This window comes from Nitrospirota bacterium (assembly GCA_030684575.1).
Taxonomy (GTDB): domain Bacteria; phylum Nitrospirota; class Nitrospiria; order Nitrospirales; family Nitrospiraceae; genus Palsa-1315.
Window position 1 is genome coordinate 1 of the sequence record JAUXVD010000009.1, and the last position, 57671, is coordinate 57671.

Annotated in this window: 57 protein-coding genes and 1 tRNA gene (1 of these 58 running past the window's edge); 37 read left to right on the forward strand and 21 right to left on the reverse strand. The window is 54.6% G+C overall.

Going from position 1 to position 57671, the window contains the following annotated elements:
* Nucleotides 1-581: 581 nt before the first annotated feature.
* Nucleotides 582-656: transfer RNA gene (locus tag Q8N00_08085), tRNA-Gly, on the forward strand.
* Nucleotides 657-960: 304 nt separating this feature from the next.
* Here Q8N00_08085 and Q8N00_08090 read toward each other — a convergent pair.
* The 4 genes from Q8N00_08090 to Q8N00_08105 form a co-directional block, all read right to left on the reverse strand.
* Nucleotides 961-3153, reverse strand: coding sequence for a DUF3488 and transglutaminase-like domain-containing protein (locus Q8N00_08090; protein ID MDP2382750.1), 2193 nt, complete (start codon nt 3151-3153; stop codon nt 961-963).
* Nucleotides 3143-4288, reverse strand: coding sequence for a DUF58 domain-containing protein (locus Q8N00_08095; protein ID MDP2382751.1), 1146 nt, complete (start codon nt 4286-4288; stop codon nt 3143-3145). The genes Q8N00_08090 and Q8N00_08095 overlap by 11 nt, the downstream gene beginning before the upstream one ends.
* A gap of 155 nt (nt 4289-4443) precedes the next feature.
* A complete protein-coding gene (locus tag Q8N00_08100; GenBank protein ID MDP2382752.1) occupies nt 4444-5385 on the reverse strand; it encodes a MoxR family ATPase in 942 nt (313 codons plus the stop codon).
* A gap of 167 nt (nt 5386-5552) precedes the next feature.
* Complete coding sequence (locus Q8N00_08105) at nt 5553-6866, reverse strand: hypothetical protein (GenBank protein ID MDP2382753.1); 1314 nt, start codon at nt 6864-6866, stop codon at nt 5553-5555.
* A gap of 182 nt (nt 6867-7048) precedes the next feature.
* On the opposite strand from Q8N00_08105, the gene Q8N00_08110 reads away from it, so the two are divergent.
* From Q8N00_08110 to Q8N00_08125, 4 genes are all read left to right on the forward strand, one after another.
* Nucleotides 7049-8029, forward strand: coding sequence for a ChaN family lipoprotein (locus Q8N00_08110; protein ID MDP2382754.1), 981 nt, complete (start codon nt 7049-7051; stop codon nt 8027-8029).
* Nucleotides 8030-8101: 72 nt separating this feature from the next.
* Nucleotides 8102-8341: a CDGSH iron-sulfur domain-containing protein gene (locus tag Q8N00_08115; GenBank protein MDP2382755.1), complete on the forward strand. Its 240-nt coding sequence runs from the start codon at nt 8102-8104 to the stop codon at nt 8339-8341.
* 189 nt (nt 8342-8530) lie between these two features.
* Entirely contained in the window at nt 8531-9445 is a 915-nt protein-coding gene (locus Q8N00_08120; protein ID MDP2382756.1) for a hypothetical protein, read from the forward strand.
* 122 nt (nt 9446-9567) lie between these two features.
* Nucleotides 9568-9759: a hypothetical protein gene (locus Q8N00_08125; protein MDP2382757.1), complete on the forward strand. Its 192-nt coding sequence runs from the start codon at nt 9568-9570 to the stop codon at nt 9757-9759.
* 95 nt (nt 9760-9854) lie between these two features.
* Here Q8N00_08125 and Q8N00_08130 read toward each other — a convergent pair whose 3' ends face one another.
* Nucleotides 9855-10595, reverse strand: a complete 741-nt coding sequence (locus tag Q8N00_08130; GenBank protein ID MDP2382758.1) for an arylesterase — start codon at nt 10593-10595, stop codon at nt 9855-9857.
* A gap of 56 nt (nt 10596-10651) precedes the next feature.
* On the opposite strand from Q8N00_08130, the gene Q8N00_08135 reads away from it, so the two are divergent.
* Together Q8N00_08135 and Q8N00_08140 are read left to right on the forward strand one after the other, a co-directional pair.
* Nucleotides 10652-11356: an ABC transporter ATP-binding protein gene (locus Q8N00_08135; GenBank protein MDP2382759.1), complete on the forward strand. Its 705-nt coding sequence runs from the start codon at nt 10652-10654 to the stop codon at nt 11354-11356.
* On the forward strand, nt 11353-14019 hold the full coding sequence (locus Q8N00_08140) for an FtsX-like permease family protein (GenBank protein MDP2382760.1): 2667 nt from the start codon (nt 11353-11355) through the stop codon (nt 14017-14019). Before Q8N00_08135 ends, Q8N00_08140 begins: the two co-directional genes overlap by 4 nt.
* Before the next feature lie 92 nt (nt 14020-14111).
* Here the strand turns inward: Q8N00_08140 and Q8N00_08145 are convergent, their stop codons facing one another.
* The 10 genes from Q8N00_08145 to Q8N00_08190 all read right to left on the reverse strand — a co-directional run bounded on the left by Q8N00_08145 (nt 14112) and on the right by Q8N00_08190 (nt 24950).
* The gene (locus tag Q8N00_08145) at nt 14112-14606 is read right to left on the reverse strand and encodes a PilZ domain-containing protein (protein MDP2382761.1); all 495 of its coding nucleotides are present in this window, start codon (nt 14604-14606) and stop codon (nt 14112-14114) included.
* A 203-nt stretch (nt 14607-14809) separates the two neighbouring features.
* Nucleotides 14810-17407, reverse strand: a complete 2598-nt coding sequence (locus Q8N00_08150) for a M1 family metallopeptidase (GenBank protein ID MDP2382762.1) — start codon at nt 17405-17407, stop codon at nt 14810-14812.
* A 146-nt stretch (nt 17408-17553) separates the two neighbouring features.
* Nucleotides 17554-18249 carry a ribose-5-phosphate isomerase RpiA gene (gene rpiA / locus Q8N00_08155; GenBank protein ID MDP2382763.1) on the reverse strand — a complete coding sequence of 232 codons (696 nt, stop codon included), beginning with the start codon at nt 18247-18249 and terminating at the stop codon, nt 17554-17556.
* Complete coding sequence (gene glk / locus Q8N00_08160) at nt 18249-19319, reverse strand: glucokinase (protein ID MDP2382764.1); 1071 nt, start codon at nt 19317-19319, stop codon at nt 18249-18251. Before glk ends, rpiA begins: the two co-directional genes overlap by 1 nt.
* 24 nt (nt 19320-19343) lie before the next feature.
* Nucleotides 19344-20102, reverse strand: coding sequence for a 6-phosphogluconolactonase (pgl, locus tag Q8N00_08165; GenBank protein ID MDP2382765.1), 759 nt, complete (start codon nt 20100-20102; stop codon nt 19344-19346).
* Between the two features lies 1 nt (nt 20103).
* Nucleotides 20104-21798, reverse strand: coding sequence for a glucose-6-phosphate isomerase (locus Q8N00_08170; protein ID MDP2382766.1), 1695 nt, complete (start codon nt 21796-21798; stop codon nt 20104-20106).
* Nucleotides 21799-21857: 59 nt separating this feature from the next.
* Complete coding sequence (locus Q8N00_08175) at nt 21858-22373, reverse strand: hypothetical protein (protein ID MDP2382767.1); 516 nt, start codon at nt 22371-22373, stop codon at nt 21858-21860.
* Between the two features lie 153 nt (nt 22374-22526).
* Complete coding sequence (locus Q8N00_08180; protein ID MDP2382768.1) at nt 22527-23159, reverse strand: L,D-transpeptidase; 633 nt, start codon at nt 23157-23159, stop codon at nt 22527-22529.
* Nucleotides 23160-23168: 9 nt separating this feature from the next.
* Nucleotides 23169-24317 carry a L,D-transpeptidase gene (locus Q8N00_08185; protein MDP2382769.1) on the reverse strand — a complete coding sequence of 383 codons (1149 nt, stop codon included), beginning with the start codon at nt 24315-24317 and terminating at the stop codon, nt 23169-23171.
* Nucleotides 24318-24332: 15 nt separating this feature from the next.
* The gene (locus Q8N00_08190; protein ID MDP2382770.1) at nt 24333-24950 is read right to left on the reverse strand and encodes a DUF4398 domain-containing protein; all 618 of its coding nucleotides are present in this window, start codon (nt 24948-24950) and stop codon (nt 24333-24335) included.
* Between the two features lie 427 nt (nt 24951-25377).
* On the opposite strand from Q8N00_08190, the gene rpmH reads away from it, so the two are divergent.
* The 20 genes from rpmH (at nt 25378) to Q8N00_08290 (ending at nt 43571) form a co-directional block, all read left to right on the forward strand.
* Nucleotides 25378-25515: a 50S ribosomal protein L34 gene (gene rpmH / locus Q8N00_08195; protein MDP2382771.1), complete on the forward strand. Its 138-nt coding sequence runs from the start codon at nt 25378-25380 to the stop codon at nt 25513-25515.
* Between the two features lie 169 nt (nt 25516-25684).
* Entirely contained in the window at nt 25685-26047 is a 363-nt protein-coding gene (gene rnpA, locus Q8N00_08200; GenBank protein ID MDP2382772.1) for a ribonuclease P protein component, read from the forward strand.
* Nucleotides 26037-26258: a membrane protein insertion efficiency factor YidD gene (yidD, locus tag Q8N00_08205; GenBank protein ID MDP2382773.1), complete on the forward strand. Its 222-nt coding sequence runs from the start codon at nt 26037-26039 to the stop codon at nt 26256-26258. Before rnpA ends, yidD begins: the two co-directional genes overlap by 11 nt.
* A gap of 37 nt (nt 26259-26295) precedes the next feature.
* Nucleotides 26296-27993 (forward strand): membrane protein insertase YidC, encoded by a 1698-nt coding sequence (gene yidC / locus Q8N00_08210; protein MDP2382774.1) that lies wholly within the window; start codon nt 26296-26298, stop codon nt 27991-27993.
* Between the two features lie 80 nt (nt 27994-28073).
* The gene (gene mnmE / locus Q8N00_08215) at nt 28074-29501 is read left to right on the forward strand and encodes a tRNA uridine-5-carboxymethylaminomethyl(34) synthesis GTPase MnmE (GenBank protein MDP2382775.1); all 1428 of its coding nucleotides are present in this window, start codon (nt 28074-28076) and stop codon (nt 29499-29501) included.
* Between the two features lie 13 nt (nt 29502-29514).
* Entirely contained in the window at nt 29515-31413 is a 1899-nt protein-coding gene (gene mnmG / locus Q8N00_08220; protein MDP2382776.1) for a tRNA uridine-5-carboxymethylaminomethyl(34) synthesis enzyme MnmG, read from the forward strand.
* 75 nt (nt 31414-31488) lie between these two features.
* Nucleotides 31489-32136, forward strand: a complete 648-nt coding sequence (rsmG, locus tag Q8N00_08225) for a 16S rRNA (guanine(527)-N(7))-methyltransferase RsmG (protein ID MDP2382777.1) — start codon at nt 31489-31491, stop codon at nt 32134-32136.
* Between the two features lie 81 nt (nt 32137-32217).
* On the forward strand, nt 32218-32994 hold the full coding sequence (locus Q8N00_08230; protein ID MDP2382778.1) for an AAA family ATPase: 777 nt from the start codon (nt 32218-32220) through the stop codon (nt 32992-32994).
* Nucleotides 32972-33820 carry a ParB/RepB/Spo0J family partition protein gene (locus tag Q8N00_08235; GenBank protein MDP2382779.1) on the forward strand — a complete coding sequence of 283 codons (849 nt, stop codon included), beginning with the start codon at nt 32972-32974 and terminating at the stop codon, nt 33818-33820. Before Q8N00_08230 ends, Q8N00_08235 begins: the two co-directional genes overlap by 23 nt.
* A 158-nt stretch (nt 33821-33978) precedes the next feature.
* The gene (locus Q8N00_08240; protein MDP2382780.1) at nt 33979-34473 is read left to right on the forward strand and encodes a polymer-forming cytoskeletal protein; all 495 of its coding nucleotides are present in this window, start codon (nt 33979-33981) and stop codon (nt 34471-34473) included.
* A gap of 83 nt (nt 34474-34556) precedes the next feature.
* Entirely contained in the window at nt 34557-34985 is a 429-nt protein-coding gene (locus Q8N00_08245) for a polymer-forming cytoskeletal protein (protein ID MDP2382781.1), read from the forward strand.
* A gap of 56 nt (nt 34986-35041) precedes the next feature.
* Nucleotides 35042-36124 carry a tRNA 2-thiouridine(34) synthase MnmA gene (mnmA, locus tag Q8N00_08250; protein MDP2382782.1) on the forward strand — a complete coding sequence of 361 codons (1083 nt, stop codon included), beginning with the start codon at nt 35042-35044 and terminating at the stop codon, nt 36122-36124.
* Nucleotides 36125-36251: 127 nt separating this feature from the next.
* The gene (atpH, locus tag Q8N00_08255) at nt 36252-36791 is read left to right on the forward strand and encodes an ATP synthase F1 subunit delta (protein ID MDP2382783.1); all 540 of its coding nucleotides are present in this window, start codon (nt 36252-36254) and stop codon (nt 36789-36791) included.
* A gap of 2 nt (nt 36792-36793) precedes the next feature.
* Nucleotides 36794-38311, forward strand: a complete 1518-nt coding sequence (atpA, locus tag Q8N00_08260) for a F0F1 ATP synthase subunit alpha (GenBank protein MDP2382784.1) — start codon at nt 36794-36796, stop codon at nt 38309-38311.
* Nucleotides 38312-38341: 30 nt separating this feature from the next.
* Complete coding sequence (gene atpG / locus Q8N00_08265; GenBank protein ID MDP2382785.1) at nt 38342-39220, forward strand: ATP synthase F1 subunit gamma; 879 nt, start codon at nt 38342-38344, stop codon at nt 39218-39220.
* Nucleotides 39221-39247: 27 nt separating this feature from the next.
* Nucleotides 39248-40690, forward strand: a complete 1443-nt coding sequence (gene atpD, locus Q8N00_08270; GenBank protein ID MDP2382786.1) for a F0F1 ATP synthase subunit beta — start codon at nt 39248-39250, stop codon at nt 40688-40690.
* A 128-nt stretch (nt 40691-40818) separates the two neighbouring features.
* Complete coding sequence (locus Q8N00_08275) at nt 40819-41238, forward strand: F0F1 ATP synthase subunit epsilon (GenBank protein MDP2382787.1); 420 nt, start codon at nt 40819-40821, stop codon at nt 41236-41238.
* A gap of 136 nt (nt 41239-41374) precedes the next feature.
* Entirely contained in the window at nt 41375-42340 is a 966-nt protein-coding gene (locus Q8N00_08280; protein MDP2382788.1) for an RluA family pseudouridine synthase, read from the forward strand.
* Nucleotides 42341-42388: 48 nt separating this feature from the next.
* Entirely contained in the window at nt 42389-42811 is a 423-nt protein-coding gene (locus Q8N00_08285) for a hypothetical protein (protein ID MDP2382789.1), read from the forward strand.
* A 328-nt stretch (nt 42812-43139) separates the two neighbouring features.
* A complete protein-coding gene (locus tag Q8N00_08290; GenBank protein ID MDP2382790.1) occupies nt 43140-43571 on the forward strand; it encodes a GNAT family N-acetyltransferase in 432 nt (143 codons plus the stop codon).
* A 67-nt stretch (nt 43572-43638) separates the two neighbouring features.
* On the opposite strand, the gene Q8N00_08295 is transcribed toward Q8N00_08290, so the two are convergent.
* The 4 genes from Q8N00_08295 to Q8N00_08310 all read right to left on the reverse strand — a co-directional run bounded on the left by Q8N00_08295 (nt 43639) and on the right by Q8N00_08310 (nt 47203).
* Entirely contained in the window at nt 43639-44271 is a 633-nt protein-coding gene (locus Q8N00_08295; GenBank protein MDP2382791.1) for an outer membrane beta-barrel protein, read from the reverse strand.
* A 303-nt stretch (nt 44272-44574) separates the two neighbouring features.
* Entirely contained in the window at nt 44575-45405 is an 831-nt protein-coding gene (locus Q8N00_08300; protein MDP2382792.1) for a metal ABC transporter permease, read from the reverse strand.
* Nucleotides 45406-45417: 12 nt separating this feature from the next.
* Nucleotides 45418-46209: a metal ABC transporter ATP-binding protein gene (locus tag Q8N00_08305; protein MDP2382793.1), complete on the reverse strand. Its 792-nt coding sequence runs from the start codon at nt 46207-46209 to the stop codon at nt 45418-45420.
* A gap of 46 nt (nt 46210-46255) precedes the next feature.
* A complete protein-coding gene (locus Q8N00_08310) occupies nt 46256-47203 on the reverse strand; it encodes a metal ABC transporter substrate-binding protein (GenBank protein ID MDP2382794.1) in 948 nt (315 codons plus the stop codon).
* 224 nt (nt 47204-47427) lie between these two features.
* On the opposite strand from Q8N00_08310, the gene rplI reads away from it, so the two are divergent.
* From rplI to Q8N00_08360, 10 genes are all read left to right on the forward strand, one after another.
* Entirely contained in the window at nt 47428-47901 is a 474-nt protein-coding gene (rplI, locus tag Q8N00_08315) for a 50S ribosomal protein L9 (GenBank protein MDP2382795.1), read from the forward strand.
* 16 nt (nt 47902-47917) lie between these two features.
* Nucleotides 47918-49180 carry a serine hydroxymethyltransferase gene (glyA, locus tag Q8N00_08320; protein ID MDP2382796.1) on the forward strand — a complete coding sequence of 421 codons (1263 nt, stop codon included), beginning with the start codon at nt 47918-47920 and terminating at the stop codon, nt 49178-49180.
* Between the two features lie 30 nt (nt 49181-49210).
* Nucleotides 49211-49675: a transcriptional regulator NrdR gene (nrdR, locus tag Q8N00_08325; GenBank protein ID MDP2382797.1), complete on the forward strand. Its 465-nt coding sequence runs from the start codon at nt 49211-49213 to the stop codon at nt 49673-49675.
* 101 nt (nt 49676-49776) lie between these two features.
* Nucleotides 49777-50892 carry a sensor histidine kinase gene (locus Q8N00_08330; protein MDP2382798.1) on the forward strand — a complete coding sequence of 372 codons (1116 nt, stop codon included), beginning with the start codon at nt 49777-49779 and terminating at the stop codon, nt 50890-50892.
* The gene (locus Q8N00_08335; protein MDP2382799.1) at nt 50879-51550 is read left to right on the forward strand and encodes a response regulator transcription factor; all 672 of its coding nucleotides are present in this window, start codon (nt 50879-50881) and stop codon (nt 51548-51550) included. The genes Q8N00_08330 and Q8N00_08335 overlap by 14 nt, the downstream gene beginning before the upstream one ends.
* Before the next feature lie 373 nt (nt 51551-51923).
* Nucleotides 51924-52091, forward strand: a complete 168-nt coding sequence (locus Q8N00_08340; GenBank protein MDP2382800.1) for a hypothetical protein — start codon at nt 51924-51926, stop codon at nt 52089-52091.
* Between the two features lie 111 nt (nt 52092-52202).
* Nucleotides 52203-52451 carry a hypothetical protein gene (locus tag Q8N00_08345; protein ID MDP2382801.1) on the forward strand — a complete coding sequence of 83 codons (249 nt, stop codon included), beginning with the start codon at nt 52203-52205 and terminating at the stop codon, nt 52449-52451.
* A gap of 311 nt (nt 52452-52762) precedes the next feature.
* Nucleotides 52763-54001: a sodium:proton antiporter gene (locus Q8N00_08350; protein ID MDP2382802.1), complete on the forward strand. Its 1239-nt coding sequence runs from the start codon at nt 52763-52765 to the stop codon at nt 53999-54001.
* 82 nt (nt 54002-54083) lie between these two features.
* The gene (locus tag Q8N00_08355; protein MDP2382803.1) at nt 54084-54716 is read left to right on the forward strand and encodes a Fe-Mn family superoxide dismutase; all 633 of its coding nucleotides are present in this window, start codon (nt 54084-54086) and stop codon (nt 54714-54716) included.
* A complete protein-coding gene (locus tag Q8N00_08360; protein ID MDP2382804.1) occupies nt 54713-55345 on the forward strand; it encodes a superoxide dismutase in 633 nt (210 codons plus the stop codon). The genes Q8N00_08355 and Q8N00_08360 overlap by 4 nt, the downstream gene beginning before the upstream one ends.
* 217 nt (nt 55346-55562) lie before the next feature.
* Here the strand turns inward: Q8N00_08360 and Q8N00_08365 are convergent, their stop codons facing one another.
* Both Q8N00_08365 and Q8N00_08370 read right to left on the reverse strand, forming a co-directional pair.
* Nucleotides 55563-56963 carry a DUF3422 family protein gene (locus Q8N00_08365; GenBank protein MDP2382805.1) on the reverse strand — a complete coding sequence of 467 codons (1401 nt, stop codon included), beginning with the start codon at nt 56961-56963 and terminating at the stop codon, nt 55563-55565.
* A 339-nt stretch (nt 56964-57302) separates the two neighbouring features.
* Nucleotides 57303-57671 carry the end of a potassium channel family protein gene (locus tag Q8N00_08370; protein ID MDP2382806.1) on the reverse strand. 699 nt of this gene lie beyond the right edge of the window, so 369 of the gene's 1068 nt are visible here — the last part of the coding sequence; its start codon lies beyond the right edge, outside the window — the gene reads right to left on this strand; the stop codon is at nt 57303-57305.

Below are 57671 nucleotides of genomic sequence, written 5' to 3' on the forward strand. Positions count from 1 at the left end.
GGCGACCGTCCCCACGGAGACTTTTAAGAACTGCCTACGTGACAAAAACATGGGTAACACCTCCTAAGAGTTGAGGGCTTCAATAAGCCCACGCGACTTCACCAACGCACAGCGGAAAGTTCAGACCACCCCCCTTCCTGCAGAGCGATGCAAGAAAACAGAACAATCGAATAGTTTTCGACCGACGCATCGGCCAAACTTGTCGATTTATCATGAATGCCAGGCATCATAAGTCTCCTAAGTTCGCAATATTCGCACCAAAGCCTGAAAACAATCCGTCTGAGCAAATGCGGTGTAAGTTATTGAAATATAAAGTTAATACTATATTTTATTAGTCATTTAAATCGCGACGGATCTTCACAAGTGGGTACTTGCCGTATCAACTTCTCTACTGCGAACTTCCAACATACTCTAAGCCTCAATAAATCAATGTCTTGCGTAAATCAATCGAGCGTTACCTTTCGGTAGCACTTCAGGGTGATTGTAACGAAGGTAACGGAGGAAGAATGATGTTGTTCAGGTCGCTTGACAGTCTCGTTCCTACTCAGTAGAATCCCACCCCTTGCACCGACTGTGATTGGGCGGGAATAGCTCAGTGGTAGAGCATCGCCTTGCCAAGGCGAGGGTCGCGAGTTCAAATCTCGTTTCCCGCTCCAATTTTACTGTCGGCCACGCTTCAGATACTTCCTCAAAGATATTCCATCAACAGAAACTCAAGCCTCAACACCTCTTCTTTTTCACAATTCTCTGATGGACCTAGCTCTCCGTCGAAGCGATTCAACAGCCTGCCGACACAGGTACCGCTTCGCTGTTTCACCGATGTACCGTGAAGTGATCCCAGAGAGGGAGCGCAGGACGTCCAGCAGACGGGCCTGTACTTACCGGGAGGGAACGTGCAGTGGACGCACGGCTCGCCATGCTTAATCAAAATCGTGAAAATCAGTCTATTAATTTGGCTTGTTAGTGGATTGTACGCAGGATGGATTGCAGTCGTCCTACTTGTTCAGCTGCGCGGGAAAGTTCTTCCGGTAGGAGAGGGACGCGACTAAATCGTCCCTGATAATAGAGGGCGGTCACGTCCGCCACCATAGGCCCGGCCGCCGCCCATTTCTGCTCCACTTGTCTGGAGAATTCAGCGGCAGTAGCGGCTGGAAGCTTGGCCATGCCCTTCTTCTCCAACGTACGAAGCATGCGGGCATAGAGCTGTACGATCGCATGCTGTGAGGGTGCAATCGAGAGATGCATACTGGCCCAGAGGCCTATCCTGTCCCGGAGCATAAGCAGGAGCAAGGCCAAGCCAACCACCACCATTCCCGTAATAAGTTCCAACACCCCCGGCTGGACGATTCGGGATATGCGCGCCAGCCGATTGAGTACATGGCCTATTGGAGTACTCAACGCCGAAATCCAGCCACTCACTCTCTCACGCAATGCGTCACTGCTTTCTCGAACTCCGTGAACAACTGCCAATTGATCCTTCCCGCTATAACGAACGAATAAACGATCCCACTGTAATCGAAAGGATTCCCCAAATCGTCGAATAGACTCCCATCGAGAGGTCCCACCCGCTGCACTGACGCTGGGCGTAGGATCCATCGTGACCCAACCTGATTGCGGAAAGTAGACCTCAACCCAGGCATGCGCGTCCCGTTGGCGCACAGTGAAGTACCCTCCAAACTCGTTCCATTCTGTGGCCAGAAATCCTGTCACCAGTCGCGCGGGAATCCCTATCGTACGTAGCATCATGACCATCGCAGTTGCGTAATGCTCGCAGTATCCCGTTTTACGTACGAATAGAAATTCATCGAGCGGATGACTCAGCGTTGCCGTATCGGCCTCAAGGCTGTACCGATAGTTTTCCAAAAGATGCTGCTGGATCGCGAGCGTTTGTCCAAATGGGGTCGAGACCTGCTGAACGACCCGATGCGCTAGGTCAGCAACCTGCTGTGACTCTACGGGAACTTGGAGGTAGCGGGAACGAATTGCGTCTGGATAGGCCAGAGCCATCGCGGCCCGGTCACCTGCAACGAGCTGCGGAATCTGAGAGGTGACGGAGTATCGTGAACGAGAAGAAGGAGAAAGAGGCAAGTGTAGGCCACTCATGCCATCAACCTGTACGGCGGGAAAATCGCCGCTCACAAGTTCCGCGAATGGGGCGGCAAATAGGATTGGGGTATCGAGCGTTTCCAGCAAAATATCTTGGCGGATCGCCACAGACAGGCTGTCCGGAGGACGGCTGCCAGCTGGGCGAGCAAGGAACACCCCATCCGCCACGAGACTCAACGAACGGCGTCTGGTTCCGCTATGGCTCCACGATCGTCCATTGTATTGATCGTACGCGAGGCCTCGCAAGTAGAGTCGATCTTTCGCAATAGTCGGTTGGTCAGGCAATTCAACTCGCATGACGATCTGAGGGTCCTGTTTGACAGACCCAATCGTCCCCAGGTCAACCCGATCGGAAAATCCTGTCGTCCGCAGAGCTTCCCCATGTGTTTTTTGTATGACGCCGGCCCCGATACGAGGGATCACAAAAAAAATGGCAAATGTCAGACCAATCGTCATGACAGCGGTTCCGTTCGTCAACCAAAAGAAGCGGTGCGTGATCCTGCTCGGGCATGTTGCGTGACAGGCTGCCATGCTTGTGGGTATGACGACGGCAGAGGCTTCGACCTTTTCCTGGGTCAAGTGATACAGCAAGAGTGTCCAGACCGCCCCAAGCAGATACAGCAGAAAAATCGGCAGGTACCACGCATCGGTTGTGAGTGCGGCGGAGGCCAAGATTGCCATGAGGCTGATGGCATAGAGGTGCCGATAATCACACCGCTGTTGAAGGGTGAGCAACTTGATGCCCAATAACATGACCAAGAAATGGATACCAGCCGGGAGAAGATCTTGTGATACCACTGTCAGATCGATGAGAAATATGACAAAGGCACCGATCAACAGAACGTTCCACATGGCTGGGGAGACCGTGACCTGTGCCATCGCACGCCGAACGAAAGCAATCCCTCCCGCATCACACAATGTGATGATGAGGATGATCGCCGTCGGAAGGGCGATCCAGAGGGGGACACTTTGCGCAAACACCAGTCCGCTGAACGCGATGATGGCGAGGAGGACGGAGCTGAGCTTAAAGGCTTGATCAAAAGGCATGGGTTAATTCTTCGAGTTGCGCCGCGTGGAGCACTCGATCCGCCTGTACCATACTGGAAGATGCCACCTGCTCCGACCAGGGGACAACCGCCACCGTATAACCTCGGTCGGCTTCGTGAGGTAGCGAGAGGTACTCGCCGCCCTGGTTAGCCTCGCTCGTTTCAGGTGGATGCCGTTCGCAAAGCGCCAACAGGCGTAGCATCGCAAAGAGATGGGCGGATCCGGATCCGAGCCCCGAATCCTCCCTCCCAACGATCAGTCGCACGGGGTATGCCCGTTCAGTCAGTTGCCAGAGGAGCGATGCGACGAATGTCACGCTTCGTTCGAATAGCGGTTCGCTTTCGTCGGGAGCCACGATTGAAAGAGCGACCAGGATGCGGCGCTGATCTTCCGCTTCGGTTTCCCGCACGATGAGCTGGGATGTGCGGGCGGTCGTCATCCAATGAATGGATCGCGAGTCATCGCCCGGTTGATAGAGGCGTAAGTTGTAGAGTTGTGTCCCATGTCCTCGTCGAGAGAGAGACTCTCCTTGCCCTTCGCTGACCAATTCATCCATGAATCGCAGGGCGAGTGGCTTGATGGGAGGACTGACGAGCAGGTGCGCTTCCGTGGCGTAAAACCCTTTCTTGAGAAATAACCCGAATGGAAATAGCGTCTGCGCCCGGATACCTTCAAACCGAAGCCAGCCCCGTTTTGTCGCCAGCAGTGGGTAGGATAGGAGCATCGAGCTCTGTGCGGGGAGGTGGTGAATGGCGAGCCCTCGATCGACATCCTGGCCTTCGACAACATCAAGCAAACGCAGGGAAAAGCTGGGCAGGTGTCGATGCCGGTTGGCGACCGAGAGCGTGAGAGTGGTCGGCTCATTGGCCATGATGAGATCGGGCACATGCCGGCGAATTTCTAAACGGCGAAGACAATGCTCAGAGAGCAGTCCCGATACCACGATGAGGCTGAGCATCATCGCCAGCAGTAAGTAAAATAGATTGTTGCCGGTGTTAATGGCGGCAAGCCCGATCCCGAATGTAAACAGAAGAAACCTGGTCCCTTCGGGCGTCAGACGAATCGACCGCCGACGGGCCAGACCTCGCAGGGACGAAAAGACCGAAGAGACGTGGAGATTCAGGAGTGCCTGCATCACGCATTCACCTCACCCAGTTGGCAAACAGCAGGATGCTCAAAAAGACCGTCCAGCAAGGCCCCGGCGAGTGAAGGCCCAAGGCATACACTCGGGGTACGTTGAGGGCCTGAGCGATGCGAGAACGAAGCTGGCGGGCCTTTCCTAGCATCCTGCTAGACGGGGACGGAAACGGTCTCAACGATATCGAGGACCATGCGCTCAGCCTGTTCGAAGCTCTGGGTCCGCATCCCATGGGTCCGATTCAGCATGACACGGTGAGACAGCACGATCGGCGCGAGCTCCTTGATGTCGTCAGGAAGGCAATAGTCGCGTCCCCGGACGACCGCCAGTGCCTTGGCAGCCTTGCTCAGCGCTAGCGCTCCGCGGGTGCTGACGCCCAGAGAAAGAAGCTCACTCTGACGGGTCGCTTGCACAATCGCGAGCAGATAGTCCGTCAAGCCCTCTTCCATATGCACTTGATCGACGCGGGCCTGTAATACCAATACCTCGTGAGCCGTCAACACCGCGTCCAATGTTTCAGCCGGATGCAACGAATGTGGCCGATCGAGCACTTTCCGCTCTTCCTCAAGCGAGGGGTATCCAATAGAGAGGCGCATCAGAAACCTATCAAGTTGAGATTCCGGAAGGGGAAATGTCCCATGATATTCGGCAGGGTTCTGCGTCGCGATGACCATAAATGGCTGCTCAAGCGGATGGGTCTGATTATCGACGGAAATCTGAGCCTCGCTCATCGCTTCCAGAAGACTGCTCTGAGTCTTCGGCGTGGTGCGATTAATCTCGTCGGCCAGTACAACATTGGCAAAGATTGGACCCGGTATGAACTCGAACCCCTGTTTTTGCCGATTGAACATGGAGACGCCGACGATGTCGGAGGGCAAGAGATCGCTGGTGAATTGAATGCGCTTGAACGAACAGTCGAGTGACCTGGCCAAGCTGTGCGCCAACGTGGTTTTACCGACCCCGGGTACATCTTCGAGCAGAAGATGGCCTCGAGCCAGAAGACAGACCACCGCCATCTCGATCACATGGGCCTTCCCCTTGATGACCAGCCCAATATTGTCCTGGATCGCCCGGATGGTGTGAACTGAACTCATGTTGAGATTAGTGATCCTGGTGATTCAGGCATGCATGGTGATCTGACACGCTCGAAGTCTAGCAAAGGGTCTGGAGGCGGTCAATTTTCACGTGAGATTTTGCATCGACCAGTCTGGAACCGGCCACGCATAAGGATTTGCGATGGTGGGACGGTTCTATTCCCGGTCTATTCCGGCACGAGGATCAGCATCCAAGGAGGGGTCTCCTCGACCATGTCAGAGAACCGTCTGGCGGTACTACTGGAAGGGATGCCTGAAAAGACGGCTCCACGACGAATCTGAACGGAGCGGAAACGATAGGTCGGGCCCTGCATCGGGAGAGGGGGAAGCACCCGTGGAATCTGCCTGCGTAACAGGCTGCAATCTGACAGGTTCAAGGTCTCGCCTTGCGCAAGGCTCGAGAGCCGCTCGAAGATCTCGCCAAAAATCGTTGGAAGATTCCCTGCGGTAAAGGGCTGATCGTCCGGTCGATAGCGGGCCTCGTCGAGAAGTTGTGCAAGGACTTCCCAGAAGACCTGAGTATCCACGGCTCCCAGGACACAGAGGAGGCCGCGGCGCGACAACAAGTCGAGCAGGGCCAGGGGACCTCGAATCTCAAACTTCCAGGGTGGAAAGAGCAATGCACGGTCCCCATGCTGAACCTCCAGGGCCGGTTCGCCTGCATAATGGGTTTGCCGGAACGTCCCTTTGGTGCGATGGAGCTCTTGCGTGATGGTCTGATCGGATAATCTGGTCGGTTCGTAGGCAAATGTGGGGGTCGCAGGAGCCCAGCAGGTTGCGATCGTATAGCGTGGTGCAAGCTTCCCGGCTTGATCCAGGTTACCCAGATCAAACATGTCGTGGTTTCCAAAGAATTGAAATGAAAGCCCAGTCCGGGACCGCAGACCGTTAAGTCGCTCCCGTTCCGGATGGAGTGGGCCGCCCAGCTGTGAGCCTGGCTGAAGGCGATCAAGTCCATGGAGAACCAATTCGCGCTGTCGCTGTTGAAGGGGAGCCACATATTGCTCAACCAGTTCAGTGGCAAACGAGAGGTCGCCAGCGCCTAGATCGAACAGAGACGCCACATCTGCATCGAGCAACAAGTCGAATGGATTTTCGTGGGAATGGGCGAATGCCTCAATTTCTTCGCTCCGCAGGGAGCTCATCGGCCATTGGGACGTCGGACCCTCAACAACACCGAGCCATACACACAAAGCCCGCACAGCTTTTGTCGGGGGCAGGCCTGTGAGTTCTTTGAGTCTAGGGCCAGGGAGATCCTGAATCCGTGCGGCTTCTGCATTTCCCAACGCCACGGTCATGGCGTCGCGGATGGTGACAGACAGATCGGCACGATGGGCCTCCTCAATCAACCGTTTCAACGTCGCCGTGAGCCGGCTCGCCTCAACAAGTTTGCGTGAGGCCTCCCACTCCTTCTCTCGTTCCTGCAAGAGCTGTGTGACCTGTGAACGAAAGTCTGCAAGGACCTGTGCGGTGGAATTCATGAGTCGATTGGTGCGAAATTCGTGTTAGTAGATCCGTCGATGTTCAGCCGGTGAATGTTTGTCAGCATAACGACCTGGGCCATGAGCGTCAAGGATCACGTCTTGCCGCATCGCGAGACCTATGTTAGGTAGAGACCATGCGTATCACTACTGTACCGTTCGCGAGGCACGCGATCATTGCTATGTGTCAACTGCTATTGGTCGTTGGAACCTTGTGGAGTTCCGTGGCCTGCACGAGTGGGGGCGGAGCGGTATCTTCGATCTCCTCGCATGATAACCACCATACTCCGTTCCAAGAATGGCAGATCCTCGACACGGCGACGGGTCAACCGGTCTCTCTCGACCAGTGGACCTTGTTGTTACTGCAACAGGAGATCATCTATCTTGGCGAGGAACATCACAATCGATTTCACATTGATGCAGCAATAACGCTGCTGCGGAGGTTGCAGGCGGAGGGGCGCACACCCGTCTTAGCCATGGAAATGTTCGGCTGGGACGGCCAAGCAGCATTGGATCAGTATCTTTCCGATTCCGACACAACCAGACAGGAATTCCTCGAGGCTGTCCGGTGGAAACAAAACTGGGGCGGCTCTTACGAGGACTACGAGCCGTTGGTCCTGTTAGCAAAGGCGCAACATTGGACGGTTCGAGCCTTGAATCCCCCAAAGGCATTGGTCCGAAGCGTCGCGCAACATGGATTGGCTCAGGCACAATCTGATCCGGTTATGGCGGAATGGGGCATGAAGGACGAAGCCATCGTCGATGACCCGGTCTACCGAGCCCGTATTCTCGAACAGCTCCAGGCCTGTCATGGCGGCGGGGATGACCGCCTCTATCAAACAATGTATGAAGCCTCCATGGTCCGGGACGAAGCGATGGCCAAGACCCTAGTCAATCGCCTCAACCAGATTCGCGCTGGAACTGATTCGATGGCTGGACCGCTGGTGAGCTATACCGGAGGCGGACATATTCAGTATAACCTTCCGGTTCCGAAACGAGTGGTCCGCCGTCTGACAGGTCCAGCCCGCCAGGTGAGCGTCTACATGACATCGTTTGAGGTGGGACGTATCGAGGAACTACAAGAGATGATCCGTGAAAAGATTGCCGATTATCTCTGGCTGACTCCTGTCAGTAGCCAGGGCCCTCCCCGCCGTTGCCGATAGAAACTCGATTCGTGAGTGGCACCGAACACTTCGTGGTGATCGCCTCTCACATGTATGGATAAAGGAGAAGTGATGTCTGGAAAACCAGTGATTGCCCAGCGAACTCCCTGCACGTTAGAAGTTGGTCCGGGAACCATCTATTGGTGTAGATGTGGTCGCTCGAAGACGCAACCATTTTGCGATGGTTCCCATACGGGGACTGAATTCTCGCCGATGGAAGTCCATTTTGAAGAAAAAAAACGGGTCTCGCTCTGCGGCTGTAAACACACGAAAAAGCCGCCTTTCTGCGACGGCTCCCACTCGAAGATCTAACGAATCGCCCTGCGTCTGGCGTGAGACAGCACTATCTGATTTCGAAGGATGGCACGTTGATAACGACGGAGAATCTCGAGGCATCATGACTGCCGGTGAAAAACCGACGAACTCTTGACAGTTTAGTCGGCCCGTCTCAGACTACGCGGGAACATCAGTTGGAGTCGTTCGCGATTGGGAACACAGCGCATGCGAAATAAGATCCCCTGCTCTGCTGAGCGGTTAAGCCTCCTGGACCCTCCCATGATCCAGGCAGTGGTGGATCGCAATGCCTTTCACATCGGCAGTCAGTACCTCTCCGAGAATCGCGTTCGGATTGTCGAGGCCGATGACGCGCAGATTTCGTCCGCCGTCATTGGAAATTCCGGCCTCTACGAACAGACGATCCGTCTCAAAGAGGGGCATCTCATCTCCAAGTGCAGCTGTTCATTGCCTGAAGAGCCCATGTGCCGCCATTGCATCGCGGTTCTATTGGAGTATCATCGATGGGCGCAACCAAGGAACGGTCAACAAAAGAAGGCGAAGCCTTCCGCGGCCCCGCAGCCGGCACAGGCCCCTCCGAATAACAATGGTACGGCCACATCTACACCACCAACCGCCGCCGCGACGACGACGGACTTTAAGTTGGGAGAAGTGATGGCCTTCATTGAATGGCTTCAGCCCACGATCAAGGCATTGGAGCGAGGCCAACCATTGCCTGATTCACCAAAGCTCAGTGGCGAACTGGCTCCCTGGACTCAAGCCATTCGCAATTTAGAAGAACGCCGCCGCGAGAGCGAAGATGTGCGGATCAACCTGGAATCCGATATGCGGGACCGAGAGGCCTACGTCGGACGCTTAACGCAACAGCTGCAAGCCTCCATGGAAGAGATCAAATCCACCCAAGCCAGTACGCAAAGCCTGCAACAAGAGCTTACCGCTTGCAAGGAAATGCTGGCGAAGGTTTCCGAGGTGGCATCAGAGGTCGGGAGTTACGACAGTCAACTCAAATCTCTGTCTGGCGAGGTCTTATCAAAAGGGGCACAGCTCGACAAGCTGGCCAACTCATTCAGAGAAGTCTCAACGGCATTGAAGGCCCTGACCAAGCCCTCCGGCACCTCCTAGCCCATACCGTTTCGCACCCTCTCCGACCCTCTTTTCTCATTACCAAAATTATTGCGAATTGCTAGACGATTTCAGTATAATGCGGCCCTTGTTCGTCTAATTGATGAAGGGAGGGTCGAGTGATGAAAAAGATCGGAGCAGAGGTTTTCGTAACGGCTGGCATGGTCCTGTGGACTGGTGTCACCTATGTTCTAGCAAATGAACCGCACGGGGAGGGCGCACCAGACTATAGCGGTGTAACCAGTATCTATTACACCTTGATCGGGCTGATCCTCGCCTATGGCTTCTACGACTCCTTCCTCAAAAAGTCCTAGTCCATACACAGATCAATTGAGTTCGGTCCCTGCCTGATGTGATTTGTATTGGGCAGGGACTTTCTCTCCCCTACTTTCCTCTTCGTGAGCCCCAGTCACCGGTTCCGCTGGAGTAATGGCTCAAGCGCTGGGAATATTTTCTCTACAATGACGCGATAGCCCTCTCCCGTCGGATGAATACCGTCTGCTTGATTGAGCAGCGAGGAGCCTGCCACGCCATCGAGAAAAAATGGAATCGTCGTGAGATGATATTGGCTCGCCAGTGCGCCATAGAGCGCCTCGAACCTTGCGGTGTACTCCATGCCATAATTGGGAGGGAGTTTCATCCCGGCTAACACAACAGTGACCGACGACTGTTGAAGTTGCTGAATGATCCGCTCAAGGTTGTCCTTCGTCTCGTGAAGACTGAGGCCACGAAGCCCGTCATTGGCGCCTAACTCTACGATGACGATCGAAGGCTTGCTCTTCATGACCCAGGGTACCCTCCTCAGTCCACCAGCCGTCGTCTCACCACTGACTCCTGCATTGATGACCCGATAGGGATAACCAACCACATCGAGTTTCTGCTGTAGTTGCGCAGGGTAGGATTCATGCTGTGCCACACCTAAGCCGGCCGTCAGGCTGTTGCCGAAGGCGACAATCCGTGGCCGTTCGGCAGAGACTTGGGCCTTCGGTCGACCAAGCTGTGCCGTGACGTCAGTTCCCAGCTGTTGCCCAACGCCTTCGCGAGGAACACTTGAAGAGGGGGGAGAAGGCGCATTGGCGCGATCACAGCCGGATAGGCCGAAGAGGGAGAGGCAGAATAATAGTTTTGTGAGTACCCATAAATGACGCATATTTGTTGAGTATAATATAGGCTTTACGCAGACGATACGGTAGGAGCCTGACGAACATGATCTCACTCGATCACCTCACGATGCGCTTGGCCGGCGGCGGTCATCAGATCACGATCCTTGATGATATCACCGTCTCAATCCCTGACAAGCAACGCGTGGCTATCGTCGGTCCATCAGGAAGCGGCAAGTCCACCTTGCTAGGCCTCATCGCGGGGCTGGATCAGCCAACGTCAGGATCCATCAAGATAGACGGAGTCGAGATCTCTACAATGCGAGAGAACGCCTTGGCGCGATATCGCCGCGATCACATCGGCTATATCTTCCAATCCTTTCACCTTATTCCCACCCTCACGGCCCTGGAAAATGTCCTGGTGCCGTTAGAGTTGGCCGGGATACATGGAGCGCAGGCTCGTGCCACGGACCTGTTAGGAGCTGTTGGCCTTGCAAGTCGGTTGTCCCATTATCCCGTCCAACTATCTGGAGGCGAACAGCAACGGGTGGCTGTGGCCAGAGCGTTCGCCTGTCGCCCACCAATCCTGTTAGCAGACGAGCCAACCGGCAACTTGGATTCGGCCACAGGGCAACACATCATGAGTCTGCTCCTGTCGCTCCATCGCGATTTCGGCACCACCCTCGTCCTCGTCACGCATGATCGAGCCATGGCCTCTTCGATGGAACGCATCATTGCGTTGCGCGACGGTCGCATCGAATCCGATAGCCTCAATGACCCAGAACCTTCGGTCGCAGAGTCACCGCGGTGAACCCCTTCATCTTCAGAATGGCCTGGCGGGAAACCAGAGGTGCTTGGCGCCACTTTCTGTATTTCTTCGCTTGCATTGCGATCGGCGTCGGGGCCTTGGTCGGAGTATCGCTGTTTGGCATGAACGTGGATCGCGCCGTCACGAAAGAAGCGCGCGGTCTATTAGGTGGCGATGTCGAAATTCGCCTGACACATCCCCTGACTCTTGCGGGGCACAGGGTGCTGGACTCGCTGGGCGAGCGAAACATCGTCTTCACCCATGTGAGCGAACTCATTGCGATGGCCGCGCGCACCACTCAACAGCCTTCCGGGGCCCAAGCGACTCAGATCATCGAACTCAAAGCCATCGAATCGGCCTATCCCCTGTACGGGGCGATCCGACTCGACCCGGCTCAATCGCTCGATGTCCTCCTCCACCCGGATGAACATCGCTGTGGCGGACAGGCCTGCTTTGGAGCCGTGGTGCAGGAGTCGCTGCTGATCCGGATGGGCCTCTCCGTGGGAGATCAACTCAAGATCGGTCACGTGAGGTTTTTAATTACCGGCATCGTCCGGACCGAGCCGGATCGAATGGCCAATGCGTTCAGCTTAGGCCCACGGGTGATGATTGCCCAGGAGGGCCTACGGGCAGCGGAGCTGATCAAACCGGGGAGCCGGGTGCGAGAGCGGTATCTCGTGAAGATACCGCCCGGCATAGCGCTGGAGCCCCTCATCACGGAACTGCGTGGCCGGCTGGCGACAGATTCCGTGCGCATATCCAGCTATCGCGCGGCCCAACCGCAGTTGAGGCAATTTCTCGACCAGCTCTCCCGTTATCTCGGGCTGATTGGGCTCACAGCGTTATTCATCGGTGGACTGGGGGTCGGAACCTCGATTCACGCGTTCTTGCGCGACAAACTGCGAACGATCGCGATCTTGAAAGCGCTTGGCGCCGATTCGACCATGGTAGTCTCGACCTACGTGGTCCAAACGATCATCTTAGGATCAGTGGGGAGCTTCGCGGGAATCCTCTTGGGGATCGGGCTTCAACGGGTATTCCCTCCGCTTATGGCCGGTCTATTTTCATCCAACCTCCTCGACCAATTGGGCGTCTCCTCAGAGCTGTCATGGTCCTCGATATGGCCCATAATGAAAGGGGCCACGTTGGGACTGTTGTCGACGCTACTGTTTACCCTGTGGCCTCTCTTGAAGACTCGAAACATTCACCCCGGTGCGATCTTTCGGCGTGATGCTGAGCAGGCATCGGTCGAGCAGAAGGCCGCCCCTTCACGATGGTGGGTGAGATGGGGACTGACCGATCGTGTCAATGTTGGCACAGCCGCAGGAATCATCCTCGGGCTCTGCGCACTCTCGGTGTGGCAAGCCGGCTCATGGTCGATCGGGTTCCTGTTTCTTGGAGCATTGTCATTCGCCATCGTCCTCCTCTTCCTCTGTGCGCGGATATTCGTACGACTGCTGGGCTGGATGCCGTTACCTCGAGTCTTGAGCCTTCGTTATGCCGTCGGCAATGTCGTGCGGCCAGGAGGACAGGCAGCGGGCATCATGGTCGCCATCGGTATCGGCGCCATGATGATTGTCACGGTGACGTTAGTGGAGCAGGCGTTGTTATACCAAGTGCAGGAAAGTCGACCGGCGGATGCCCCGACCTTCTTCTTTATCGATATTCAGCCTGATCAAGCGCAGGAGTTCCTCTCGCTGGTACATCGTCAGATCGGAGAGGTGATTCCTGAACTCACGCCACTGGTACGGTCACGCCTCCACGCGATCAATGGGCATATCATCGCCGCAGAAGAAGGAGTGCAGAAGGATGAGAAGCGATTGGAAGGCAAAGAAGAGCGCGGGAGACAATGGTACCTCACCAGAGAATATGTATTGACCTTTCTAGAACAGCTCCCGAAAGATAATCGGCTCGTCAAGGGGGAATGGTGGAAACCCGGGCAGGTCTTCTCAACCCCTCAGGTCTCTATAGAAGAAGAGGCCGCCAATCACTTGGGTCTCGAGATTGGCTCACTCGTGGAACTCGATATTCAAGGGACCACCCTGTCGGCTGAAGTGAGTAGTGTCCGGAAAGTCGAGTGGGGAAATTTCTCGACGAACTTCTACATGATCTTCTCCCCGGGAGCGCTCGAAGGAGCGCCGCATACCTATGTGGCGACCGTGCGAGTCTCGCCGGATCAAGAGGTACCGCTGCAACAGGCCGTCGTGGCCTTATTTCCCAACGTCAGCGCGATTCATATCGGCGACGTACTCGATAGTTTTGCGCGAGTGCTCGATCGCCTGTCGCTGGCGATCAGGGCTGTCGCATTATTTTGCGTCGTGGCCGGCGGATTGGTCATGGCGGCGGCGCTCGCCGCAACACGATATCGGCGCCTCTATGAATCGGTGATCCTGAAAGCGCTCGGCGCCACTCGCGGCCTGATCGGTCGTGCGTTTGCCATCGAGTACGTCTTATTAGGCACGGTGGCGGGGCTCATTGGTCTGTCGCTCGGAACAGTCTTGTCATGGGCGGTGTTGCGATATCTGTTCGATCTCCCCTGGACTTTGCATCCACAGGTACTTGGCATAGGCCTCTTCCTGACCATGTTATTGACGTTAGTCGTAGGGTTTGCCAGCACCTATCGGATTCTAGGCCAGCGGCCGCTCGCCGTACTTCGACATGAGTAAGGTACACATATGGGTATGTCTCTGTTGTTCATGCCTACGTAGGGCAATCCAGCGGACCGGTTGGCTCGTGAATCAAGAAAACAGGCCGGTAATCAGACCGCGTAATCCGACAGACGCAGGTCGAGGATGCGACGAATGCGGCGTTCCTCTGAATGGAGAAATCCAGAAAACCGAAGACCAACGCCGTCAGTAAAGCGGGCCCGCACGATCGCTTCGTCGATCATGATGGGAAGATCGTACTCACCGGACTGAAGCTCCAGCATCACGTGGCATCCCATCGGGAGTCGTTGATTCGTTCTGATACGGCATCCTCGCAGGGACAGATTCACCATGGTCCCTTCAACCACGACCCGTTGAGTCGGATCGTGCACGGGCCGAACCTGTGCCGGATACTGAACCGGGACACGCGCATAATTTCGCCGAGGGTTCGTTGTGAGCTTGCCGAGGAAAGTGGTAAACCGATGGGCACAGAGCTGACAGCGAAAGGGGTAGATGGTCAAGGCGCTAAGAAGTCGCTCTGTGGCTCCTGATCGAGGAGCCAATTTTGTTTTCGCGGTCCCGCACTTCGGACAGTTCGCAGTGCGCATGGTCGGTCAACACTCCCGTGATTCGCCGTTGAGGGACGATGGTAGTCCGTTCATCGGAAAGCATAGTGTACCGACACCTTCTGCCACGCAACAAGCCCTCGTTCAGGGGGGGCGTGAGGCGAAGGTGGGCATCAGCCTACGTCCTGTCAGCCCTACAACAAATGGGTCACAGCTGTCCCTGCTTCCCCCTCTTTCCTCTCATTTTACAACCGTGTATCAACGATCTTGATGTACTGACGTAACACGGCCCCATCCCGTTCCCGCACGTTTACCGTAATCCTTAGCTGCTCCAGGTACTGTTCCAAGGTTTTCCCACCGAGATCGATCTTCCCTGAGACAAAGAACTCCCGCACGCCTTGTTCGAGTGTTGGGGTGGCGAGGTTGACAATCCCCCCGCACATGCGACGCAGACCCTGCTTGGGAAATAACCGGTCCATCTGTTCCCAGTTTGTTTTCACAAAATCCCATGCGAGTTCTCTGCCATAGACATTGCCCATAACGGCGCTGATGAGGAAAGGCGCGTCTTGTGTGCGGATATCTCCGCTGATCGTGCGGGCGAGTGTACGTTGGAGCAAGGCCTTCGGTTGGAACGCGGCGAGCGAGAAGAGATAGCGACGTTCTTCCTGGGGGGTGGAGGCAGCACGAAACCTATCGTGAAATTCGTCGTACCGGGCTTCGTCGCCGGTATGTGCAAGAATCGCGACAAGCGCCGGCACAACATTAGGATCGACCGCTGTCGCATCCTGCCTGTAAACCACGTACAGCTCTGCTGCGCGGCTTTGGATCGCGGCATCATTACCAAGTTTTCCTAGCGCCCCGATCAACTCACCTCGTAATTGTTTCGTCCCTTCGCTCTCGCCGCTCCGAGGGGCCCATCCCAACTCTGCCACGGCGGGACCGAGTCGCGCGCGTACTAATGCTTCCATGGCTGGTCGATCCTCTACTGCAATGATCTTGTTGAGGAATGAAAAAGAATCTACCAAAATAGCCCAGACATTCTTGTCCCGTTCCCCAGTGAAACGAGCTGTCAGATCCAGATATTCCGTGAGGGGCATGAGGCCTGCGACGGTCGTGGCCCAGGCATCATTGATGAGGTTGAACCGTTCTGTGACGGCGAGTCGGTCGATGCCGGCGCTCAAGAGCCGATCGAGCAAGTCTGGCGCATAACGCACTCGATAGAACCCATGGCCTCCCTCATTCAGGAATATGGACTCCCAATCTTTCGGGAGGGGAATGGCCGTATCTTTCTCCGTCAGTAACATGCGGGTGGTACGGCTCTTACCACCGATGATGATTCGCATCTGGAGGGGGATCTGCCACCGCTGGCCCGATGATGGGCTGGACGGTTCATCGCCCAGATAGCTGAACCGTTGTTGGGTGACGGTCAGTTCTGATGACGAACTGACCGTGGCGGTCACGAGTGGAAATCCCGGTTGAAAGATCCATCCGTTCATGAGTTCAGGCACCGGCTGTTTGGCGATCTTCCCCAGCGACACCCAGAGATCGTTCGTATCCGCATTGCCATAGGCATGTGCCTGCAGGTAATCCCGTACCCCGTCGCGGAAAACCGTCGGACCGATATGTTGCTCCAGCATGCGTAATACCGACGCGCCCTTTTCATAGGTCAACACGTCGAACATGGCATCGGCATCCTTGGGCGCCTGCACCGGATATTCGATCGGTCTGGTGCTGCGCAGACCATCAACAGAAAACGCTGCGGCGCGCGAGACGCCGAAACTGTTCCATCGTTTCCATTCCGGCTTCCAGGCATCCACGGCCAGCATTTCCATAAACGTGGCGAAGGCTTCGTTCAGCCACAGACCGTTCCACCAGGACATGGTGACCAAGTCTCCGAACCACATATGCGCGTTTTCATGGGCCACCACATCGGCCACGCGCTCCAGCTCGCTATGCGTGGCACTCTGTCGATCGACCAGTAAGGCGGTTTCGCGGTAAGTAATCGCGCCCAGGTTTTCCATGGCACCTGAAGCAAAGTCAGGAATGGCGAGCAGATCGAGCTTGTCGCCGGGGTATGGGATCCCGTAGTAGCTTTCAAAGAAGGAGAGTGATGCCCCCGCTATGTCTTGGCCAAATCGCGCAAGATGTCTTTTCCCAGGAACGGCCCAGAGGCGAAGCGGGGTCTGGCCGACCATGGTCGGTTCGGTCGGCTCAATCTTCCCTACGATGAAGGCAACCAGGTACGTCGACATTTTCATGGTGTCGGCAAACCGCACCACCTTCTTCCCGCCCTCACGCGTTTCAGATGTCATGGTGCTGTTGGAAACAGCGGTCAAGGTTGGATCGATGACCAACGTGGTCGCAAAGACGGCTTTGAAATCCGGTTCATCCCAACAGGGAAAAGCTCGGCGGGCATCAGTGGCCTCGAACTGTGTCGCTGCCATATTATGTGTCGCCCCATTCTCGTCTTTGTAGGTGCTGCGATAGAAGCCACGGAGCTTGTCGTTGAGGGTGCCTGAGAACTGAATGGTCAATCTCCAGTTGCCTGGCGACAAAGGCTCGGCAAACGTGAGATGGCAGCGTTGGAGGGCTGCATCCAATGTAATCGTCGCCTCTCTGGACGGACCTGACTCTCCGTCTATCTTCGCCGAAGCGATGTCCAGCTCAATGGCATTGAGGACGATGTCAGCGGTCGGCTGATGGACCGTAACGGTGATGGTTTCTTGACCAGCAAAACTCGCGGTCGCCAGGTCTGGCTCCAATCTCAAATCGTATCGAGTCGGGACCACATGCCTGGGAAGCCGGTATGGATCAAGCACACCTGGAGAAGAAACCTGGTTCATCGTTGTACCTTTCGGTCGTTCGGTCATCGTAGGAGCAAAGGGACGCTGGAGGCACGAGCTGAAAAATGGTGCGAGTGGAAGGGCCAGAATGAATCGAACATGTGCGGTGAGGCGCTGTAGGGTTTGCCGTCTGCTGAGCGGCTCGGTCATGCCCTCGTCGCAGGATATGTTTCGACTCCGTTGGCGGTGCCCACGATGAGCAGATCTGTTCGTCCCACAAAGAGTCCGGTCTCGACGACGCCTGGAATGAGGTTCAGAGCGATCTCCAGTTCTCGCGGATTGTCGATCCGTGGGAGATGGACATCCAGAATCACGTGGCCTGCTTCCGTATTGAAGGGCGCTCCGTCCCGTTCACGAAGTACCACCGGGCTCTTCGTCAGGGCTTCGATTTCTCTGGCCGTACTGCCCCAGCCGAAGGGGATGACCTCGACCGGAAGAGGGAATGATCCACCCAATACCGGCACTCGCTTGGTCTGATCCACCAACACGATGAACTGTTTGGCCGACGCCGCCACAATCTTTTCCTTCAGGAGCGCGCCGCCGCCGCCCTTGATGAGATTGAAGCCGGGGTCGACCTGGTCCGCCCCATCGATCGCCACATCGATCACCCAGGCATGATCGGCATCGATGAGCGTAATGCCCTGTTGCTTGGCGAGCGTGGCCGTTTCCTTGGACGTGGGCACTCCACGAAGTCTCATGCCCGCACGAACCTTAGCCCCCAGTGCGACGATCATATGTTTCGCCGTTGAACCGGTCCCGAGTCCCACGACCATTCCATCACGGACATATTCAACGGCAGCCAGCGCCGCCGCCCGTTTCAGCGAATCGAGATCTGTGGCCATTATGCGGTCTGCCGTGCGAGGTGGGCTGCAAATGCGGCGGCGCCGAGCAAGGCCGTATGTTGGTTCATCACCACTTTGACCGGAATTGAACTCATCAAACGCTTGTAGCGGCCCTTATTGGTAAACGACTTCATAAACGTACCGTCCTTGAGTTTCGCAAGCAGCTTCGGTGCGATGCCACCGCCTAAATAGACGCCGTTGAGCGACATGGCTTTCAGCGCAAGATTGCCGGCTTCGGCACCGTAGATAGAGGCAAACAGATCGAGTGCCTGCTTGGCGATTTCCGCCTGGCCTTTGAGCCCGGCTGCTGCAATCACCGCCGCCGGGTCACCGGCTTTGATTTGCTCTGAGAGCCAGGTGGGCTCGTTCTTCCTGCTGTCACGAACATAGTCATAGATGGCATGCAGGCCTGGTCCTGACAGCACCCGCTCGTAACTGACGTGCATGTAATGGCCACGCAGATGGTGCAGGAGTCCGATCTCGTTATCGTTATTCGGCGCAAAGTCCGCATGACCGCCTTCCGACGGCATCGGTTGATAGCGGGAGCCGTTCCAGAAGAGGATCGCTTCACCCAATCCGGTTCCCGCGGCAATCAGGGCAAGTGCCTGATTGTGAGGCGGGGGAGTTCCGGCATTCAGCACTTCGACTTCGTCCGCTCGGAGCAGCAAGATGCCGTGGGCCATAGCTTCGAGATCGTTGAGGAGCCGCACGTTCGGGATCTCGAAACGTTTCGCCAGCACTGCGCCATCGACTACCCACGGGAGGTTGGTCGTTTGGCAATGGTTCTGAATGACGGGTCCGGCAATACCGAAACATGCCGCCTCGATCTTCAGTGGTACCTCCGCTGGACGCTCTCCTTCTGGTTCGGCATCGCCGTCCTTCTCGGCTTCGTATTCGTCGATCGGTGTCGGAGGTTTCGGAGGGACAAGAAATTCCGTGAGCATGTCCTCAAGGCAGGTGTAGTCAGCACTGTGAAACGACTCTAGTCGGACAGGATCGACGCGGTCCTTCTTCCAGTCGTACAACGCTAAGTGAGTTTTCGTGCCCCCAATATCACCGGCTACAATCATCGAGTCCTCATGTGGAATCGTCCGCTATCGATCCATCGAAAGTTCCTCGGCAGCCGCTTGATCGAGAAGCCAGACAAGGCGCCCCTCTTCTGGCCTGACCAACGAAGCCGGGAGCTGTCTTTCAGACTCGGTCTTCGGATCGAGTATGGCTCTCACGACTCCGGCTTTGCCGGCTCCCGCGACGAGAAACAGTATCACACTCGCCCGGTTGATCACACCTAGGGTCATGGTTAATCTGGTCGGTGGATCGTTCGGAGATTGGGTGACTGCAATTACACGTTGACGGTCCTGCACAGGTGGTGTTCCGGGAAAGAGAGAAGCCGTATGGCCATCCTCTCCCAACCCTAAGAGGATAAGATCCAAGCGTGGCTGAGTCTGGGCTGTCGTCTTGGTCGCGCGCCTCAGCTGCTGTTCATATTCAAAGGCCGCCGCCTGCGGGTCAGGTGATTCCCCTGCCATACGATAGATCTGTGCGGGCGCAATGTGCAGAGGAGTGAACAACGTGTTGTGCGCGAGCGCGTAGTTACTTCGAGGGTCACCTGGAAGGACGCACCGTTCGTCGCTGAAGAAAAATACGGTTCTGGACCAATCGAATCGCCCGGCGTACGAGGGGGAGGTAAGCGCCCGATACAGAGCTTCCGGCGTCTTGCCACCGGAGAGTGCGATGAGGAACTCTCCCTTCGCGCGAATAGCCTCTTGACCCACCGCTTGCACAAACTCTGCTGCTGCGAGAGCCCAGGTGTGGCTGTTCTCTGAGATGCGGATGTCGGGGACGGCAGGCATCTTACTTCTTACGGACGCGGCCGGATCGGGTTATGGAGGAACGGCCTGATGGAGCGCGAAGCGCAAGGGATTTCGTGAGCGCCTGTATCGTGGCAATCGGGTTTTTGCCCAAAGGCAGGACGATGGCTTGTCGATCGTGCGCCTGCAGCGCCTGTATGTCGCCGGCTGCCTGCGCGCGAGCGAGGGTGCCAAAGGTCACGGCTGCTCCCGGGATCGCCATATCGGGACTCATCTGGTCCATGAGCTGCAGAAACACTCCGCTATCTGGGCCTCCTTTATGAAGCTGGCCTGTCGAGTGGAGATAGCGCGGTCCATACCCAGCCGTCGTGGTCACATGGTGACGGGAGACGAGCATTCTCCGCAGCGAACGAATGGCCTGCTCCATCTTGAGCGAAGGAGTCGTATAGGCCAAGATCGCGACATAGACACCAGGATGGCATTGACGCTGCAACTGTATCGCAGCTTTCGCCGGAGTGACGGTGACCTGTTTCGGTAACTTGCCGGTAGACTCGATTATTTTCAGCACGCGGGCGGTGTTGTCTTTACTTTCCTGGACATTCGGTTGATCGAACGGGTGAATGCCCAACAGATGGCCTGCAACGGCTGTGGCAACTTCCCATCGGAAAAACTCTGTCGCGAGATCGTAACGGTCTTTGAGCGTGAACGTCAGGACCGGATGTCCCTGTCGCGCGAGTTTGGCGACCTGCTGGTCGAGCGGCCGATTGAGATCGTTTTTGAGCCGGAGATACACGAAGAGTCGGTCGGTGCCATAGGCGGTCGGGGAGACGATTGGTTCATGTGCAACGGGGATCAGGCCGGTTCCTTCCTTGCCCGTGCTTTCCGCGAGAAGCTGCTCCGCCCATAAACCAAATGCCGAGATCTGGGGTGAGGTGATGAGTGTGACTTTGTTTCGTCCCGCTTGGGCGAGTGCGGCCATCGTCGCGCCAAGGTCGGCGCCGGGGTTGTGTTCGAGCGGGGACTGAACATGGCAGACTCGAGCCATCATTGCAGCACGTGCCAGCAACTCTGCCACATCGATCCCCATCAACGCCGCCGGGACTAATCCGAAATAGGACAGAACCGAGTACCTCCCACCGATGTCCGGAGGACTGGTAAAGGTGCGCAGGAACTGATGCTCCGTTGCGAGTGTTTCTAACCCCGTGCCCGGATCGGTAATGGCGATAAATTGTTTCCCGCCTTGATGGCCGGTGGTTTTCTGCACAAGATCCCAAAAGTGGGCGAAGAGGGACATGACCTCGATCGTTCCGCCGGACTTGCTCGCGAGGATGAACAGACTTCGAGCAGGGTCGATCGCCTTCGTGACCTGTCCAATCCATCCCGGGACGGTGGAGTCGAGGACCCACAGACGCGGAAAGCCACGGCCTGATCCAAACGAAGCCCGCAACACTTCCGGCCCCAAACTGCTGCCACCCATTCCCAGCAGGACGACATCGCGGATACCGCGCTGCTTCACCGAGTTTGCGAAAACCCGCAATTCCTCGGTTCGGTCTTTCATCTCGTCGATGACGGTCAGCCAGCCGAGACGATTGGTGATGTCGGTAGGGTCTTGTTTCCAGAGTCGATGGTCTCGCGCCCAGAGTCGCTCGACCGCATGGCTGGCAGTGAGCCGTACCTGTGCCGCAGCAACCAGGGATTGCAGATCTAAGGAAAACGATCGATCAGTCTTACCCTTCATGACACCCCTTCCGTACATCTTAGATATCGGATGAGTGAAACACAAACATAAGACCTCTCCTATGGCGTCATGGATCGACGGACAAGAAAGGGCATGCCTTCGACCACCGTCCAGGCGAGAGATTGTGCATGCTCGTGAGACACAGTGAGATCAAGGGAAGGGGGAGACAGAGTCGGGTCTCCCGTCCTCAGCATCTTTCCCCAGACTGTGAGCCTCCGCCACCATGCGCGCCCTCGTTGCATGGTCCATTGCCAGGGATCGCCATCGGCATTCGAGAATACGAGGATCTTCATCGGGGGCGAAAATAGCAGTGTAAACGTTGTCGGCATATCCCCAAGTGAGATGGGCTCCTGTTCTGCTTCGGCCGTGGGATCAATTTTTCGACGATTCACTGGAGGACGTTCGCGCAGTCGGTATGCAGTCATAAATTGATCGAGGTGTGAGGCCGACCAACTTTCGATTGGAATGCGGTGGAGTTCGACGCCCCGGCCCTTGATCAGGATGACGTTGGACGCGAGGTCAATGAACACATAGGTCTGTGGCCTGGACGCAAGCTTGATCTCTTCTTCTAACACGCGGGTGGCTTCTTGGAGCGCGACGGGATCGGTTCTGTCTACTGTAGGGGTTACGTCTGGTTCTACCGCCCAGCTTATCGTCGTAAGGGATAGGAAAATGGAGAGTCCTGCGCAGAGAAAAATCATAGGGGGACTGCGCCAGTGCGAGGACGGTTAGAAAATCAAGATCGGTGTGCCGACCTTGGCAAGCCGATACACACTTCTTAGATCGTCGTCGTTGAGTCGAATACAGCCATGCGTCACATTTTTCCCAAGGAGGCGGGTATAGAGCGTGCCATGGATAAAATAGCCCTTCCCGAATCCGAGGGCATATTCGCCGAGCACTCCAGATTCAAGACGGTCGGCTTGACTCTTGGGGACTTCGAGTCCTTCTTCAATAAAAGCCCAGTCGGGCTTCACCCAGACGGGGTTGGTCAATTTAGATTGTACGGTAAATTCTCCCCGAGGTGTATCGAAGATCCACTGTCCTTTTGAATCGCCAGGCTTATCGAGAATCGTGCCGCTGCCTGTGGAAGCCAATGCATCCAACAGCACCTGGTCACCCCGTTTGATATAGAGATGATTCCTGGCCGTATCGACGAGAATATAGGGTTGCGTCGGCATTAACTGGGTCAGCTGTTTGACGAGCGTCTTATAGCGCGCTTGGAGTGCCTGAGAACCAGCATGGTCGAACGCGGTGAGCTGAATGGTTACCGCATCCGACTGCGGCAAGCCGCTGCTCTGCACAAGGGTGACGAGGAAGAGGCTCATCACGACAGACCACAGAGACAGGAGGACGCGCTTCATGGATCCGCCTCAGGTTTCTTTTCTTTGCACACCGAGTATCTCTAAGGTTTGTGCCACAGAGTTCTGCTCATGTAAGGCTCCGACGATAGTCACCGGCGTTCCCTTCTCGACCCGATCAAAGAGGAGGACCATCTGCGGATTGTCGAGCATGACGCACCCCAGAGTTTGGGCCATCAATTCGTTCTCGACTCCGTGGATTTCGATTTGCCCCCCGATCGCTCGCGATGCCGGGATCTGTCCCGTCTTCTGTTCGATCCGGTAACGGCGTCGATCCTCTTCGTTGGGATAGTCGAGCACCAAGGCACGATAAAACTGAGTCTGCCCCTGTCCGCGCTTATTGCTGACCCGATACCGGCCTTCCGGGGTAGCACCGTCGCCCTGGTATCGTTTCTCTCGAATGCCATTAAATCCAAGGCGGACGGGATAGGATACCATTTTTTGCCCGTTTCTATAGAGGGTCAAGACTCGATCGGCCTTGTTCACCACAATAGCCGAGGCTCGATGGATGCGTGACCAGGTGATGGTGTCCTTGGCCATCTGCTGCCAGCCAACGATTTGATCCCGATTGGCATATCGCCCTAATTCATGACTCAACAAGACTGCTTGGGCAGCCAAATTCTGCGCAGCCCGGTCCGCTGCGTCCAGGGAGCGATCGTATTGCCCTTGCGCATAGAAGGCATGGGCCTGTTTCATGAGCAGATCGGTTTCGACAGGTTTTTGTCCCAGAACGAGCCGGCTATCAATGCCGCTGACCTGCAGGGTGATCATCCGTGACCGGTCCTCAACCTGCGCTATTTTGTTTTCAGCTGAATGGCGCAATGTTTCGCGCTCTTTTGTGAGGCGAGTAACCGTGTGGGCCCCTTCTTTTTGTAGCTGACGAAGAGCGATTTCTAAGTCATTGGGCTCCCAAGGCCATCGGATCAGATCTTCGTCGGCCTGAACCCGACTTTTTAGCGCCATCCATTGGTGCGCAAACTGAGCATAGTCGTTGGGCGAAAACTCAGCCGCCCGTAGTTGCATTAAGTCTCGATCAATATTTTCGACCGCCTCGATCGCGTCTTGGGGCACAGCCTCTACGCAGCCGGGAAGCGAACCGGCTAATGCCAGTGCTCCCCACCCCAAGACGATCGATGTTACTCGTAGACCGTAACCAGGCATTATGATCAGTCTATCCTATTTCTTCTTCGCCGCCGCGGGTTTTCCTTTTCCGATCTTGGCAAGCGCTGCCTCGATTTCGTGCGAGACAGCCTGACTCTTCTCGTGAATGGCGACCGCCTTCGTTTGTGCGACCGGATAGTCTGCGGTGTCGATGGCCATTTGTACCTGATTGAGGGATGCCTTAAGAGCCTCAGCATCGGCCTTGATGGATTCCAATGCTGCGCGATCTTTTCCCGTAGGCGCTTTGGCAACTAACGCGAGTGTGGCCGCGACGGCCTCTTGGGCAACTTGTTGCGCTTGAAGTGCAGCGGCTTTGGCTTCGTCCTTTTTCTTAGTCGCCTCCGCTTTAAGTCGTTCCGCATCGCTCTTCGCTGCCACGGCAAGCTGTTCGACTTTGCCGTAGTCGCGGAATATTGCGAGTTTGCCGTCTTGATCGCTTACTTCTTTCTTGAGCGCGGCAAGTGAGCCTTGAACTTTGGCATATTCGTCCGCGACATAGGTTGACGCGCCACTCTGTTGCGCGTCTGACACGGCTTTTTCTGCTGCCTCGATCTGTTCCGTCGGCGGCTTCGCACAGGCCGTGAGTATCAGAAGGGCGCACAGGACTGGTACCATCGTGGATCGTGAATTCATGGTTTTTCTCCTCCTCAAGTTGCCGACCAATAGTCAGCATGTATGTGACGTTCGACTGCGGTCAATGCTTTTTGCATACAAGATGCTGAGAACCTTATTGAATTCGCAAGGGTAATGCCAGTGAATCCATGAAGATAGATGCTAAAAGTATCAGCTCTTACAATGACTTGTGTATAACATGGTTATACAATTGCGAAATCATGGGGCGATCTAGCCCATACTTCAACAAAAGTGCCTCAATTATAATGTGTACCTAGCGAATACATAGCGGGATGACAACGCCTCCTTTTAATGAGATAGCGTACAGGCATTCATGCTTTTATTAAAAACCTGTCCGTTTCTGATACGCAAGGAGTTTGACAGGGTACAACCCCATCTCTATAATACCCCGTTCGTCTGTGAGTCTTCTTAGGCAAGGAGTGAACGCATGTCATTTACATCAGCGCAGCCATCGAACCTCAAGAGAAAGCGTGAGCATGGATTCCGTAAACGGATGAGCACAAAAAATGGCCGTAGAGTCATTGCTCGTCGTCGCGCAAAGGGTCGAGCCCGCTTAACCGTATAGGTTGACCAGAGCTCCAGCTCAGCTTTGCGAGGAATCTTGCCCCTCGGTACGTGTCCCAACACTGACGTTCCCGCTACAGGATGACGGTAGGCGGTCATGATCGAGTCCGGAGATCTGGTCTCGAAATGGTATTCTTCTGCACCGTGGCCTTCGTCCCAGGATGATCGTGATGTTACAGGGTGGAGGTGACAGGGCTCTATTCCTGAAGCGAAGCCGCGACATCGAATATGCCAAGAAGAACGGTCGTCGGATTTCGACCGCCTTCTTTAACATGATGATTTGCCCGACTGATGTCAGTGGGAGTCGTGTCGGTATTGTGGTGGGGAAACGATTCGGGGGAGCCGTGAGCCGAAATCGGGTCAAACGCCTGTTTCGAGAACTCACGCGCCACGTGCAAGGTCAATTGCTTCAGGGGCAATCCCTTGTGGTCTTCCCAAAGCGGGATTCGATTGTGCAGCCATTTGCTGTATTGAAAGAAGCATGGCTGTTGACACTCCAACGCCAACGGCTGCTGCGGACCCATGAGAACTAGTGTGCGCCAATGTTGCCTAACTCTGCTAGCTGGTTACCGCTATTGGGTTTCGCCGTTCCTGGGGCCTGCCTGCCGCTTCGATCCAACCTGTTCTGAATATGCGACTACGGCGATCGGTCGATACGGACCGCTCCGTGGCCTTAAGCTTGCGGTCTGCCGCCTCCTGAAGTGCCATCCGTTTCATCCCGGAGGAATAGACCCTGTGAAGTAACAGGATCTTGATCGTTCACATCGGATACTAATTGGTCATGGAAAAACGCGTCGTCATCTTTCTCGTCCTGTCGTTAGCAATTATCTTGGGGTACGATCTGCTTCTCAAGCAGATGGGATGGCTCCCTGAGCCGCCTCCTATACAGAGTTCTTCCGCTCGGGGTTCCTCGTCCTCCAACGAGACAGAATCAACTCCTACGACGGAACAGGATAACACCTCGCTCGACGTGAACGTCCCACCTCAATCAGGTCAAAAGCCTGGCGTGACATCGTCGGATGCGGCACTCGCGACATCTGAACAGACGGTCACGGTGGAAACAGATCTAGTCCGAGTCGGTCTGTCAAATCGTGGTGGCGTCATTCGAAGCTGGGAACTGAAGCGGTACCATACCGCAGCGCCTGAAGAGAAGCCGGTACAACTCGTGTACCAAGGGGGGAAGTTTAGAGGCCCTCTCTCCATCACGGTTGCGAACGCGGACATTGAGAAGACGATTCGAGAAGGCCTTTATTCCATCGACAAGGATTTCACCCTCCTTGATGCCTCACATCCCGTCGGGCATGTCACGATGCAGTTTCACGACCCCGTCACTCATCTCGGCGTAGAGAAACGGCTAACCTTTCATCATGATAGTTACGTCGTGGATGTCGCGGTTGCCCTGGAAGGAGTGACTGAATCCTACGATGTGGGATTGGGGACGAACTTTGGCATCGTGGAATGGGGCGAAGGGTTCATCGGGTTGATTGGATCGGCTTCACTGGTTGACGACAAAGTTGAAAAAGAAACTCCAGATACGGAACTTGAACGGAAAGGCTCAGTACAGTGGGTCGCGTTACAGGACAAGTACTTCATTTCCGTATTGATGCCAAAACAGGCGACCTCTGCCTTGGCCAAGAAGGAAGGCGATAAGGTTGTCTCAGCCGGCGTGCGGATGCCGGCTCCTGGTGCAGGATCCTCGATCGCGCTTCAGCTCTATGCGGGCCCCAAGGAGTACGACACCCTTCGGTCCTTAAACGTAGGCTTGGAAGATACCATCGATTTTGGATGGTTCATCTTCGGCAGTTGGACGGTGGTGAAATCCGTCGCCAAACCCATCTTCTATGTGCTGCGATTCATCCATGACTACACCTACAACTATGGGGTCACCATCATCCTGCTGACGATGGCGATTAAGTTGTTGTTTGTCCCGTTACAGTACAAGAGCTATAAGTCGATGAAAATGATGCAGCTGATCCAACCCAAGGTCGCTGCAGTGCAAGAAAAGTTTAAAGACGACCGAGACCGACTGAACAAAGAATTGATCAAGCTCTATCGCGACCAGAAAGTAAATCCTGTTGGCGGCTGCCTGCCGATGGTGTTACAGATGCCTGTCTTCGTGGCTCTGTTTAACATCCTCTACATGACGATCGATTTGCGCCAAGCCCCTTTCATGCTCTGGATTACCGATTTGTCGGTGCAGGATCCCTACTATGTACTGCCGGTGATCATGGGAGCGACGATGGTCATCCAACAGAAGATTACCCCCACCACGATGGATCCGACACAGGCGAAGATCATGTTGGTGCTCCCGGTGTTTATGACGTTTCTGTTCGTAAATTTTCCTGCAGGTCTTGTGTTGTATTGGCTGACAAACAACGTCCTGACCATCTCCCAGCAAGTATTCACGGATCGATTTTTATTTCGCAACAAGACTCTCATTACGACGGGCCCGGAGCTGAGCAGCGGGACAAAGTCCTAACATAACAACCTCCCCACGGGCGCGACACAAGAGCGCACGACCAGCCGACAGTGGGAGCGATCACGCGGTGAAAAAGCGCCATGCAGGGAGGACTCGAGGATACCATCTGTGCCATTGCGACTCCCGCAGGAGAAGGCGGCATAGGGATCGTTCGCCTGAGTGGTCCTCAATCCCTCGTCGTAGCGTCTCGAGTTGTTCGATTGCGTTCCGGTCGTCCGCTCTCATCGGTTTCCTCTCATACGCTTCATCTTGCCGATCTTGTGAGCCCTGCAGCAGTCGAACGGAAAGACCTCAGACTCGGTCAGGTACGGACGCCCGCAATAGACCTTCTTGACGAAGCACTCGTGGTCTATATGAAAGCTCCGAGGTCTTTTACCGCAGAGGATGTCGTAGAAATTCAGTCTCATGGCGGGGCATTGGTGCTCGGGATGGTCTGCAAGGTCTGCGTCGCGTCTGGTGCAAGGATGGCTGAGCCTGGCGAGTTTACAAAGCGAGCGTTCCTCAATGGACGATTAGACCTCTCACAAGCAGAAGCGGTGCTCGACACCATCAGGGCAACATCGATGGCCGGCTTGAACATCGCACAGCGCCATCTGCGGGGAGATCTTGCACGGGAGGTGGAACAGACTCGGGCCTCTCTCTTGACGGTATTAGCCCATGTTGAAGCAGGTATCGATTTTGTGGGCGAAGATATTTCATTTCTTCAACGTGAGGAACTCGTGCGCATCGTCAGTCAGGCCTGTGCCGTCGCTCAGAAGCTGGAGTCGACGGCGCAGGAGGGGCGGATCTTGCGGGAAGGGGCCTCTGTCGTTATCCTTGGACGCCCGAATGTCGGTAAATCCAGTCTCTTAAACCGGCTCTTAAAGGAAGAGCGGGCGATCGTCACCGCCGTTCCTGGTACTACGAGGGACGTGATTGAGGAATCCATCGATCTTGATGGACTAATGATTCGTTTGGTTGATACGGCCGGCATGCGGGAAACGGATGATGTCGTTGAGCGGGAAGGCATAAAACGTACATGGATTGCACAAGACGAGGCGGATCTCTTGTTGGTCGTGCTGGATGGAACGGTACCCCTCACCAACGATGACCGAGAGCTATTACACCTCGTCATGGATCGTAAGCATATCGTGGTGCTAAACAAGTCGGACCTAACCGATACGATGGAGATAGACTCAGCATTCGCAGACCATATGGCGTACCGTATATCGGCAAAAACTGGTTCGGGGATTGAGACGGTGAAGTCCGCCCTTCGTACTCAGCTCATATCCGAGGGCTTTGAGTCGGCGGAAACCGCCAGGGTCACAAATGTACGGCATCGTGACGCATTACGCCGGGCGGTTGAATCCTTAGGCCAGGCTCTTGAGTCCGTGCAATGTGGGATGCCCGGGGAGCTGGTCTCGATCGATGTGCGTAACGCGGCAGACGCACTTGGGGAAATTACCGGCGCCATTACAACCGACGAAATTCTGGGACAGATTTTTTCACAATTCTGCATCGGCAAGTAGAAGCGGGGTAAACGTGGGACAGGTCGTGGACGTCATTGTCGTGGGGGGAGGCCATGCCGGCTGTGAAGCCGCTTTGGCTGCGGCGCGCATGGGTGCGCAAACCTTGCTGCTCACGATGGATCATGACCGCATTGCCCAAATGTCGTGCAACCCTGCGATCGGGGGAATTGCCAAAGGGCATCTGGTCAAGGAAATCGATGCACTAGGCGGAGAGATGGCGCGGAACACCGATCAAGCGGGTATTCAATTCCGATTCATCAATACGAGTAAAGGCCCGGCAGTGCGGGCCCTCCGCGTTCAATGCGACAAGAAACTCTATCGAAACGCCATGCAGCGAACGCTCCGCCTGCAGGCAGGCCTAACAATCGCTGAAGGAACAGTCGATCGCTTGCTCACGCATGCCGGCGCCATTACAGGTGTGGTGACGGGTCACGGCGATCACATTCCGGCAAAGGCCGTAATCCTAACATCAGGAACATTCCTTAAGGGTCTTATCCATATCGGCTTGAATCATTTTCCGGCAGGACGAGCTGGAGAAGCATCCGCAGAGCACCTGTCTGATTGTATGCGCGACCTGGGGTTCGAACTAGGCCGGCTCAAAACCGGTACACCTCCTCGCTTGGATGGGGCGACTATCGATTTTTCCGTCATGGTGCCTCAGCCAGGGGATAATCCGCCACCGCCATTTTCATATCGGACCGATCGGATAGACAATCGCCAGCTCCCTTGTCATTTGACTCACACCAATCGCACCACGCATGAGTTAATCCAGCAGAATCTGGACAGGTCGCCGCTCTACAGCGGCATTATTGAGTCGATAGGACCGCGGTATTGTCCGTCGATCGAAGACAAAGTCGTACGCTTCGCGGATAAAGAACGGCACCAGATCTTTATCGAACCAGAAGGGTTGGACACACCTGAGTTTTATCCCAATGGGATCTCCACAAGCCTTCCGGTTGATGTACAGGCTGCAATACTGAAGACAATTCCCGGGTTAGAGCATGCCACCATGCTCAAACCTGGCTATGCGATCGAGTACGATTACTTTCCACCACGACAACTACACCAGACGCTGGAGACCAAAAATATCGCTGGCCTCTACCATGCAGGACAGATCAATGGGACATCAGGATATGAAGAAGCGGCCGCTCAGGGCCTGATGGCTGGAATCAACGCTGTCTTGAAAATCCAAGAGGAGCCTCCACTTATACTCGACCGTTCGCAGGCCTATATCGGTGTATTAATTGATGATCTCATTACAAAAGATGCTCGCGAGCCCTACCGTATGTTTACTTCGAGGGCGGAATATCGTCTTTTGCTCCGCCATGGAAATGCGGATCTTCGGTTAACGGATATTGGGCGGCAGGTCGGATTGATTGGTGATGAAATCTATGCACGCTTTCAAGTAAAGCAGAAAGCCATTGAAACTGAACTCATCCGCCTCGAAGAGTTTCGACCAAGGCTCACAGAAGCTGTTCGTGAGCGGCTGACAATAGCCAAAATTGAAGAAATATCCGGGCCTTGCACCGCAGCCCAGCTCTTACGACGGCAGGGAGCAGATTATAAGACTCTACTAGAAGCACTTGAGATTGAATCTGTTCAAGACATTGAAACCTATGAAGAAATAGAGCTACAAATCAAGTATGCAGGCTATATTAAACGACAACTCCAGCAGATCGGGCGGTTCAAAAAGCTTGAGTCAAAGCCCATTCCAATAGCATTTAGTTATGATGGAACTCCTGGGTTTTCACGCGAAGTCCGTGAAAAGCTCAACAAAGTTCGACCTGCTTCCATTGGCCAAGCCTCAAGAATTTCAGGTGTCACTCCAGCGGCGATTTCACTCCTCCTTGTCGCACTTGAAAAATACAGGGGAGAATCTAGCCAAAACAGTCTGCTGCACATCTCATCCTAGCGGTAAAACACACAGTTCTTGCCGTCCGTTTCGGAATGTCTTGACCTCAGCTGTTGATTCACGTAATTGTTCCACGTGGAACATGAACAAGAATTGAGCGAATTCACAATTACTTCCATACGGGAGCTTGGTCTGACTATCGTGGAGAGCCAGGCCAAGCAGTTCATGAGTTATCTCGCTCATCTCATTACATGGAACAAAACTATTAATCTCACCGCAATTACCGATCACAAAGAAATTATTATCAAACACTTCGTTGACTCACTTGCTGCCCTAACCTCAACAAAGTTTCCGCTAAATGGCGCTGTACTTGATGTGGGGTCCGGAGGAGGGTTCCCTGGCATCCCTCTTAAAATTATCCGACCTGACTTACGACTAGTCTTAATTGATCCCGTTCAGAAAAAATGCTCATTTCTTAACTCAATGATTGGACTGTTAACGCTTCATGATATATCCACGTTTAATGGCAACATCGAACAATATGCTAACCGTACGCTCGGCCATGCTATCGATATGGTCGTCGTGCGGGCGTTGAAATTTCATGACATTAGAGAACACCTCCCCGCAGTACTCAACTCAAATGGGAAGGTTGTCTTATATCGAGCAGAGCCCATCACGCATCAAGAATTAGATGGAAAGTTTCATCTTGTAAGTGAAACCACCCTAGACCTTCCGCTGAAATCTGGGAAAAGAGTCATCTCAGTGATAGGGATGGCACATTGATAATATGATCAATGCCATATGATATGTTCCACGTGGAACATGATCGATGTATCTGAGATAATGTTTGGCTCACCCTGATATATGGCAAAAATTGTAGCGATCGCAAATCAAAAGGGCGGAGTAGGGAAGACCACAACGGCCGTGAACCTTGCCGCTGGCGTCGCACTCCTCGGTAAGCGCGTATTACTTGTGGATATGGATCCACAAGGAAACGCCACGAGCGGGCTAGGTGTTGACCCACGCTCTCTGCAGACAACGGTCTACAACTGCCTGATTAATTATGTAAAGTTTCATGACGCTGTGCATGTCACAGAAGTGAACGGTTTGTCACTTTTGCCGGCAAATGCTGACCTGTCAGGGGCAGAAGTCGAACTGGTGAACGTTGAAGAACGTGAAAAGATTCTTCGAAGCTATTTGCGAGACGTTGAGCCACTATTCGACGTTATCTTCCTCGACTGCCCACCGACATTGGGGATCCTCACAGTGAATGCACTGGTCGCAGCACGTAGCGTTTTAGTCCCTGTTCAATGTGAGTACTATGCCATGGAGGGATTAAGCCGCTTGGTGGGTAACATCGAACGCGTTCGTCAGTCATTCAACCCTGACCTGAATCTGGAGGGGATCGTCTTGACAATGTTTGATGCGAGGAATACGTTGGCTCGCCAAGTCGTTGAGCAAGTTCGTGAGCATTTCAAAGATGCCGTCTATCGAACCGTGATCCCTCGAAATGTGACACTCGCTGAGGCTCCGAGTTACGGACGTCCGGCCATGTTATATAACGTTGCATCAGCAGGATCCCAAGCCTATCTGTCTTTAGCCAAGGAGTTTGTCAGTCATGGAGAAAAAAGCGCTGGGTAGGGGGCTCGATGCACTATTGCCTTCAGTCAAGGCTACACCGATGCCTGAATCAGCAGAGGTTCAACGATTACGTGTCGATGCCATTGTGCCGAATCGATATCAGCCACGACAAACGTTTGCACCTCATGAGCTGGCAGAACTTACAGAGTCCTTGAAGCAAAATGGGTTGCTGCAACCAATTTTGGTGCGCCGCAAGGGTGACGGAATCTACGAACTCATCTCTGGTGAACGGCGGTGGCGCGCAACGAAAGACGCGGGGATAGAAACAATTCAAGCCGTCATTCGTAACTGCGGAGACGAAGAATCCATTGTCCTTGCTCTCGTAGAGAATCTTCAGCGAACAGATCTCAATCCTATGGAAATGGCAAGAGCCTATCATCGAATGATGAACGAATTTGGACTGACTCAGGACATAATTGCCCAACAAGTCAGTTGCGAAAGATCCACAATCGCGAATGTCGTACGTCTTATCAATCTTCCCTTAGAGATTCAGCAGCTGATTGAAACCAATCAGCTCTCCATGGGTCACGCCAAAGTGATTCTTGGTCTTCCTGGCCAGAGTGAACAGCTTCGGATCGCCCAGCTCGTGGTTTCAGGGACCCTCTCAGTGAGAGAGACTGAAAAACTCGTAGAATCATCACCGGTTGCAAAAAAACGAGTGACAAAAGACTTACGCCGAACACCATGGACTGATGTTGAAGAGCGTTTACAAAAAAGATTTGGGACCAAAGTCACGATTCAAAAAGGAAGACGTGGCGGAAAAATTGTCATTCACTACTTCTCTCCCCCTGAGCTCGACGGGATTCTTGAAGCACTTCTGAATTAGCACATCTGTTTTTCTGACTCGTAAACTCGCGAGAGCATGAGGCATATTTATTGCTCATGCTCAATGCGTGACTGAACCCTTCCTTCATAACCTACTTAACCATAACTGCGTCACCAGTCGCGACGAAGTTAATGTGATGAACTCGAGGAGGCGTACTCATGTGGGGTCAGGAGAAACAGCCGGAAACGAGCGAGACCGAACCAGATCGTGAAGAGACCAGCGACATAGCTACTGGACTGGCGGCCGAAAATACGGAGGGCATTATCGCCTTCGTCGGGAAAGGCGTCGAGTTTAAAGGCACCATCTCGTATAGCGGAACCGTCAGAATAGACGGATATCTCGACGGGGAAATTCACACAGAGGGCATACTCTTGGTGGGTGAGGATGCCGTCATCCAGGCAAAAATCACGGCTGGAACGGTCGTATGTAAAGGGAAAATAACCGGTAATATTGTGGCGAAAGAACGCGTAAAGCTTCGCGCCCCGGCGGTGGTGAGCGGCAGCGTAAAGACGCCTGTCCTTTCAATGGAAGACGGCGTGTTATTCAATGGTGATCTCGAGATGGCTCACACCGTGCGTGAGCTTCCACGGGAAGCCCCCTTGCGGCCGGTTGGGGTCATCGCGCAACCAGACATCAAACGCAGCAACGGCTAAATCATTAATTAATACGTAAGTATATTTTACAAATATGGACGCGACCAGCTGTGCGCGCAGTGAAAGAGTCGGAGGAGGCCATTATGTGGGCAATGAAAGAGCGAAGCCAGCAGTCGGAATCAGATAACGAGAATTTCACACTCCTGGGTAAAGGAGTGGACTTTAAGGGGATCGTCAGTTTTGATGGAACCGTACGGGTAGATGGTCGCGTCGAAGGGGAAATCCATACAACCGGGACGTTAATCGTCGGAGAGCATGCCGTGATCAAGGGCATCATATCGGTCGGCGTGCTCATGAATAGTGGCAAGATCAATGGGGTCATCACGGCCACTGAGAAGATCGAGATTTTAAAGCCCGGCACGCTCATCGGTGATATTCGAACCCCCGTCATTGCGATTCAAGAAGGCTCCCATTTCCATGGCATGTGCGATATGGGCGCTCATCTCTGGAACGAAGAACGTGCCATTTCAGTCAGAACGCCTCACAGCCCTGCCGCAGCCGCTGCACATTAGTGGCGGTTCCCTCCCTCTAGCCCTTTCGCACTCGACTTCAGTACAATAGCCACATTATGACTCGTCCTACAGTTCTTCTCGGCATGAGCGGTGGAGTGGATAGCTCTGTGGCGGCAGCGCTTCTGGTTCGCCAGGGCTACGACGTCCATGGCGTCACACTACAAGTCTGGGAACATGAAGATGACACCGTCGCGGCGTCCAAGAAATGGGAAGAGCGTGGATGCTGTAAGGTCGGCATTGCCCGATACGTCGCGCAGACATTGAAAGTTCCACATGAAGTGGTCGACACCAAACAAACCTTTCGCACTGGGGTGATCGACGACTTTCTGGCCGGCTATCTCGACGGTACCACCCCCAATCCCTGTGTCCGTTGCAATGAGCGAGTCAAACTGAGGGGACTCATCGAACTTGCCGACGCACGCGGAATCAACTATGTCGCCACAGGCCACTATGTCCGCATTGGCGAGTCCGAAGGACTACCAACACTTCAGCGAGCGGCCGACCTCAAAAAAGATCAAAGCTATTTTCTCTATCGACTGCGCCAATCATGGCTTTCACGCCTGCTCTTTCCAGTAGGAGCCATGCAAAAAACAGAAGTCTGGCAGGAAGCAGAAGCCCTAGGCCTTCCTGCGGATGAATTGAAAGAAAGTCAGGAAATTTGTTTTGTCAGTCACGGCGATTATCGAACCTTCATTGAGAAAGAAGCCCCAAAGGCCAAGAAGCCAGGGTCATTCGTCGATGAGACAGGTCAGTACTTAGGAGATCACGAAGGGATTGCCTTCTATACGCCTGGCCAACGACGAGGCCTCGGTATTGCGACCGGCCGCAGACTCTACGTTCAGCAGGTACAGCCAGCCACGAATACGGTCGTGCTTGGGACGGAAGAGTCTTTGCGTCGCAGCCACTGTGATATCGGGGATTTGAACCTCTTCGATCCGTCCTTACTCACAGGCACCACAGAGGTAGAGGTGAAAGTGCGGTATGCCACGCCTGCCGCTAACGCAACCGTCCAGTCACTATCGGAGGGCACCCTTCGAATTCATTTCCGTGAGCCCCAGCGGGCGTTGAGTCCTGGTCAGTCTGCTGTGTTCTATCGAAACGATCGGGTCATCGGTGGCGGAATCATCCAATCAGTCTAGTCACTACACGGCCAGACCCTCTGTATTGACAGCCCTCATCCGCCAATGCTAACTTGGCGCGCCTCTTTTCGTGCAGACGCACGAAGGCTTTCCTTTTGTCAAAAAGAAGAACGAACGGATCAGCATAGTGATCAAGACAGCAGTTGCCCGACGTTATGCACAGGCACTCTTCGAGCTCCTCGACGCATCCACCATTGAGTCCACCCGCGCAGCCTTAACGGGATTAGGTGAGGCGATCAAAGACTCCGTCTCGCTGCGCCATGTCGTGGCCTCGCCGACGTTTGGTGCCGAAGGAAAAATCGCCGTTCTCGCAGAGCTCGGCACACGTCTCGGATGCCCTCCAGTCGGAAGAACATTTCTCGCACAGCTCGTAAAAAAGAATCGTGTCGGCTTTCTTCCGGAAATTGCTGAGGCCTTTGCGAAACTAGCTGATGCGTCAAAAGGCACTCAACAAATTACCGTGTCTTCGGCGGCGGCGTTACCCCCAGCCGAACAAGATCGAATCAGCTCTCGCTTGCGCGAGATGCTCAAACGTCAGGTTGACGTGACCTTTCACACGGATGCCCGCCATCTCGCCGGCGTTCAGATTCAACTCGGCAGCACGGTGGTCGATAGCACCGTCCGTGGGCGGTTACAAGCGATGCAGAGTTTGTTGACTAAGGAGTAGCCATGCAGATCAAGGCAGATGAAATCAGTTCGATCATCAAAGAAAAAATCAAAGGCTTCGACAAACAGGTCGACGTCAAAGAGACCGGCTCAGTCATCCAGGTCGGAGACGGAATCGCCAAGGTCTACGGTCTCGACGGTGCGATGGCCGGAGAAATGCTTGAATTCCCAGGCGGCCTCTACGGCATTGCGCTGAACCTAGAAGAGGATAACGTGGGCGCCGTGCTGATGGGCGATGATGTCGGCGTGAAGGAAGGCGATCCGGTCAAGCGAACTGGACGTATTGCAGAGGTTCCAGTCGGTGAAGCCTTGATCGGTCGTGTGGTCAACGCAATCGGCCAGCCTATCGACGGAAAAGGTCCCATCAACTCCACACTCTCGTCCCGCATCGAAGTGGTGGCCCCCGGCGTGAATACACGTCAGTCCGTGCGCGAACCTTTGCAAACCGGCATCAAGGCCATCGACGCCATGATCCCCATCGGCCGTGGTCAGCGTGAATTGATCATCGGCGACCGGCAAACCGGCAAAACCGCCATTGCCGTCGATACGATCATCAATCAAAAGGGCCTCAACGTATTTTGCATCTATGTCGCCATCGGACAGAAGCGCTCCACCGTGGCACGCGTCGTCAAGACGCTCGAAGAGAACCACGCTATGGAATACACCATCGTCGTGGCAGCCACCGCGAGCGACGCAGCCCCGATGCAATACCTGGCGCCGTTCTCGGGAGCAGCCATCGGCGAATATTTCCGAGATAACGGTAAGCATGCTTTGATCGTCTACGACGACCTCTCTAAACATGCTGTCGCCTATCGTCAGTTGTCCCTGTTGCTCCGTCGTCCGCCGGGACGCGAGGCCTATCCGGGCGACGTGTTTTATCTCCACTCCCGACTCTTGGAGCGCGCAGCCAAGCTCAGCGATAAACTCGGGGGAGGAAGCCTCACGGCCTTGCCCATTATTGAAACACAAGCCGGTGACGTGTCCGCGTACATTCCAACCAACGTCATCTCGATCACCGATGGCCAGATCTATCTCGGGAGCGATCTGTTCTACTCCGGTATCCGACCGGCCATTAACGTCGGTCTGTCGGTCTCACGCGTCGGAGGTTCGGCCCAAATCAAGACCATGAAGCAGGTGGCTGGTACCCTTCGGCTCGACTTGGCCCAGTATCGTGAAATGGCTGCCTTTTCACAGTTCGGCAGCGAACTCGATAAAGCGACTCAGATGCAGCTCGCTCGCGGTGTGCGCATGGTCGAATTGCTGAAACAGGGACAATACAAGCCGATGCCCGTTGCCGACCAGGTTCTCTCCATCTATGCCGGCGTCAACGGTTATTTGGACGATGTCGCTGTCGACAAAGTCCAGCAATTCGAGGCCGACCTCCTGCATTACGTGCAGCAGAATCATGCGGAGCTGAAAAAGGAGCTCGCGAGCATCGGGAAAATCGACGATAAGGTTGGCGCCAGACTGAAAGAGATTATCTCGACCTTTAAACAGAAGATGGGATACGGCGCTAAGTAGCTGCTGGCAGATAGAGAAGAGATCTAGACCATGCCGAGTTTACAGAGTCTGCGCCGTAAAATTGCGGCGTTTAAAAATACGCAAAAGATTACGAAGGCCATGAAAATGGTGGCCGCGGCGAAGCTGAAACGTTCGCAGGATCGCATCTTGGCGGCGCGGCCCTATGCGCTGAAGATGAGGGCCGTGGTCAGCAACTTGAGCCAACGTGTGAATCGATCCTCCCATCCCCTACTGCAAAAGCGTGAAGGCAAGAAGGTCGAAGTACTCGTCATCACGAGTGACCGCGGATTGTGCGGCGGCTTCAACGGCAATATTGCGCGGAAGACTTCCGAGTTTGTACGGGAATGTGAAGCCCGAGGGTTGCAAGTAAATTTAAGCATCGTCGGACGCAAGGGCCGCGACTATTTCCGCCGTCGTACCTGGCCAATTCGGCAGGAATGGACCGGCATCTTCGATAAGCTCACGTTCGAACATGCCATCGACATCGGCGGCGACCTCACCGACCACTTCGTCAAGGGTACGTTCGACGAACTCTACATCGTCTATAACGAATTTAAATCGGCCATTCAGCAGCGCGTGATCGTAGAAAAACTATTTCCAGTCGATACCGCAGCCGAGTTTGGAACGGCACAAGCGGAAGGCACGACCGGCGGCAGTTATTTCTACGAGCCGGATGAGGCCGAGCTGTTGAACGTTTTTATTCCAAAACATTTCCAGATACAAACATTTCGTATCCTCTTGGAATCTGCCGCGGCGGAGCATGGCGCCCGTATGGCGGCGATGGACGGTGCGACCAGGAACGCAGGCCAGTTGATCAAGAAAGTAACCTTGCATTATAACAAGACCCGTCAGACCGCCATTACCAAAGAATTGATGGACATCGTCGGCGGTGCCGAAGCGCTGAAATAGTCCGCCACGTTGAAGAAGGAGTGAGCCGTGAGCATTGGAAAAGTCATTCAGGTCATCGGACCAGTCGTGGACGTGGAGTTTCCTCCCGGAAAACTGCCGAGCCTCTACAACGCCATCAAAGTGATTCAGGAAGAGAATAAAGCCGCCGGCACCCCCGCTGTCAGCATCACACTTGAAGTCGCGCTGCATCTCGGTGAAAACCGTGTGCGCGGGATCGCGATGTCCACGACCGACGGTTTGACGCGCGGAATGGATGTCCATGATACTGGCGCACCGATCTCTGTACCGGTTGGCCGCGAAACATTGGGTCGATTGATGAATGTGCTGGGCGAGCCGGTCGACGAGATGGGCCCGATCAAAACGACCAAGACCTACCCTATTCACCGCCCTGCGCCAAGGCTCGAAGATCAAGACACCAAGACCGAAGTCCTCGAAACCGGCATCAAGGTTATCGATCTTCTGGAGCCCTACAGCAAAGGCGGCAAAGTCGGCCTCTTCGGCGGCGCCGGAGTCGGCAAGACCGTCATCATCATGGAGCTCATCAACAACATCGCCTTGCACCATGGTGGATACTCAGTGTTCGCCGGCGTCGGTGAACGGACCCGTGAAGGCAACGACCTCTGGCACGAAATGCAGGAGTCGAAGGTCATCGATCCAAAGGACTTCAGCAAATCGAAAGTCGCGCTGGTCTATGGCCAGATGAACGAGCCGCCTGGAGCCCGTCTACGCGTCGCTTTGACCGGACTCTCCGTCGCAGAATATTTCCGCGATGAAGAGAACCAGGACGTGTTGCTCTTCGTGGACAATATCTTCCGGTTTACCCAAGCCGGTTCGGAAGTGTCTGCCTTGCTCGGCCGTATGCCATCCGCCGTCGGTTATCAGCCGACCCTCTCGACCGAGATGGGACAACTACAAGAACGCATTACCTCGACCAAGCGTGGTTCGATTACATCCGTGCAAGCCATCTACGTGCCGGCAGACGATCTAACCGACCCGGCGCCGGCCACGGCGTTCGCCCACTTGGATGCCACCACCGTGTTGTCACGGCAACTGGCTGAGTTGGGGATCTACCCAGCCGTCGATCCGCTTGACTCCACCTCGCGGATTCTCGACCCGCAAGTCATCGGCGACGAACACTATAAAGTCGCACGAGGAGTCCAGTCCGTGTTGCAGCGGTACAAAGATCTTCAAGACATTATTGCCATTCTCGGTATGGACGAACTGTCGGAAGACGACAAAATGGCGGTGGCCAGGGCGCGGAAGATTCAGCGCTTTTTGTCCCAGCCATTTCACGTGGCGGAAGCCTTTACCGGTTCACCAGGCAAGTATGTGAAGCTCAAAGACACCGTGCGAAGCTTCAAGGAAATTCTCGCTGGCAAATACGACCACCTCCCGGAGCAGGCCTTCTACATGGTCGGCCCGATCGAGGAAGTGATCGCAAAGGCAGAGAAAATGGGAATCAAGGTATAGCCAGCAGGCGAATCGAGCGCCCTCCTTGCTCGCGCAACGCGCGGTCTCGGAAGACCCTCGTTGGACGCGCGCAGTAGAGGACGCATCGATCCTCCCGCTTTTTGAGTGGAAGTAAGGAAATAGGGAACATGGCAGGGAAGATTCTATTAGAAGTGGTGACACCGGAGAAGCTGCTCTTGAGCCAGCAGGTGGATGAAGTCATCGCACCAGGTTCAGAGGGTGAATTCGGCGTATTGCCAGGACATTGTCATTTTCTTACGACCTTACGCATCGGTGAGCTTCGCTATCGCGTTGGAGAGCAGACCACCCATATGGCGATTCTTTGGGGTTTCGCAGAAGTCACACCGACCAAAGTCACCATCATGGCCGAGATCGCTGAAAAGGCAGAAGACATTGACGTCGAGCGGGCTCAGGAGGCCTTCGTGAAGGCCGAACAGCAGCTTAAGGCTGGCGGGCTGCCCTCCGAAGTGAAAGAAGCAGAAATCAGTCTCGAAAAAGCCAGACTCCGCAAAAAGATCGCCGACCGTGCCCGCAAGGTTCACGCATAAGTTTCCGCTCCACATCGTTCAGACATACTCCTCTCCCACGCCTCTTGGAGCAACCAGTCCGGTAAGCCTCCAGATTGCAATTTCGCCTCGCGCACAGTAGCGTGGCCTGAACCTACTGGTGAGGTCAATTCGTTCAATGGTGACAGAATTTGTTGTAACGACCGGCGAGCAACCCAAACGGTTGGATGTCTTCCTGGTCAATCGTGAGCCGAATTTATCGCGATCCGCCTTGCAACGATTAATCGGTCAAGGCCGGGTGCGGATCAACGGTCAGGTCGTCAAACCAAGCCAAAAGATCAAGCCAGGCGACAACATCGCTTTCGACATTCCAAAAGCAGAGCCGCTGGAACTCAAAGGTGAAGCAATCCCTCTGGAAATCCTCTACGAGGACGATGTGCTGTTGCTCTTGAATAAACCATCAGGCCTCGTCGTCCATCCTGCGCCCGGGCATTGGGCAGGCACATTGGTGAATGCCCTCCTCCACCACTTTCAAACCTCCGGCGGTACGGTCTCGACAATCGGAGGGAAAGAGCGGCCCGGTCTGGTCCATCGCCTGGACAAAGATACGTCTGGGGTCATGATCATCGCCAAGACAGACCAGGCCCACCGCGCCCTTTCCGCTCAATTCAAACTACATACGATCACGCGAGTATACGAGGCACTGATCACGGGCATACCGAAAAAAGGACATGGCTTGATCGAATTGGCCATCGGTCGGGATAAAAAGGAGCGGAAAAAGTTCTCAGCCCACACGGCGAGACCCAAGGAGTCCGTGACGGAATACAAGGTCGACCACCGATTCGGCAAACTGGCCGCTCATGTGCTCTTGTACCCGCGCACAGGCAGGACCCATCAACTCCGTGTCCATCTCACCTCTCTGGGCCATCCGATACTGGGAGATCAGACCTATGGGGGAAAGAAGGTCTGCGAAGTCGAGGGCGTTGAGATTCCCCGTGTCATGTTGCATGCCAGGACCCTGGGGTTCCGGCATCCCACTACGGGAGAATTCCAGGAATATACAAAGCCATTTCCCACCGATATGGAGCAGGTAGTGCAGGCACTCGAAGCGCTCACGCCTCCTCTGGGTGCTAAGAAATCTTGACAGGCCTCTTAACTTGGCGTATGCAATGCTCCCGCGAAGGATGGTCTCATGCAAACAGCCGATGTGCTCGACGCGATAGGTGGATTGGTGGCTCAGTTGAAAGTATATGCCGCCAAGCTGCCACCGATTGTGCATTTGTCGGCAGTGCCGACCGGTGTCAAACCTAAGTTTGAAGCCGTTGAGGAATATGAAGAAATCGTCTCTCGCTTTCGTAATCAGAGCTCTGGAACTGCCTACAAAGGATTGAACGATTTATTCGTAGAATCGCTGGAGGCCTTCGAAGTCGGTCGATTACTCGGCTCCGTCCAACCACTCTTGACGGTGCTCGACCATCTTGATCGGATGCAACGAGATAAAGAAATCGAGATTGGACGAATCGACGAAAAGCGAACCGGCGAATATCGCTCGGTGCTGAACAAGATTCTTCCAGGCAACAAGCCCGAGTTAGACGGCGCAGGGCGAGGGATGTAATTGAGCCGTGAAGCACTCAGCTGTCAGCTTCTGGAGTGAACATCCAAAGGCTGAGAGCTGATTGCTGTATGCTGATAGCACTATAGTCAGTGGCCCATTTTTGGGCCAGCCGCATTGGCTCCCTGCGAAACGAGGGAGAAACGAACGCTCGACCCACAATGCGGACATTTGGCTCGCACCGTCGTCTCATCGAGGAGTTCGTATTGATGCTCTGTCAGCCACATCAGTTGAGCGCACTTGGGGCAGCTACGGACTTGCGTTGTCATGATGTTCCTCGTACACTCCGCGTGATTTTCAATGCTCTCGCTAGGAGATAATCTAGTACAAGATGCCCCCAACCCTCAAGCCCGCCATCACCTTCGCCGAGAAGAAAGACCTCGACCCCGCCAAACTCGTCCGCCTCTACCAGCAAGCACCCTGGGCTAAAGGGCGAACGCTTGAAGACGCACGTGAGATGTTGCGCCACACCGATGTGGCCGTGACAGCTTGGGAAGGTGAGGCGCTCATCGGATTTGGACGGGTATTAACGGACTATATCTACCGGGCGACCATCTGGGATGTGATTGTCGATAAAGCCTACCAGGGCCAGGGCATCGGCACCGATATCGTTCAGCGTATTCTGAAGCACCCCCGCCTCAAGAAAGTTGAACTCTTCTGGCTCTGCACCCGCATACCTGGGTTTTATGAAAAGCTTGGCTTTAGTTCGAAGGAGCAGACCGGGATGGTCTGGAGCCGGTCAAAACAAGGCCAAACGGAGTAATCCAGTTCTACGACGCGGAAACCTCCTCGGTCGGAGATTCCGCGTCATATTCCCGAACTTCTACCCGCTAAAAGAAGAGTTTCGCACCGAAGAGAAAGCCGAACGAAGAGGCATTCCAATCGTTGTTACGACTGCCGTTCACTGTCGCATGCCCGTCGTTCCGCTTATAGGCCATTTCCGTGTTCAACGCGAACTGTTTGGTCAGCATGTAGTCTGCACCCCAGCCAAGCCGCCAGGCGAAGGTATTGCTGGGAGAGATACGCGTCGAACTATTTTCACCGAAACTATTCACATTCACCCCGAAGCTCATGTTGGCATAGGGGCTGATCGGCCCAAATCGAACCGGTCGAACTTCGACGGTCGGGAGTACCGACACCGTGTCTTGATGGCCCCAATCCCTATACGGACGCTCTTGATCCACGCCATGGCGTTCCCACTCTAGCATCATCCCGACCAAGAGCCAGGTATTGAGACTGTACAACCCCTGGAAACTAACCAAGGAGCCCACGGCGGTTGAGCTATTAGCCGTTAACGATTGGGTCAAGGGCGCAAAGCCTGCCCGCATACCGAGCACGAATTTTCCTGGTTCAATTCCGCCCTGTTCCATCTTCCACTCTTCCGCTATCGCGTGGCTGCTAAATACAAACGCACTTGCCAGCAAGAAGCCCAGTAAACCAACACGAGCCAAATTGAGACTCATATATAAACCCTCCGTGGTGTCATGATGTAAAAAGACAACAGAATATGTTCGCGCGAACTGGCGGTGCAAGATTAGCACCTCTATTTCCCATTCCCCTTGAGAGTCGAATGTTGCCTGAAAAGACAGAAGACCGTCTGATCAATATTGACCGGTTTCGAAGAAATACGATGGGAAACGCAACATTCAATGTTGAGATGACGTGAATCCCTACACCGGCTATCGATCGTACGATTGTGAAGAAAAGACTCATGAATGACACAGGCCCTGTACGCTTGGGCCTACAGTGAGATGCCCTTGAGATGATTAATGCGCGTGGGCCTGAACTGCGTGCTTCATCCTCTTCGGAGATAAAAGCACCGAGATGAAAAAAACAGTGGTGGCAAGGAGAACAATCGCAGGGCCTGATGGTACATCCCACGTGGCTGATATCACCACACCAGCGACGGCTGTGGTAACACCGATGACGATGGAGTAGAGGGTGAGCGTCCTGAGGCTGGAGGTCAACTGATAGGCCGTTGAGGCAGGAATCAGGATCATGGCAAAGACCAGAATGGCACCGACCGTTTTCAGCGAGACGACGACGGTGAGGGCGACCAAGGTGAGCAGAAGAAAAAATATTCGTCGTGCTGGAACACCAGAGGCTTCGGCCATTTCTTGATCGAAGGCAATAAAATACAGTTCCTTCGAAAACAGTACGATGAGGCCGAGCACAAGAACACTCAACCCGCCGATGACGCGCAGCTCTTCAGTGGTGACCGAGAGTACGCTCCCGAATAGATAGCCATACACTTCTGCATTGTAGGTTTTCATCAAGCCAATGAAGAGAATGGCTAAGGCCATTGTCGTGGTATAGAGAATACCGATCGAGACGTCCAGCTTCATCCGGCCTTTTTCTTCAACCCAGCCCGTGATCCAGACCGTGGCCAGACCAAAAAGAATCGCCAGCACCAGCGGCGGCCAGCCCATAAGATACCCCAGCGCCACACCGGCAAAAGCTGCATGCGCCGTCCCTGCCCCAACAAACGCAAGTCCTCGTAGGACGACGAACACGCCGACAACCGAGCAGAGCCCTCCTACCATCGCGGCGGCAAGCAAAGACCGTTGCATGAAGTCGTACGTGAAGAGCTCAATCATGATGCCGCCCGGTCAATGATGATGGTGATAGTCCTCAACAATGATGAGATCTTTATCTGTAATCACCAGATCTTTTCCGTAAACCTGGCTGAGGATCTCCGGTTTCAACACCTCGGCAGGAGGCCCCGCGGCATACAGGCGTGTCTTGAGGAGCACGAGTCGGTCCACCCGAAAGCGGATCATATTGATGTCATGAGTGATCAGCACAATCGTCAGCCTCAGCTCATCGTGCAATTGCTCGATGAGTTCAATCACATTATGCTGAGCGGTCATGTCCAGCCCGGTCGTCGGTTCGTCGAGCAGAAGGACTTTTGGCTGTTGAGCTAACGCCCGCGCGATAAAGACCCGCTGCTGCTGACCGCCTGACAGATGGCCTAGAGCCGTGTCTTTATGCTTGTCCATCTCAACATGGGAGAGTGCCTCCAAGGCAATCGCTCGATCATTCGACCCTGGACGCGTGAAAAGGCCCAAGGCTCCATATCGACCCATCATGACCGTTTCAAGGACCGTGACCGGGAAGTTGCGATCGACGACACCTTTTTGCGGAAGGTACCCGATCTTGGCCCTGTGATGGCAACGTAAGGCATCACAGGCGCAATCGAAGATATGGAGGTGGCCCTCAACGGGAGCCATGAGACCTAAGATGGCGCGGCAAAGTGTGGTTTTTCCGGATCCGTTCGGGCCGATGACGCCGATGAATTCGCCCGCATGGATGGAGAGCGAGATATCCTTGAGCGCGATGACGCCGGGAAATCCAAACGAGGCATGGTCAAACCGAATGATAGGCTCGAGGGAGTCTGACACGGAACCAGGCGCTCCTTCCGGCGCAAAAAGATGGCCCGTAGAGCCGTTATGGAGACTCTAGCGCATTGGCCAATTGGAGCACATTATAGCGAAGCATGTCGAGGTAGGTCTCGGTCCCTGGCAGGCCTCCAGGCAACGTGGTCAACACGATGACTTTGGTCTTCGTTTCTTTTGCCAGAAGATCTGGGATCTTTTGACTGAGCTGAATCTCCGACACGATGACTTTGATCCGGTCCTTTTTGATCTTGCCGATCAGGGTCTGAAGCTGAAGTGCTGAAGGTTCTGAGCCGGATTGCATTTGAATCGTGGCAGCCACGTCGAAGCCAAACCGCCTCGCAAAGTAGGGCCAAGCCGGATGATGCGCAACAAATCGACGGTCGGCCAGGACTGCGACCCGCTCACTCAACTTCACCCGTAATTGGTCCAGTTGCCGAAGATACGAGGCCTGATTGGATCGAAACTCCGTCGCATGCGTGGGATCTGCCTGAATAAGCGCTTCGGTAATATGACGCATCATCGTCATCGCATTCTCAGGATCCATCCAGACATGAGGGTTTCCCTGTTCGCCTTCTCCGCCAGCATGGTTCGCTCCTTCGTGGCCTGATTCGTCGCGGAGCAATGCGATGCCTTTGGACGTGGTGACGACGCGGAGCGAGGAGCTGCCGGCATTCTTGACCAATGAGGAAACCCAAACCTCGAGACCGATACCCACTTCGAACAGCACCCGAGCCTTCCGAACGGCGACAAGATCGCTCGGTTTAGGGGAATAGGTGTGCTCGTTCTCGTAGCCGCTCAGAAGGGATGTCACGCGAACATAGGGGCCACCGACTTGTTCGGCCAGATCCTTCAAAACGGGAATGGTCACCACGATATTGAGCGGTTCAGTCGGCGGAACAGCAAGGGCAAGAGGTGCCGTGAGCAGACCCTGACTGATGATGGCCAAAAATAGGAGCAGACGCCGCAAATTCAACATGATGGGCGCGGACGGTAACATTGGGGTCCCTGGTTGTCAACGAAATGCCTGGAGATCTGTGCCACTCTACGGGATTATAGGGGCCAAGGATACGATGGATTATCCACGGGACATGTAGCAAGAGGCCGCCCGGAAAACGCATACGATTCTCCTTGTATTCTCTGCCTCCCAAGCCATATTGATAATTGACTTTTTTCGCCCCCCCCAGTATGCTCACTCCCTTTCCAACAGAAGGAGTTATGGGCATGAAAGTCATTCTACAAGAAACGATGGAAGGGGTCGGCCACCTCGGCGATCTCCTCGATGTCAAAGACGGATACGCACGGAACTTTCTACTTCCTCGCAAAAAAGCAGTACTAGCCGACAGCCGCAGCATCAAAGCGTTTGAGCATATCAAGCGCGTGGCGGTCGAGCGGGCAAAGAAAGAAAAAGTCGAGATCGAAACCCATGCCAAGAGCATTTCCGCCGTGTCCCTTACAGTGGAAACCAAGGTCGGCAAGGACGACAAGATGTTCGGATCGGTCACGGTCAAGGACATTGCAGAAGGATTAGCCGAAAAAGGATTCGTAGTGGATCGGCGCAAGATCCAGCTGGAACAGCCGATCAAAGAACTCGGCACCTTCACTGTGCCGATCAAGCTCCCGCGAGATGTGACCGCAACGGTAGTCATCCACGTCGTGAAGATACAGGAAGCCGAAGCGGCCCCAGCCGAGGCCTAAGAGGGAATACGTCGTCATGAACGATGCGGTTGGTTCCTTAGACGCACTCAAAACCACAGACCCGGATGTCTATGCTGCAATTGCCGCCGAGGAGGAGCGTCAGCGTCACAAGCTGCTCCTGATCGCCTCGGAGAATTTCGCCAGCCCCGCGGTCCTAGCCGCTCAGGGCTCCCTCATGACGAACAAGTACGCCGAAGGGTACCCGGGTAAACGGTACTATGGCGGCTGTCAACATGTGGACACCGTTGAATCGCTCGCCATCGATCGCTGTAAGCAAATATTCGGCGCCGAGCACGTGAACGTGCAGCCCCACTCGGGATCGCAGGCCAATATGGCGGCCTACTTCTCCGTGCTGAAAGCCGGCGACACCATCCTGGGGATGGACCTCGCGCAAGGCGGTCACCTCACTCATGGTAGCAAGGTCAATTTTTCAGGCATCCTGTTTCGCGCATTTTCCTATGGTGTGGATCGTGAAACCGAAACCATCAACTATGACGCGGTACAGAAGCTGGCAGAAGAATGCCGGCCCCGTATGCTCGTCGTAGGCGCCAGCGCCTATGCGCGAACCCTGGACTTCCCACGATTCCAACAGATCGCCAAATCAGTTGGTGCCTATTTGATGGTCGACATCGCCCATATCGCCGGCCTGATCGCTGCGGGACTCCACCCGAATCCTGTCCCCTATGCCGACTTTGTCACGACGACGACCCACAAAACCCTGAGGGGACCCCGTGGTGGTGTCGTCATGTGCAAGGCCGAACATGCAAAAGCGGTCGACAAGTTTATCTTCCCAGGAATGCAAGGCGGGCCCTTGATGCACGTGATCGCTGCTAAGGCCGTCGCGTTCAAGGAGGCGCTCTCGCCCTCGTTTACGCGGTACCAACAGCAGGTCATCGCCAATGCAAAAGTCCTGGCCCAAGGGCTCCTCGACCGAGGATATAAGATCGTCTCGGGCGGTACGGATACGCATCTCATGCTGGTCAATCTATCCAACAAAGGTATTACCGGCAAAGAGGCGGATGCCGCGTTGGACGCCGCCGGCATTATCGTGAACAAGAACGCCGTGCCCTACGACGAGAAACCCCCAGCCGTGGCCAGTGGGATTCGACTGGGAACTCCCATTGTCTCGACCAGAGGGATGCGGGAAACCGAGATGAAAGAGATTGTAGACTTGGTCGACCAGGTACTGCAGCATCGACAAGATCCCGCAATGCTCGAGAAAGTTCGTTCGCAGGCCAAAGCGCTCTGCAGCCGCTTTCCAATCTTTCACACCTACTAAGCCGCGTCAGACGGGGCAGGATCACCGCCTGTGAAATGTCCGTTCTGCGATGAACTCGAAGACAAAGTCGTCGACTCGCGTATGGCGAAGGAAGGCGAAGTCATTCGCCGTCGGCGCGAATGTCTCGGCTGCAAACGCCGCTACACAACCTACGAACGTGTTGAAGAAATCCTTCCCGTGGTGGTGAAAAAGGACGGCCGCCGGGAGTCGTTTGACCGCAGTAAGATTCTTGCCGGCCTCAAGAAAGCCTGTGAAAAACGGCCCATCAGCACGGCTACCATCGAAATGGTGACGGACCGTATTGAAAAACGCATTCAAGAGATGGGGGAGACAGAAATAGAAAGCCGGATCGTGGGCGAAGAGTTGATGAAAGAGCTGCATCAACTGGATCAGGTCGCCTATGTTCGCTTTGCCTCTGTCTACCGTGAATTTAAAGATATTGACCAGTTCATGGACGAGCTGAGAACGTTGGCTCAGCAACGCCGCGACCGGTGAGGGCCGCGGAACCCATTCTCTCTCCTCATCGTCCTCTCCCTATCCTTCCCTGGTTCGCCGGTTAACAACATGGTGCGGGTCCACTGTACGCAGGTATCAACATGCCGATAACCAAGCCCAAAGCCAAGACTCCCAAACGACCACGCAAGGCACATGCGCCAACTGGCACGCATGTCGCGATCATCGGCGCAGGTCGTGGCGGCACAGCACTGATTGAAATATTTGCAACAGACCCATTAGTGCAAATCGTCGGCGTGGCTGAAGTCCAGAAAAATGCACCGGGTATCGCACTGGCGAAACGGCTCGGTATCCCTGTGACTCGCGATTACCGGAAGCTTCTGGATCTTGAACGGGTGGATCTCATCATTGACGTATCGGGCAATGCCAAAGTCTGGCAGTTACTCCAAGACTTTCACCGCATGGGCGTGACGATCATCGGCGGGGCGAGCGCGAAATTCATGTGGGAACTGATCGAGGCGCGCATCCGCGCCACGGCAGAAATCGAGAAGACCTTAAATAAATACCAATCGCTCTATCGGCTCTACGTCAAGGAAACGGGAGTTGCGGTGACGGAGGAACGTACGCGCATTGCCTGTGAAATGCACGACGGTCTTGTGCAGAGCTTAGCCGGGGTGAACTTCAAGCTGGATCTGAGCCAACAACTGATTCGAAAAGACCCGAAAGCCAGTCTAGCTACTTTGCGCGAAAGCAAAGCCCAGTTGAAACTGGCCATCCAGGAGGCGCGGCAAGTCATTTTTAATCTTCGGCCGCTCCACTACGATAAGATGGAGCTGCTACCCGCCCTGACCAACTACCTCACCTCGTACGAAATCCAGTATCACATCAAGACGCAGTTCCGCGTATCCGGCGATGAACAAATCTTGTTTCCTCGTACAAAGATCTTTCTCTTTCGTATTGTGCAAGAAGCCCTCAGCAACGTGGAGAGACATGCAAAAGCGACTCGAGTCACCGTGGAACTAGACATCGACCCCGAACGGCTCCGTATCACGATCGGGGACAACGGCGTGGGATTCGACATGGACACGGTGCTACGTGATCCCGATAAATGGGATCACTTCGGGATTCGAGGCATTCTGGAACGGGCTCGCCTGGTAGGAGGCGAGGGCAAGATTGATTCAAAGAAAGGGCGGGGAACGACAATAGTCGTCGACGTCCCGTTGATGAAAAAGGAGACGAGAGCCGATGGAGAAGATTAAGGTATTGATCGCGGACGATCATCGGGTCGTGCGTGAAGGACTGGCCGCGATTCTCAAGACGAAAGACGACATTCTGATCGTGGGGGAAGCCCAGGATGGCATGGAAGCCGTCGAAAAGGTGAAAACGTTGGTACCTGACGTGGTACTCATGGACGTAAGCATGCCCAGAATGGGCGGGGTCGAAGCGACCAGACAGATTAAGCGTGAATTCCCTCACATCGGCATCGTGGCCCTCACCATGTATGACGAGCAACAATACATCTTTGATTTAGTACGTGCCGGCGCCACCGGATATCTCTTGAAAGATTCTGAGTCCTCTCAGATCGTCGCCGCGATACGCGCAATCTACAAAGGTGAATCCCTCATCCATCCCTCAGTCGCAAGCAAGATTTTAGCGGAGTTCTCGTTGATGTCCCAGAAAAAGGGCAAGAAGCCAGGGTGGGTCGAGCACGATCTGACAGAGCGAGAGATCACCGTCCTACGGTTGGTTGCTGACGGCAAGACCAACAAAGAAATTGCCAACAATTTGGATCTGAGCGAAAAAACCGTCAAGAACCATGTCCGGAATATTTTTCACAAGCTCCAAGTCTACGATCGGACACAGGCCGCCATCCTAGCCATTCGGAAAGGCCTCATCGAATTGGACCCTCGACCCTAGCAGCTTGGTTCATGACAATATTTAAGGACACTTCTAAAAACTAGGGAAGCTTTCCCAAAATAAGAAAACAGTTCTGCGTCTCGCGTTCAAGCCTGGCTAGTTTCCTCTGTCAATCATTCCTATAAAAGAAAAACTTCCAAGCTCTAGCGGATAGCTTTGTCGTACGACCTCACCGGCCTACCTCAGTCTAATCTAAAGAGGCGTTACCATCGATCAGAGTGCGGCTCTCTACACCTGGCGCTGACAATGCCGCCAACTGAGCAGCGAGCCCGCATGCGCAGCTTGCGCGGGATCGTGTAGGCGTGTAGGTTTGTGTTACATCAGAGATGATAAGACTGAAGAGGATGTATTTGGGCTGGCCGAAGGACTCGCCATGGGGGTACGCGTGGTGAGGAACGCCGAATCGTGGGCACTGTTCTATCTCAAGCACCAAAGGGAGGTTGAGGAAGTCCTGCAGTTCCTGGTCGATCGGGTCGATCGGACGCCGGAAACTGACTTCCAGGAACGGACAGGTGTAACGGGCAACGAGGTACAGACATGAGCGTCGAAGAGAATCGGAGAAAACCCAAGCCGGTGCTGATGGATACCTATTGTCCAGGTTATGATCTGCCTTATGATCAGTCGATGCGATATGGAAGATCGCAAGGAGTCTATGTGCCCTAAAGAGAAAGATGACCAGCTAGAATGGAGTGGCCCTCGATCTGAGACCGGGAAGAAGCCCTACACACCGCCGCAACTTTTTCGAGTGGAGATCACCCCGGAACAAGCTATTCTGACGGCCTGCAGCCTGACGACAACCAGCGCGTTCAACGGGGGAAACCGGAGTTGCCGAGGTGCCGGTGGCGGACAATGTAAGAACCGGTCAGGCAACAACGGCGACAGCGGCCCGCGCCAATCCTAAGTCACCCAATGGTGTCTCGGAATGGCAATCGAGTGGCGCGAGAGATCATCCGAAAGAATGGCCGCCTCGTACGCACTCCTGATTTGCGGGGCGTTGCCCCTGGCGCTCCAAGGATATGACGCACAGAATTTCGGGAGAAAATAAACAGGGCATGATTGGAGAGAAACAGGCCTGTCCGTCCCAATATTCTGTCGGTATGGAGGGTACGAGTTGACGCGGGCGGAGGATCGAGGTGGTTGTGATCGACAAGAGATTCTGATGAATATTGTTACGTGGCCTCGTTGGTCTGGAGCTCGGACAGGAGAAACAAATTGCCGCTAATCCATACGCTGACAATTCTGATCTGTCTGGCGGCACTGTTCAGCTATGTGAATCATCGTCTCTTGAAGCTGCCGATCACGATCGGGCTCATGGCAGTGGCGCTCGTCTTCTCTCTGGTGTTACTGGCATTGGGTAAGCTGGGATTTGGGATTGAAGCAGAAGCGCAACGATTCATTGGCGCCATCGATTTCAACGAGGCGCTCATACACGGCATGTTGGGGTTTCTCCTCTTTGCCGGCGCCCTGCACGTCAAGCTGGATGAGCTGCTGGATCTCAAGTGGGTGATCGGCACGCTGGCCGTCGTGGGCACGATTTTATCGTGCCTGATCATTGGCGGTCTGGGATACTTTTTGTTCGATCTCGTTGGTCTCCCTCTCCCCTTTCTCTATTGCCTATTATTCGGAGCATTGATTTCGCCGACCGATCCCATCGCCGTGATGAGCATTCTCCGGCAGGCCCGCCTCCCGAAGGCACTCGAAATGAAAATCGTCGGAGAGTCGCTATTCAACGACGGCGTCGGCGTGGTGATTTTTCTCGTCGTCTTGAATCTGTTGCCCAAGGCGTCGATCAGTGTGGGCGACGTCCTGCTGCTGTTTGCGGAAGAGGTGATCGGTGGCGTGGTCTTGGGTCTGACCCTTGGCTATGCCGCCTATCGTATGCTTCGGTCTGTCGATAACTATCAGGTCGAAATCTTGCTCACACTGGCCTTGGTGATGGGCAGCTTTGGCCTCGCGGACATCCTCCATACGTCCGGACCGATCGCCGTCGTGGTCGCGGGCCTATTGATCGGGAATCACGGCCGGCAATGGGCCATGTCCGACACGACGAGAGAGCATCTCGATAATTTCTGGGAATTGCTCGATGAGTTGCTGAATGCCGTGCTGTTCGTGCTCATCGGATTGGAAGTGCTGGTGCTGAACTTTCAGCAGTCGTATCTATTGGCTGGCCTGGTCGCCATTCCACTGGTGCTCGTAGCGCGCTGGATGAGCGTCTTCGTACAAGTGAAAGCCTTCAGCTTCGCCCGGGAATTTAGCGAACGGACCATTACGATTCTGACATGGGGCGGGCTGCGCGGCGGAATTTCCGTGGCGTTAGCCTTGTCACTGCCGGTTGGACCGGAACGCGGCGCGTTGATCACGATTACCTATGCGGTGGTAGTCTTCTCGATTCTGGTACAGGGGCTCACGATCAATCGAGTACTAGGAGATCACGCCATGGGGGTAGAATAGACGAGCGTTCTATCCAGCCGATAGATGGAATGTCCCTATTCGTTGTGCCAATCGCAATGAACATACGAAAGGAAGCCAACTCATGACCTATCGAGTGAAGCGTTTCGACCATCTAAAGGGCCTGCGGGATTTCAGCGATCAGTTAATGGCCAACCACCTTACGCTCTACCAGGGGTACGTGAAAAATACGAACCAGTTGGCAGCGCTTCTCTTGAACATGGTGAAGCTCGGAAAGGCCAATACGATGGAATATGCCGAGCTAAAGCGGCGGTTCGGCTGGGAGTTCAACGGCATGAGGCTCCATGAGCTGTATTTCGAAAATCTTTCCAAGCGGCCGGTTCCTATTCGGAAGACATCCCCGCTATACGAAAAGCTTTGGCAGGACTTTAATCAGTTCAGCAGCTGGGAACGAGGGTTCATGGGGGTCGGCGGTATGCGGGGTATCGGATGGGCGGTGCTCACCCGTGATCCAGCGACTGGCCACCTGTTCAATGTCTGGATGGACGAACACGACGCAGGATTTTTGGTGGGGTCAACGCCATTGCTCGTCATGGACGTGTTCGAACATGCCTACCTGCAAGAGTTCGGCATGAATCGGACTGCGTATGTGCAGGCCTTTATGAAGGCGATCGATTGGTCGGTGGTGGAACGGCGGTTCGAGGGGGCTGCATTGCCCCCACTCCAACCGGTCTCGGTCAGAAAAAAGGCATCATGAATGATTACAGCGCGAAAGCTTTCGACCATCTCTTTACGTTGCCCGGGTTCAGCGAACAGTCCGTGCGTACACACCTGACGCTCTATCAGGGCTACGTGAACAATACCAACTTGCTTGCCGAAATGATGCGTGAGTGGCTGACAGTCGGGAAAAGCGGCACGATCGAATGGGCGGAGGTGAAGCGGCGGTTCGCCTGGGAGTTCAACGGCATGCGGCTCCATGAATTGTATTTTGAGAACCTCACGGCGACGGCGATGGCCTTGGATCACCAGTCAACACTCTATCAAAAAATCGAAGCCGACTTCGGCCCCTATGAGCTGTGGGAGCGAGGGTTCAAAGGAACAGGTGGGATGCGCGGTGTCGGATGGGTCATTCTGGCATTCGAGCCATACACCGGCCGATTGTTTAATGTATGGATGGACGAGCACGATACCGGTCTGTTGCTGGGAACACAACCGCTCCTCGTCATGGATATGTTCGAGCACGCGTATCTCCCGGATTACGGGTTGAAGCGTAACGACTATATTGAGTCATTTTTCAACGTGATCAATTGGGCTGAAGTTGAGAAACGGCTGGCGGTTTGTCTGAAGGACCAGCCCGCCGTTAAGGGCAGCTCCACTCCGGGCTAGCCGTCTTCAATGCGACGATAGTAGGAAGCGCTATCCAGTCTACGAACGGACCGCAAACGGCGTCCAGCGCCACCGGCAGGGACGGGTAGCTGATGGCATCCAGTTAGCCAAAGCCCCTGCTCACGAGGATTGTCCGAGCCAGGAGAGCTGCGCGATGCCAACGCACCAACTATCGATCTCTCGTACTAGGCATCCTCATACATTACGTCGTACTCGGTCATCTCTCCTGCTCCTGGTCCTTCCTTTCGTCAGGTGTTGCGGGACGGATACGCCGCGCGATGGCTTTCCGTCCAACCCAGATCAGAAGCGCTGACAATGCCAGGGAGACAGGCACGGTCAGCCCAGAGGCCGTGACATCGTCCGCGAGCCAGCCCGCTTGTGACAGCGCCTTCCAAACATAACTTGCGAGTCCCGTCAGGTAGTACGCGAGTACAATGACCGACAGGGCCTCGACTGTATGCTGAAGCACGGTTTGGTTTGTCGTGGTCTGGTCGACGCGACGGAGTAGCCGGATGTTTTGCTCTTGCAGTAACAAATCGGCTCGAGTGCGAATCATGACAACCAGACCTTGGAAATCGCTTTTGAGCGCAGCGATCCGCCGCAGCAATTCTTGATAGCCGTCGACGATACCCGAAATGCGATGGAACACGTAATTTGACAGAGGGCGAAACGGCTGATGCGGCGTTTCCTGGAACGACCGAATCGTCGCTTCCACGATGGTGAGGTATGGACTGGTGGCTGCCAGTTTAAAGCGCATAGATTCTGAAAGCCGGCTGACTTCGAGAAATCCAGTTCCCAGCTCCTTGACCCAACCGCTCAATGCCGAGGCCGTGGCTGACGGCAACTGTTCCATGACAAGTGTTTGTTGTGTGAGATGGGCCCGCTCGAGTGCATGGATACGGTCGACGGCTTGAGCAAAGTCAGGCAGAGGGAGCAGGATCAAGTGGTAATAGTTCTCGATGGTCGCAATACCATCAACGACTTCGAGCATGTGTTGCCGTAGGGATTCCCGATTGGGGCCCATGACCAAATAGCGTTCTCGATCGGCGCCATCAGGGGTAAAACTCGTGAAAACCGAAACGTCATCCGCGAAGAGGCGGCTGCCGTATACCCGCGCTCCCGGCAGCATCATTCGAATCGTGTCGGCGGACCAGACTGCGTCAGGATGGATGACGATATCGAGCGCGTTGATCTTCAGCCCAAATGGGGTGAACGGAAAGTTGAAGTCAGGATACGTCAATGGCCCGAACTGCACCGGACTCGCTCCCTTTGCCGGAATGTGCCAGACCTGGTAGCTATAGTATTCGGTGTGTGTTTCCCAGACCACGATTAGCCGGTCTCCGTCCTGGTGGGTCAGCGCGCCGTAGCCGAACTGATCACCCATAAAGGTATCGTCTTCGCGAATTTCGAGGCAGCGGATGAGCTGTTCGAATTCCTGGCGTATAAGCACCCGTTCACGCGGGGGATTCGTCATACGATAGGAGGCATGATGAACATGCGCAGGCGCATCAACCCATTCATGCAGAAACCGCTTGGGTCGTTCGTGAATACGGTGAAGGAATGTTTGGCGAGGATCCATGGGCATCGTGGACATGAGCATGCCTTTCTCGACTCTCAACGGAGGCCGATCCTCCGGTCCTCAGCGCGACCGTGATCTCGGCTTCTGTTCAGCCGCTAAGAACCATCTTGCAACTCAAAGAACTGTAGCTGGACACACGGGGCAGATTGCTCGGTCGAACGACCGGAGGCGCCGAGACTATCGGCACCACTTGGGCACACGCATTTCTTCAACAGCATAATACGCACCCTCTTTCGGTATCACTACCTGCCGTTGAGGTGGAATCGACGAGAGGAAAAGGTTCGCTCTATGTGATGAGCATGTCTGGGTATTCAGACATGTAATAGATAAGGCCGATTTCCCGGAAGTCAACCCATAAGATGTCGATTATATTACGTTTTATAGTTTGCGATCATCAGATTTCTTGCCGCTGGTCAGCAAGACCAGGATATCGCCTGCTTGCAACTGTCCGATCTGGTCTAACTCTGAGAGTGAAAGGATGGTAGAGCCTCGGTAGAGCCTGAGCAAGACATCCGGCTTGAGATTCGCTGGTGTTATTCCGATTTCATCAGGCCGAACCGTCCGTTCGATCAGCCCGACCCGACCTCCTGCTGTCAGGAGGTCGTCGAGGTAATGCACCATATGGCCATGGTCCACGGCAGCGGCAATGATATAGCCGCCGAACGTGGCAGGGGAGACGATGGTGTCGGCGCCGCCCTGCTTGAAGAGTTTCACATTTTCCTCATTTTTGGCGCTGACGATGATGCG

Excerpts from the sequence above, each read along its gene's own strand:
- glk (MDP2382764.1), bottom strand. The coding sequence starts at position 19,319 with ATGATTGTAGCCGGTGATATTGGGGGCACGAAAACTCACTTAGCGTTG.
- Q8N00_08290 (MDP2382790.1), top strand. The coding sequence starts at position 43,140 with ATGCCCCCAACCCTCAAGCCCGCCATCACCTTCGCCGAGAAGAAAGAC.
- Q8N00_08275 (MDP2382787.1), top strand. The coding sequence starts at position 40,819 with ATGGCAGGGAAGATTCTATTAGAAGTGGTGACACCGGAGAAGCTGCTC.
- Q8N00_08280 (MDP2382788.1), top strand. The coding sequence starts at position 41,375 with ATGGTGACAGAATTTGTTGTAACGACCGGCGAGCAACCCAAACGGTTG.
- Q8N00_08240 (MDP2382780.1), top strand. The coding sequence starts at position 33,979 with ATGTGGGGTCAGGAGAAACAGCCGGAAACGAGCGAGACCGAACCAGAT.
- Q8N00_08110 (MDP2382754.1), top strand. The coding sequence starts at position 7,049 with ATGTGTCAACTGCTATTGGTCGTTGGAACCTTGTGGAGTTCCGTGGCC.
- yidC (MDP2382774.1), top strand. The coding sequence starts at position 26,296 with ATGGAAAAACGCGTCGTCATCTTTCTCGTCCTGTCGTTAGCAATTATC.
- Q8N00_08235 (MDP2382779.1), top strand. The coding sequence starts at position 32,972 with ATGGAGAAAAAAGCGCTGGGTAGGGGGCTCGATGCACTATTGCCTTCA.
- Q8N00_08360 (MDP2382804.1), top strand. The coding sequence starts at position 54,713 with ATGAATGATTACAGCGCGAAAGCTTTCGACCATCTCTTTACGTTGCCC.
- mnmA (MDP2382782.1), top strand. The coding sequence starts at position 35,042 with ATGACTCGTCCTACAGTTCTTCTCGGCATGAGCGGTGGAGTGGATAGC.
- Q8N00_08190 (MDP2382770.1), bottom strand. The coding sequence starts at position 24,950 with ATGAATTCACGATCCACGATGGTACCAGTCCTGTGCGCCCTTCTGATA.
- rplI (MDP2382795.1), top strand. The coding sequence starts at position 47,428 with ATGAAAGTCATTCTACAAGAAACGATGGAAGGGGTCGGCCACCTCGGC.
- Q8N00_08300 (MDP2382792.1), bottom strand. The coding sequence starts at position 45,405 with ATGATTGAGCTCTTCACGTACGACTTCATGCAACGGTCTTTGCTTGCC.
- Q8N00_08330 (MDP2382798.1), top strand. The coding sequence starts at position 49,777 with ATGCCGATAACCAAGCCCAAAGCCAAGACTCCCAAACGACCACGCAAG.
- Q8N00_08310 (MDP2382794.1), bottom strand. The coding sequence starts at position 47,203 with ATGTTACCGTCCGCGCCCATCATGTTGAATTTGCGGCGTCTGCTCCTA.
- Q8N00_08090 (MDP2382750.1), bottom strand. The coding sequence starts at position 3,153 with ATGCCTTTTGATCAAGCCTTTAAGCTCAGCTCCGTCCTCCTCGCCATC.
- atpG (MDP2382785.1), top strand. The coding sequence starts at position 38,342 with ATGCCGAGTTTACAGAGTCTGCGCCGTAAAATTGCGGCGTTTAAAAAT.
- Q8N00_08355 (MDP2382803.1), top strand. The coding sequence starts at position 54,084 with ATGACCTATCGAGTGAAGCGTTTCGACCATCTAAAGGGCCTGCGGGAT.
- glyA (MDP2382796.1), top strand. The coding sequence starts at position 47,918 with ATGAACGATGCGGTTGGTTCCTTAGACGCACTCAAAACCACAGACCCG.
- Q8N00_08285 (MDP2382789.1), top strand. The coding sequence starts at position 42,389 with ATGCAAACAGCCGATGTGCTCGACGCGATAGGTGGATTGGTGGCTCAG.
- Q8N00_08125 (MDP2382757.1), top strand. The coding sequence starts at position 9,568 with ATGAAAAAGATCGGAGCAGAGGTTTTCGTAACGGCTGGCATGGTCCTG.
- Q8N00_08345 (MDP2382801.1), top strand. The coding sequence starts at position 52,203 with ATGTGCCCTAAAGAGAAAGATGACCAGCTAGAATGGAGTGGCCCTCGA.
- Q8N00_08115 (MDP2382755.1), top strand. The coding sequence starts at position 8,102 with ATGTCTGGAAAACCAGTGATTGCCCAGCGAACTCCCTGCACGTTAGAA.
- Q8N00_08295 (MDP2382791.1), bottom strand. The coding sequence starts at position 44,271 with ATGAGTCTCAATTTGGCTCGTGTTGGTTTACTGGGCTTCTTGCTGGCA.
- rpiA (MDP2382763.1), bottom strand. The coding sequence starts at position 18,249 with ATGGCCACAGATCTCGATTCGCTGAAACGGGCGGCGGCGCTGGCTGCC.
- Q8N00_08180 (MDP2382768.1), bottom strand. The coding sequence starts at position 23,159 with ATGAAGCGCGTCCTCCTGTCTCTGTGGTCTGTCGTGATGAGCCTCTTC.
- Q8N00_08145 (MDP2382761.1), bottom strand. The coding sequence starts at position 14,606 with ATGCGCACTGCGAACTGTCCGAAGTGCGGGACCGCGAAAACAAAATTG.
- atpA (MDP2382784.1), top strand. The coding sequence starts at position 36,794 with ATGCAGATCAAGGCAGATGAAATCAGTTCGATCATCAAAGAAAAAATC.
- Q8N00_08105 (MDP2382753.1), bottom strand. The coding sequence starts at position 6,866 with ATGAATTCCACCGCACAGGTCCTTGCAGACTTTCGTTCACAGGTCACA.
- rpmH (MDP2382771.1), top strand. The coding sequence starts at position 25,378 with ATGTCATTTACATCAGCGCAGCCATCGAACCTCAAGAGAAAGCGTGAG.
- Q8N00_08130 (MDP2382758.1), bottom strand. The coding sequence starts at position 10,595 with ATGCGTCATTTATGGGTACTCACAAAACTATTATTCTGCCTCTCCCTC.
- Q8N00_08170 (MDP2382766.1), bottom strand. The coding sequence starts at position 21,798 with ATGAAGGGTAAGACTGATCGATCGTTTTCCTTAGATCTGCAATCCCTG.
- Q8N00_08230 (MDP2382778.1), top strand. The coding sequence starts at position 32,218 with ATGGCAAAAATTGTAGCGATCGCAAATCAAAAGGGCGGAGTAGGGAAG.
- pgl (MDP2382765.1), bottom strand. The coding sequence starts at position 20,102 with ATGCCTGCCGTCCCCGACATCCGCATCTCAGAGAACAGCCACACCTGG.
- Q8N00_08150 (MDP2382762.1), bottom strand. The coding sequence starts at position 17,407 with ATGAACCAGGTTTCTTCTCCAGGTGTGCTTGATCCATACCGGCTTCCC.
- yidD (MDP2382773.1), top strand. The coding sequence starts at position 26,037 with ATGAGAACTAGTGTGCGCCAATGTTGCCTAACTCTGCTAGCTGGTTAC.
- Q8N00_08245 (MDP2382781.1), top strand. The coding sequence starts at position 34,557 with ATGTGGGCAATGAAAGAGCGAAGCCAGCAGTCGGAATCAGATAACGAG.
- Q8N00_08120 (MDP2382756.1), top strand. The coding sequence starts at position 8,531 with ATGCGAAATAAGATCCCCTGCTCTGCTGAGCGGTTAAGCCTCCTGGAC.
- Q8N00_08185 (MDP2382769.1), bottom strand. The coding sequence starts at position 24,317 with ATGCCTGGTTACGGTCTACGAGTAACATCGATCGTCTTGGGGTGGGGA.
- Q8N00_08135 (MDP2382759.1), top strand. The coding sequence starts at position 10,652 with ATGATCTCACTCGATCACCTCACGATGCGCTTGGCCGGCGGCGGTCAT.
- Q8N00_08340 (MDP2382800.1), top strand. The coding sequence starts at position 51,924 with ATGGGGGTACGCGTGGTGAGGAACGCCGAATCGTGGGCACTGTTCTAT.
- Q8N00_08100 (MDP2382752.1), bottom strand. The coding sequence starts at position 5,385 with ATGAGTTCAGTTCACACCATCCGGGCGATCCAGGACAATATTGGGCTG.
- mnmE (MDP2382775.1), top strand. The coding sequence starts at position 28,074 with ATGCAGGGAGGACTCGAGGATACCATCTGTGCCATTGCGACTCCCGCA.
- Q8N00_08335 (MDP2382799.1), top strand. The coding sequence starts at position 50,879 with ATGGAGAAGATTAAGGTATTGATCGCGGACGATCATCGGGTCGTGCGT.
- rnpA (MDP2382772.1), top strand. The coding sequence starts at position 25,685 with ATGTTACAGGGTGGAGGTGACAGGGCTCTATTCCTGAAGCGAAGCCGC.
- Q8N00_08095 (MDP2382751.1), bottom strand. The coding sequence starts at position 4,288 with ATGCAGGCACTCCTGAATCTCCACGTCTCTTCGGTCTTTTCGTCCCTG.